This window comes from Streptomyces sp. NPDC018031 (genome assembly GCF_044327625.1).
Lineage (GTDB): Bacteria > Actinomycetota > Actinomycetes > Streptomycetales > Streptomycetaceae > Streptomyces.
The window spans coordinates 1-54,831 of sequence record NZ_JBIRFT010000029.1; the positions used below are offsets into that span (position 1 = coordinate 1).

Below are 54,831 nucleotides of genomic sequence, written 5' to 3' on the forward strand. Positions count from 1 at the left end.
TCCCGGATCAACGCACTGCGCAACGCCACCACCCGGGCACCATCGGCCAGCGACAACCCACCGGCCACACACGCCGCCGCGATCTCACCCTGCGAGTGACCCACCACCGCGGAGGGCTCCACACCGTGCGAGCGCCACAGCGCCGCCAGCGACACCATCACCGCCCACAGCGCGGGCTGCACCACATCCACCCGCTCCAGCGTCGGCGCACCCTCCACCCCCCGCAGCACGTCTTCCAGACGCCAGTCCACGAACTCCGACAGCGCCTGACCACACGCGGCGATCTGCTCGGCGAACACCGGCGAAGAGCCCAGCAGCTCCACCGCCATACCCGCCCACTGCGCCCCCTGACCGGGGAACACGAACACCGCCTTGCCGCCCACGACATCGCCCTGCAGCACGTTCGCGGCCGGGTCCCCCGCGGCCAGCGCGCCCAGACCACTGAGCAGCGCACCCCGATCGGCCGCCACCACCGCCGCACGACGCTCCAGATGCGCACGCGCCGTCGCCGTGGTGAACGCGATGTCGGGGAAGGCGACGTCCGGCTGCGCGATCATGTGCGCGCGGAGCCGGTCGGCCTGCGCGCGCAGCGCGGCCTCGCTGCGGGCCGAGAGGAGCACCGGCACCACCGGCAGCGTCCGCGGCTCGGCCGGGACCTGGTCGTCCGTCGTCTCCTGCTCGGCGGCGGGCGCCTCCTCCAGGATCACGTGCGCGTTGGTGCCGCTGACACCGAAGGACGACACGCCCGCGCGGCGCGCCCGGCCCTCGGAGACCGTCCAGTCCAGTGCCTCGGTCAGCAGCTCGACCTCGCCGGACTCCCAGTCCACGTGCGGGGACGGGGCGTCCACGTGCAGGGTGCGCGGCAGCGTCCGGTGCCGCATCGCCATCACCATCTTGATGACGCCCGCCACACCGGCGGCCGCCTGGGCGTGGCCGATGTTGGACTTGATGGATCCCAGCCGCAGCGGGCCGTCGGCCCGCTCCCGGCCGTAGGTCGCCAGCAGCGCTTCGGCCTCGATCGGGTCACCCAGGGTGGTGCCGGTGCCGTGACCCTCGACCGCGTCCACATCGGACGGCTTGAGGCCGGCGTTGGCCAGCGCGGCCCGGATCACCCGCTCCTGCGAGGGGCCGTTCGGCGCGGTCAGACCGTTGCTCGCACCGTCCTGGTTCACCGCCGTACCACGCAGCAGGCCCAGGATCCGGTGGCCGTTGCGGCGGGCGTCCGACAGCCGCTCCAGCAGCAGCAGGCCGGCGCCCTCGGCCCAGGTGACGCCGTCGGCGGCGGCCGCGTAGGACTTGCACCGGCCCTCCGGCGACAGGGCGCGCTGGCGGCTGAACTCGATGAACGGCATGGGCCTGGCCATCACCGTCACGCCGCCCGCCAGGGCCAGCGAACATTCGCGCGCGCGCAGGGACTTGGCGGCCGCGTCGAGCGCCACCAACGAGGACGAGCAGGCCGTGTCGACCGATACGGCGGGCCCCTCGAAGCCGAAGGAGTAGGAGATCCGGCCGGAGGCCACGCTCGCGGCGGAGGCGATGGACAGGTAGCCCTCGATCTCCGGGCGGTGGTCGCTCATGCCGGCGACGAACTGGTAGTCCTGGAACATGACGCCGCAGAAGACGCCGGTGTCGCTGCCGCGCAGCGAGGTCGGGTCGATGCCCGCGTCCTCGAACGCCTCCCAGGCACCCTCCAGCAGCAGCCGCTGCTGCGGGTCCATGGCCAGCGCCTCACGCGGGCTGATCCCGAAGAACTCGGCGTCGAACTCCTCCATGCGGTCCAGGAACCCGCCCTCGCGGGTGTAGGAGGTGCCCGGGTGGTCGGGGTCCGGGTCGTACAGGCGCTCCAGGTCCCAGCCGCGGTCGGTCGGGAACTCGGTGGTTCCGATGCGCCCTTCGGCCACCAGGTCCCACAACTCGTCCGGAGACGTCACGCCTCCGGGGAACCGGCAGCTCATGCCGACAATGGCCAGTGGCTCGTTCGCACGATCCAGGAGCTGCTGGTTCTGCCGCCGGAGCCGCTCGGTTTCCTTGAGCGACTTCCGGAGGGCCCCGACGATGTCGTTCTTATCGGCGGCCATGCCTACTCCTCCACGTCCGGGCGCCCCGCGGCAACCACGTTTTCGACTGCTCTCATTCCACGTTCCTCGGGCCGGCCGGGTCAGGGCCTGGCCGGTCGTGCGGCGGTCCGGGCCGCCGGTGCGCCGTCGCTCGGGCGGCTGGCGCACCGCGTCCGCCCCGGTCGGGGCGCCGTTCCGCAAGCCGTTCCGGATGAGCCGGGCCCGGTCGGGGTGCCGGGCCGGACGGCCCCTCCCGACGGGCTTTGCCGCTGACACTCCGCGACTTCAACCGGTGTACCGCTTCCGGCGTTGACGTCACGTTCAGCACTCGTTGACGGATATTCCATTGCAGGCTTGAGCGACAAAAGATTCTCCCCCGCGGCAAAAGGTGGTCAACGATGCTTCTGAGGCAAAGAGATGAGGGCACCTGACATCCGATTGGCCGGGTCCGTATTAAATGACCCGCACCCCGGAAGGCATAACTCCGGATGCTTGGATGCGCGTGCGCCACACCTTAATACGAGGCGCGGCGAGCATTGGTTCCTGCTTCTCTTGTCCACTTACGGACAGTGGAGCGCCTATCCTTTGTCCACTAACGGACACCGGTGTGCGCCCTTCTCATTGTCCACTCCGGGACGAGGGCGGACCTGCTCTCTTGTCCACTAACGGTCAGTGAGCAACGCCTCTTTGTCCTCTAACGGACAGCGGCGCGGCCTCGACTCGGCTCGATCCCGGCATACCTTCCCCCCGTTCACACGCCGGCCTGCACAACGGCACGCGACGACGCTCTGCAGGCCCCCTCCCCTGGCCCCGCCAGCTTCGCCCACGCAGAGCCCGGCTGGTATAAGTAAAAGTACGTACCGACCACGGGGGGTCACGTGTCAGGGATGCCTGTACACGATCACGAGCGCATGCTCGATCTTGCGGTAGCGGCACTTCACGAGCAAGATCCGGGGCAATTGTGGCCTCCGATCGCCACCGAGCTTCTCAGCGCCTGCGGCGGAGAGTTCCTCGTGCTGTCGGAGCAATGGACGGACCATGAACACACCGCACACCTTTGGCTCTCGGGCGGTCTGACCAAAAGCCATATCGCCGATCACACGCAGCGATTGATCCGTCACTCCCGCGCTTTGGCGGACCACTATGTCTCGTCTCGCGACCGGACACCGACGACGACCTGCCGGATCCTCGGCGAAGTTGAATGGCGAAATAGTTCGGACGCCTCCCGCATGCGCGAGTCATTGGCCGCGGATCAGGTCCTGGGCCTGCCCTTGCCCGATATCTCCGGACGCGTCAGGGGATTTCTGGTCTACCGCACCGGAAGCCCATTCACCGACGGCCAGCTGGCCTATGCGCGGCGAATACAGCCGCTGCTCGCCGGGGTCGACAAGCAGGTGGCCCTGCTGCGCAACTGGCACGCGTCGCTTCCGCAGGGGCCCGGCGCCCCGGCCGGCGGCGCCCCGGCCGCGCCGGGCGGCGAGACCCTGACGCCGCGGGAGTCCGCGGTGCTGGCCCTGCTCGCCGACGCGCTCACCGCCACCGCCATCGGCCGCCGGCTCGGCATCTCGGCGCGCACCGTGCAGAAGCACATCGAGAGCATCTACCGGAAGCTCGGCACCAAGGACCGGGTGGCCACCGTGCTGCGCGCCCAGGCGTACGGTCTCGTCCCCGCGGGGGTGTGACCGCCGGGCTCCGGCAGCGGCACGCGCCGCCGGAGGGGCTGCCGCCCAGGGCAGCCCCTTCGCCGTGTCCGGACCCGGCCACCCGCGACCGCCGGCCCCGGCCGGGCACGGGCCCCCCGGGACGCTTGATCGATCCTTGTTGCTGCAACGTTTCCGTTGTCCAACCCTCGTGAAGCCGGCCTGGGCGTCGAGTCGTCGGGCTCCGCAGCCCGCGTGACGTCGAACGCTGGAAGAACGAGAAGAGGAGAGGGCCGGTGGAGAGTCACCTGCCGGAAGCGTCCCGGCACCCCTCCGGCCCCTGACCGGCGGCCGGAGGGGTGCGCGGCCGTTGGCGCTCGCCCTGCGGTCCGAACATGATCAGGTACTCGACCGGACCGCTGGGGCTGGAGTTCGCCACCCCGTGCGGGGTGCGGGTGTCGAACTCGGCGACGTCCCCGGGGGTCAGGACGAGGTCCTGGTCGCCGAGCGCGAGCCACAGTCGTCCGTACAGGACGCACAGCCACTCGTAGCCGTCGTGGGAGGCCTGGCGGGGCCGCGCGGGCGGGTCCTCGCGAGCGGGCAGCACGTGCTTGTGGGCGTGCAGGCCGCCGACGTACCGGGTCAGCGGCAGCACCGCCTTGTCGTCGCCGAAGCTCAGCGGCGGCGTGGCGCGCGGCGTGGCCGCGGGGGCGGGTGCCGTGCCGGCCAGCTCGTCCAGGGAGACGCCGTACTCCTTCGATAGCCGCAGCAGCACCTCCAGGGTGGGCTTGCGTCGGCCGGTCTCGATCCGGGACAGCACGCTGGCCGAGATACCGGTCGCGCAGCCGACACCGGCGATCGTCGCACCGTGGTGCTCGCGCGCGGCTCGCAACCGGGGACCCATCGCAGCCAGTTTGCCGTCCACGTCGTCGGCTGTCACCGCAAGTTCCTTCCTGCCGTGCCCTCCACCGCCCTGTCCTGCAAGGTTGCCAGAATGGCAAGGCTGATCGCGTCGGCCGGGTGCCGCGCCGCATGATCGATGGGCAGCCGCGTCGCCGCGAACCGAGGAGAAGCCCATGCAGCCCGAGCCGACCGCAGGACTCCGCCATCGCACCGTCGAGGCCCCGGCCGGACGCCTCCACCTGGTCGAGCAGGGCACCGGCCCGATGGTCCTGCTCGTGCACGGCTTCCCCGAGTCCTGGTACTCCTGGCGCCGCCAGCTCCCGGCCCTCGCCGCGGCCGGCTACCGGGCGGTGGCGATCGACGTGCGTGGTTACGGCCGCTCCTGCAAGCCGGAGGCGACCGAGGCCTACCGGATGCTCGACCTGGTGGCGGACAACGTCGCCGTCGTGCGCGCCCTCGGCGAGGAGAGCGCGGTGGTCGTCGGCCATGACTGGGGCTCCGGCATCGCCGCCACCTCCGCCCTGCTCCACCCCGAGGTCTTCCGCGCCGTCGGCCTGCTGAGCGTCCCCTACGCGCCGCCCGGCGGCCCGCGCCCCACCGACGTCTTCGGCGGGATCGGCGGTCCCCGAGAGGAGTTCTACGTGTCCTACTTCCAGGAGCCGGGCCGCGCCGAGGCGGAGATCGAGCCCGACGTCCGGGGCTGGCTCGCGGGCTTCTACGCGGCCCTGTCCGCCGACACCATGCCCGCCCGTGACGAGCCCGACCCGCACTTCGTCACCCGCGGCGGCGGCCGGCTGCGTGACCGCTTCCCCACCGGGGTTCTCCCGGCCTGGCTGAGCGAGGACGACCTCGACGTCTACGCCGGGGAGTTCGAGCGCGCAGGGATCACCGGAGCACTCAACCGCTACCGGAACATGGACCGTGACTGGGAAGACCTCGCTCCGCACCGCGGAGCCCCGATCAAGCAGCCGGCACTGTTCGCCGGCGGCGCCCTGGACGCCTCCACCACCTGGATGTCCGACGCCATCGACGCCTACCCCACCACCCTTCCCGGCCTGTCGGCCTGCCACCTCCTGGACGGCTGCGGCCATTGGATCCAGCAGGAGCGCCCCGACGAGGTCAACCGCCTGCTGACCGACTGGCTCGCCACCATCCAGGGCTGAACCGGGCGATCCGGGGGTAGCGGTCCGCGCACTGGCCCGGTACCCGATGCGGCGGCGCCGGAGCCGTGACGTGGCGGGTGCGGATCGGCCGCCGGATACCCGGCCCGGTCTGCCCGTGGGAGGGCTACGGTCGCAGGCCCGCAGGGTGCTGCCCACGCCCCGGCGAGCGGCGCCGCCGGATTTCCCCGGGCAGCGCCCACGACCGTGGGCGGGCGGTTCCCCGGCCCACCGGATCGCCGGGCCGGGGGACGGGGGGAACCGGTGGCCCGGGGGCGCGGAGCCGGCCCGCCGCCTCCCGTGGCCCGGGTGGTGGGCTCAGCGGAGCAGCAGGTCGCGGATCGCCCCGGTGATCTCGTCGGGCGCCTCCTCGGCCATGAAGTGCCCCGCGCCGGTCAGCCGGTGGTCCAGGTCCGGCGCCCACGCGTGCCAGACCGCGGCGGCGTCGTAGCCCAGTCGCGCGCCCCAGTCCTGCTGGACGACCGTCACCGGCATGGCCAGCTGGGAACCGGCGTCCTGGTCCGCCTGGTCGTGTGTGACGTCGATGCCCGCCGAGGCCCGGTAGTCCGCGACGATCGACGGCACGGCCGCGACGCCGGCCCGCAGGTACGCGGACCGGACCGCTTCCGGCATGGCGGCCGGGTCACCGGCCCAGGCGTCGAGGAAGGAGCCGAAGAAGGCTTCGGCGCTGTTGGCGATCATCGTCTCCGGCAGCCCCGGCGGCTGCGCCATGAGGAACAGGTGGTAACCGACCGCCGCCGGGACACCGTGCAGGACGTTCCACATGTCCAGGGTCGGTACGACGTCGAGGATGCCCAGGTGGGTGACGGTCTCGGGGTGGTCCAGTCCCGCCCGGAAGGCGACCAGGGCGCCCCGGTCGTGGCCGACCAGGGCGAAGCGCTCATGGCCGAGCGCCGCCGCCAGGGCGACGACATCGGCGGCCATGGTGCGCTTGGAGTACACCTCGGGGCCGGTGGCCGCCGGCTTGTCACTGGCGCCGTAACCGCGCAGGTCGGGACAGATCACCGTGTGCTCGCCGGCGAGCCGCTCGGCGACGTGCCGCCACATCAGGTGGGTCTGGGGGAAGCCGTGCAGCAGCACGACCGGGCTGCCATGGCCGCCGACGGCGGCGGCCAGCTCCACTCCGTCGGCGCCGGGCAGGCGGACGTGGTCGAAACCGGGGATGGTGAGAGTCATGGGAGGCCCGTTCCTGGGGTCGGGGACCGGCGAAAGCCTTGGTCCGTGGACTGGCGGAATCAGCGTGGGCGACGGCGATCAGCAACCGATCAGCACGCTTCGACGCCGCGGACCCGCGGCACGGAAGATGGAGGGCATGCGAATCGACGTACTCGGTGCCGTGCGGGCCCTCCACGACGACGGCACCCCGCTCGACCTGGGCGGACCCCGCCACCGCGAGGTACTCGCCCGGCTCGTCGCCGCCGGGGGGCGGATGGTCCCCACCGACACCCTCGTGGACGACCTGTGGGCCGAGCCGCCGGTGCGTGCCGTGGGTGCGTTGCGTACGTTCGTCGCCGCGCTGCGCCGCGCGATCGAACCCGGCCGGCCGCCCCGCACCCCGCCGCGCGTCCTCCTCACGGAGGGACCCGGCTACGCGCTGCGTCTGCCGCGCGACACCGTGGACGTCCACCGGTTCGAGGACGCCCTGGCCCGCGCCCGGCGTACCCCCGATGTGCCGGCCGACCTCGACGCGGCCCTCGCGACCTGGCGCGGCCCGGCCTACGCCGACGTGGCCGGCTCCCCGTGGGCCCAGCGCGAACGGACCCGGCTGGAGGAGCTGAGGCTGGAGGCGGTCGAACTACGCGCCCGCCTCCTCCTCGACTCCGGTTCGGGAGCCGAGCTGGTCGCCGAACTGGGCGCCCACGTCACCGAACACCCCTGGCGTGAGCCGGCCTGGGGGTTGCTGGCCCGCGCACTGCACCAAGCCGGCCGTCAGGCGGACGCACTGGCCACCCTCCGCCGCGCCCGTACGATGCTCGTGGACCAGCTCGGGCTCGACCCCGGTGCCGACCTCCGGCGCCTGGAGACGGACATCCTCCGCGGAGCCGCGACCCTCCGGCCCGCGCGTACCGTGTGGACCGCAGGCGTACGACTCGGCCCGCGCACCACCGTCGAACTGGCCCGCACCCTGGCCCTGGCGGGTGGTGACGCCCTCATCCACTCGCGGCGCGACCGCCTCGCCGCCGTCCGGGCGGCGGAGCGCACCGGGGACACCGCCCTGACCGCCCGCGTCATCGGCGCCTACGACGTGCCCGCCCTCTGGAGCCGGGCCGACGACCCCGAGCAGTCCCGCGCGGTCGTCGCGGCGGCCGAGCGTACGCTCACCGCGCTCGGCACCGACGGCCCCGCCGAATTGCGCGCCCGTCTGCTGGCCACCGTCGCGGTCGAGAGCCGCAGCGCCGACCTGTCCGCAACCGAACGGAGACGCGCCGGACAGGCGGCGCGTGAGGCCGAGACACTGGCCCGGGAACTGGGCGATCCCGCCCTGCTGGTGTTCGCCCTCAACGGCGTGTTCCTCCAGCTCTTCACCCGGCCCGGTCTCGCGGCGGCACGGGACGTGATCGGCGCCGAGGTCCTCGACCTTGCCGCCCGGCACAGGCTGCCGGACTTCGCCGTGCTCGGCCGGCTCATCCGCCTGCAGTCCGCCTCGGCTCTCGGCGACCTCGACGCCGCGGCCGCACACGCCGAGGCCGCCGAGCAGGTCGCCGTCAGCACCGAGGCCTCTCTCGTCCCCGTCCTCACCGGCTGGTTCCGGGCCCGGGTCACGGCCGCACGCAGCACCGGACCGGGCGGACCGGCCGCCGCCACGGCCGCGGCGCACTACCGCGCAGCCGAACAGACCCTCGCCGAGACGGCGGGCATGCCGGGGTTGCACCGCGGCCTGTTCGCCCTCGCCCTCCTAGGCCTACGTCTCCTGCACGGCCGTCCCGCGCCCACCGATCCCGCTCTCGACTGGGGCCCGTACCGCCCCTGGACGCGCCCCTTGGTGCTGCTCGCCCGCGACCGTGACGAGGAGGCCCGTGCCGCCCTGACCATGACGCCCGAACCACCCCCTGATCACATGCAGGAGGCGCTCTGGTGCCTGACCGCCCACGCCGCCGCCCGCCTCGGCGAGCGCCCGGTCGCCGCCCGCGCGGCAACGGCCCTGCGCGCCGCCCGCCTCGAAGACGCAGGCGGGGCGAGCGGGATGCTGACCCTGGGGCCGGTGGCACGGTACCTGGCGGAGGCGGAGGCCTGCGCCGACAAGTGATGACCTTGCGCCGGCACGCCGCAGGCGGCGGAGCAGAGCCGGGCACGCTGGAGGCCGTGAGTGCGCTGATGCGGGAGGGCGCATGCCCGCACCGGCCGCGACGCCTGCGCCGTTCGCCCTTCGCCCTTCGCCCTTCGCTCGTCGCTCGTCGCTCGTCGCTCGTCGCATGAGACCAGCACGGGAGCCGGCACCGCATCTCCGCATCCTGCCCGACCGGTGCGTCTCGGACAGCCTTCTTGGCGGTCTCGACGAGGCCGGTGCGGAGACGCCGCCACCGCCTTCATGGTGGGCGCGCGCACTCCACCGCCGCCAGCTGTGGTGTCCCACCACATACGCCACTGACCTGCGCGTTCCTACGGTATGGCGACACACAAACGTCCCCTGAACGCGCAGGAAGTGGTACCGATGTCCTCCCCCGCGACCGCTCCGCCAACGCCGAACAGCCTCAGGCGCATCGTCGCCGCGAGCCTCATCGGCACCACCATCGAGTGGTACGACTTCTTCCTCTACGGGTCGGCCGCCGCGCTGGTGTTCAACAAGCTGTTCTTCCCCGACTCCGACCCGCTCACCGGCACCCTGCTGTCGTTCCTGACGTACGCGGTCGGCTTCGCCGCCCGGCCGATCGGGGCGCTGGTGTTCGGCCACTACGGAGACCGGCTCGGGCGCAAGAAACTCCTGGTGCTGAGTCTGCTGCTGATGGGCGGCGCGACGTTCGCGATCGGCCTGCTGCCCACCCACGCCACGATCGGCGCCGCCGCCCCGGTGCTGCTGACCGTGCTGCGTCTGGTGCAGGGCTTCGCGCTGGGCGGTGAGTGGGGCGGCGCGGTGCTGCTGGTGTCCGAGCACGGGGACGCACGGCGGCGGGGCTTCTGGGCCTCCTGGCCGCAGACCGGCGCACCGGCCGGCCAGTTGCTGGCGACCGGCGTGCTGTCCGCGCTGACGGCGCTGCTGTCCGACGCCGCGTTCGAGTCGTGGGGGTGGCGGATCCCGTTCCTGCTCTCCGGGGTGCTGGTGCTGGTGGGCATGTGGATCCGGCTGTCGGTGGACGAGTCCCCGGTCTTCAAGGAGGCGCTGGCCCGTGCCGAGGCGCGCAAGGCCGAGGCGCGCGAGGAGGAGCAGCCGCCGCTGGTGGCGGTGTTGCGGCACCACTGGCGCGATGTGCTGGTGGCCATGGGCGCGCGGATGGCGGAGAACATCAGCTACTACGTCATCACCGCGTTCATCCTGGTCTACGCGACCGACCACGTGGACATGGACAAGCAGACCGCGCTCAACGCCGTACTGATCGCCTCCGCCGTGCACTTCGCGGTGATCCCCCTGTGGGGCGCGCTGTCGGACCGCGTGGGACGGCGGCCGGTGTACCTGGTGGGCGCCCTCGGCGTGGGCGCCTGGGCGTTCCCGTTCTTCGCGCTGGTGGACACCGGCGACTTCGGTGCGCTGCTGCTCGCCGTGACGGTCGGACTGGTCTTCCACGGGGCCATGTACGCGCCGCAGGCCGCGTTCTTCTCGGAGATGTTCGCCACCCGGGTGCGGTACTCGGGGGCGTCCATCGGGGCGCAGTTCGCCTCGGTGGCGGCCGGGGCGCCGGCCCCGCTGATCGCCACGGCGCTGCTGGCCGACCACGACAGCGGATCGCCGATCGCGCTGTACGTCATCGCCGCCTCGCTGCTCACCCTGCTGGCAGTGGGGGTGGCGAAGGAGACCCGGCTGCGCGACCTCACCGAGGTCACCGGGGACGGCGGCGACCGGGAGCGGGCGGCGGTGGACGACGACCGGCCGGCGGAGCGCAGCTCCGCCTGACCGGTGCGAAGACCCGGCGGCCGGGCCCTGGTGGCCCGGCCGCCGTCATGCCCGGCCGCCGTCATCCGCCCGGGGGCCGGCGCCGGTGCGCGGGGCCCCGGCACCGGTGCGCGCGGGTCCCGGCCGGAGGAACCGGACGGGACCCGCGAGGGTTTGTCAGCGGATGACGGCGTCGGAGAGCCGGTGCAGGCGCAGCGCCAGCTGGATCTCCAGGGCGCGGGCCGCCGACTGCCAGTCCGGGCCGAGCAGCCGGCCCACCCGGTCCAGCCGCTGGGCCACCGTGTTGACGTGCACGTGGAGTTCGTCCTTGGTACGGGCCGGGCTCGCTCCGCACGCGAAGTAGGCGTCGAGGGTGCGGACCAGGTCGGTGCCGCGGCGGGCGTCGTAGTCGATGACCGGCCCGATGGTGCCGCGCACGAACCCCGCTATCCGCGCGCCGTCCCCGGTGTCGCCGAGCAGCAGGCCGAGGAACCCGAAGTCCTCCGCCGCGGCGCCCTGTCCGCTCCGGCCCAGCACCCGCAGCGCGCTGACGCAGCGGCGGGCCTCGGCGTAGGCGTGGGCGACCGCGCCCGGGCGGGCGGCCGGCGCGGTGACCGGCGAGGACGCCCCGACGGTCACCGGCACCCGGATCGCGGCCCCCAGATGGCGCGCCGTCCGGCGGGCCGTCTCGGCCGCGCTGTCCGCCGGGCCCAGCGGCAGCAGCAGCACGGTGCCGCCGTCCCTGGCGGCGGCCAGGCCGCGCCCGGTGGCGGCCAGGTGGGAGGCGGCCGACCACAGCCGCTGGCGGTCGGCCGCCGCGTCGGGCTCGCCGTCCGCGCCGCCGGGCCCGGGGTGGGCCGCCTCCGGCGGGGAGGTCCGGCCCCGGGGGGTGTCCGGGCCGCCGTGCTGCGCGCCCGGACCGGTGGCCGGGCCGGCCCGGTCGATGCGTGCGGCCAGCACCACGTGCGGGGCGTCGAGGTCGGCGCCCACCCGGGCGGCGCGTTCGCGCAGCAGCGCGGGGTCCCGGTCGGGGGCGTCGAGCAGGTCGTCGAGCAGCTCGCCGCGGACCCGCTGCTCGGCCTCGCTCGCCGAGCGGCGCGCCAGTTGGAGCAGCGAGGTGACCATCGCGGCCCGCTCCAGGGTGAGCTGGTCGACCGGGTCCAGGTGGGGGTGGCCGTGCAGGACGAGCGCTCCCAGCAGCTCCCCGCCGGCGGAGACGGCGGCCACCCAGTCCTCGCCGTGCGGCACGGCGCGCCCGTCGGCCCGGGAGCGGTTCACCGCCTCCGGTGGGCAGGCCGCGGCCTCCCGGAACTCCACCGTGCCGCTGAGCACTTCGGCGAGCGCGTCGGCGACGTCGTGCACCCCGCCGCCGCGCAGCACGAGTTCGGTGAGCCGGTCGTGGACCTCGGAGGCGCGTTCGATGACGCTGCTGCGGTCCCGGATGATCTCGTTGGCGGTCTCCAGCTCGGCGAGCGCCGACCGGGTCTCGCCGAGCAGGTTGGCGGTGTCGATGGCCACCGCCGCGTGCGCGGCGAAGGAGCCCAGCAGGGCGATCTGCTCCCGTTCGAAGACCCGGGCCCGCCGGTCGGCCGCGAAGAGCACGCCGATGACACCGCTGCCCAGCATCAGCGGGACGCCCAGGATCGCGACCAGCCCCTCGTCCCGGACGCCCGCGTCGATGGTGCCGGTGTGCTGGAACCTGGCGTCGTCGAAGTAGCTGTCGGTGACGTACGGGCGGGCGGTCTGGGCGACGAGTCCGCCGAGCCCCTCCCCCATGCCCAGGCGCAGTTGCTGGAAGCGGGCGGAGACCGAGCCGTCGGTGACCCGCATGTAGGTGTCGCCGGCGACGGGGTCGTTCAGCGTCAGGTAGGCGACCTCGGTGTTGAGCAGGGAGCGGGCGCGCTGCACGATGGCCTGGAGCACGGCGTCCAGGTCGCGGAGTCCGGCGAGGTCGTGCGCGGTCTCGAACAGGGCGGACAGTTCCGCCTCCCGTCGCCGGCGCCCTTCCAGTTCGCTCCGGACCCGCAGGGCCAGCAGCTTGGCGCGCTCCAGGGCCGCCAGCCGCTCGGGCGGCAGACCGTGGGCGCGGGCGCGCAGCACGGGGCGCTCGTACGCCTCGGCCGGGGCACCGTGTGCGAGCAGTTCCAGGTACGGGATCTGCGGCTGTTCGTCGGGCATGGGGTCAGCATGCCGCTCGGCGCCGGGACCGGCACCGGCCGGTGGCCGGCGGGACGACCCGGCCGGGACGGCGGGGGCCGGATCGTGCCGGGCGCGGTCCGGCGCGCGGTGCCCGGCGGGCTCCGGCCGGCGGGCCGCCGGGCCGTCCGGCGGGCCGCTCAGTGGGCGGTCCATCCGCCGTCCATGACCAGGGAGGTGCCGGTGACGAAGGAGGCGTGCGGTCCGCACAGGTACCGGACCGCCTCGGCCACCTCGTCCGGTTCCACGAGCCGTTTCACCGCGGTGTCGGCGAGCAGGATCTCGCCGGTCACACGGTCCTCGGTGATGCCGTGGGCGGCGGCCTGGTCGGCGATCTGCCGCTCCACCAGGGGGGTGCGGACGTAGCCGGGGCACACGCAGTTGGAGGTGACGCCGTGCGCCGCCCCCTCCAGCGCCACCACCTTGGAGAGCCCTTCGAGGCCGTGCTTGGCCGCGACGTAGGCGGACTTGTAGGCGGAGGCGCGCAGCCCGTGCACCGAGGAGATGTTGACGACGCGGCCCCAGCCCTGGCGGTACATGTGCGGCAGCGCGCCGCGGATCAGCCGGAAGGGGGCCTGGAGCATCACGGTGAGGACGGTCGCGAAGGCCTCCGGCGGGAAGTCCTCGACGGGGCGCACGAGTTGCAGTCCGGCGTTGTTGACGAGGATGTCGGTGCCGGCGGCCGCCGCTTCGGCGGCGTCCAGGTCGGTGAGGTCCAGGACGTGCGGCTCGACGGATCCGGCGAGCGCGGGGCCGGCGGTCCGGGCGAGCGCCTCGAGTCCCGCGGCGTCCCGGTCCAGGGCCCGCACCCGCGCTCCGGCGGCGGCGAGCCGCAGCGCGCAGGCGCGGCCGATGCCGCTCGCGGCGCCGGTGACCAGAGCGGTCCTGCCGTGGAGGCCGGTGTCCGCGCTTCCGCCGGGGGTACGTTCCGGGACTGGTGTGGTGGGCACGCTCATGGCGGCACCCTAGGCAGCTCCGGTGGGCGGGCCGATGTGGCCGGCCCCCATACTTCCCGGGTCGGCGCTGGGGTCGAACCACGTCGGGCCGTCCCCCGCCGCCTGCTTGATCCGGGAGATCGCGTAGTCCTCCAGGTCGGGCAGCGCGTCCACCGCGAACCAGCCGACCTCCAGCGACTCGTCGTCGTTCACCCGGGCCTCGCCGCCCACCGCGCGGCAGCGGAAGCAGACGTCCATGAACTGGCACACGTCACCGTTGGGGTAGACCACCGGTTCCAGCGCCTGGACCAGCAGCACGCGTTCCGGCACGCAGTGCACCGCGGTCTCCTCGTGCACCTCCCGCACCACGGCCGCCGCGGGCTGTTCGCCCGGCTCCGGGATACCGCCGATGATCGACCAGCGGCCGTTGTCGGCCCGGCGGACGAGGAGCACCCGTCCCTCGTCGTCGAAGACGATGGCGCTGACACCGGGGAGGTGGAGCAGCCGGTTGCCGATGTCGGCCCGGAGTTCGCGGATGAAGTCGGGGGTACCCATGGGCCCGAGCGTATCCGTCCGGGCGGCCGGTCCCGGCGCCGGTCGGGGCGGCGCCGCGGCCCGCGCCGGGACCGCGGCCGCGCGCCGGCCCGTGCCGTCGCGGCCCCGGCGGCCCGGGAGACGGGGCCGGGCGGCGCTACACCTGGGAGGCGCGGTGCGCGATGCGCCGCAGATGGCCGCGGATGACCTTCACCGCCGCCTCGGCGTCGTCCACGGTGACGGTGAACACCCGGCCGTCGCCGAGCCGCAGCACCAGGGCCTCCCCCCGGCGGACCACGACGGCGGTGCCCTTCTCGGGGCGCCAGCGGTAGCCCCAGCCGCCCCACTGGCGCGGGGTCACCCGGGGTACGAAGTCCGCGCCCTCCACCAGGTGCAGCGGGATCCGGCGGCGGGGCAGGCCGATGTGGCCGCAGCGCACTTCCAGGGCGTCCGCGTCGACGCGGACCGCCACGTGGACGAAGGCGAGCGTGCCGTAGAGCATGAGCAGGCCGACGGTGACGCAGCCGATCACCGACATCAGCAGGGGGGCCAGTCCGGAGCTCCAGGAGGAGTCGACGGCCAGTTCGACGCCCAGCGCCATGCAGGCGGCGCCCAGGGCCGCGAGCACCCACTGCACGCGGTTGGTGGCGCGGCCGGTCCATACCGGGGGCGGCGCTTCGGTCGCACCCGGAATCAGATCCTCACGGTGGTCCCTCATGCCGGGAAGATTACTCATCTTCCGTTGTGTCGGCAGAAGTGATCAAAGCCGGTCATACGCCGATTTGCCACCTCGGTGGTATGCGGGTAGCAGCGGGCCGCCCGCGCCTCCGCGGGGCCGCGGAGGCGCGGGACCACGGAGCCGAGGGCCGTGGGAGCCGTGGGGGCGTGGGGGCCGTGGGCAGCCTGCCGGACGGGCCCCGGAAGCCCCTGGCGGACGTGGTTCGTCAGCCGAGGGCGACGCCCGCCGGGGTGGTGACCAGCGCGCCGCCCTCGGGGTATGCGAGCGCCTCCGCCGGCAGGGCGGCTTCCCGGCCGCTCAACAGCACGGTGAGGGTGCCGGTCGGCGCGGCGCCGGGAGCGGGGTCGGCGCCGATCCGCCGCAGGGCCTGGGCGGCCACCGCGCCGGCCGAGCCGTACAGGGCGGGCGGCGGGGTGCCGGCGGGGCCGAGGGCCGCCCGGATGTGCTCGGAGACCAGCTCGTAGTGGGTGCAGCCGAGGACCACGGCACGCACGCCGCGCGGGGTGCGGGAGGCGGCGTCGGCCACCGCGTCGCGGACCGCCCGCAGGTCGGCCCGCTGCACCGCGTCGGCCAGCCCGGGACAGGCCACCTCGGCGACCCGGACACCGTCCGCGAAGTCGCGGATCAGCGCCCGCTGGTACGGGCTGCCGGTGGTCGCCGGGGTGGCCCAGATGGCGACCGGGCCGCCGCCCGCGGCGGCCGGCTTGATGGCCGGCACGGTACCGATCACCGGCAGCACGGGCTCCAGCTCGGCGCGGAGGGCCGGCAGCGCGTGTACGGAGGCGGTGTTGCAGGCCACGATCAGCGCGTCGGGGCGGTGGGCGGCCGCGGCCCGGGCGCAGTCCAGGGCGCGGGCGCTGAGGTCCTGCGGGGTGCGGGGCCCCCAGGGCATGCCGTCCGGGTCGGAGGAGAGGACCAGGTCGGCGTCGGGTCGCAGCCGGTGCACCGCGGCGGCCGCCGCGAGCAGGCCGAGGCCGGAATCCACCAGCGCGATCTTCACCGAGTTCCGCCTCGCCATGTCGTCCCTTCCCCGTGCGACCCCGCCGGACCTTCGTGGCCGCGGCATGGCGGGGCATGCGGCACCGGGCCACTTTAGTCGATCGGCACCTGCGGCCGGCCGGCCGCACGGGCCGCCCACTGCGGCCGGCCCGGCGGGCGCAGTGGGCGGGGCCCGGAGCGCGGGGCCCGGGGTGCCGGGCGCGCGGTGCGGGCGCGCGGTGCGGGCGCGCGGTGCCGGGCGCGGTGGGGGCCTGGTGCGGGGTGCGCTCGCGGCATGCGGGTGCGGTGCGGCGTGCGATGCGCTCCGCGCCGTCGGCACGCGCCGCTCGCGGCGGGGTGCGCGGCGCGTGACGGGGTCCGCCGCGCGCCCCGCAGCGGTGGACCGGTCCGGTCGGGCAGACTGCGGCGGATGAGCGCTTGGTCGTGGATCGCCGCGGCGGCTCTGGCCGCCTGGCTGTGGCTGCTGCTGGGACAGGGCTTCTTCTGGCGTACCGACATCAGGCTGCCCCGGCGCCGGGACCCGGCGCGGTGGCCGTCGGTCGCGGTGGTGGTACCGGCCCGGGACGAGGCCGGGGTGCTGCGCCGGAGCCTGCCGTCGCTGCTGACGCAGGACTACCCGGGCCGCGCCGAGGTCTTCCTGATCGACGACGGCAGTTCCGACGGCACCGCGGAACTGGCCCACCGGCTCGCCGCCGAGCAGGGCGGGCTGCCGCTGACCGTGGCGGCGCCGGGCGAACCGGACCACGGCTGGACCGGCAAGCTGTGGGCGGTGCGGCACGGGATGGCGCTGGCCCGGGAGCGGACCGACGCCGAGTACCTGCTGCTGACGGACGCCGACATCGCGCACGAGCCGGAGAGTCTGCGGGAGCTGGTGCGGGCCGCCACCTCCATCGACGCGGATCTGGTGTCGCAGATGGCCCGGCTCCGGGTGGCGACCTGCTGGGAGCGGCTGATCGTGCCGGCGTTCGTCTACTTCTTCGCGCAGCTCTACCCGTTCCGGTGGGTCAACCGGGCGGGCGGCCGGACCGCCGCCGCGGCGGGCGGCTGTGTGCTGCTGCGCGTGGCGGCGGCCGAGCGGGCCGGGGTCCCGGACGCCATCCGGCAGGCGGTGATCGACGACGTGGCGCTGGCCCGGGCGGTGCGGCGTACCGGGGGCCGGATCTGGCTGGGCCTGGCCGAGCGGGTGGACAGCGTCCGCCCGTACCGCCCGGCCGGGCTGTGGCGGATGGTGTCCCGCAGCGCCTACGCCCAGCTGCGGTACAGCCCGGTGCTGCTGGTGGGCACGGTGGCGGGGCTGGCGCTGGTGTACCTGGTGCCGCCGGCCGCCACCGTCGCCGGGGCGCTGACCGGGCAGCTGACGGCCGGGGTGGTGGGCGGCGCCGCGTGGCTGATCATGACCGGCAGCTACCTGCCGATGCTGCGCTACTACCGCCAGACGCCGTGGCTGGCTCCGCTGCTGCCGCTGATCGCCGCGCTGTACCTGCTGATGACGGTGGACTCGGCGGTGCAGCACCACCGCGGGCGGGGCGCGGCCTGGAAGGGGCGCACCTACGGGCGCCCGGCACCCGGGCGGTAGCCCACCCGGCACGGGGAGGCCCCGATCGGGACGCCCGGTGCCGGAACGTCCGGGCCGGGGCGCTCGGCCCCGGCCCGGACGTTCTGCGCTACTTGCGGCCCGGGGTCCAGTTCATGCCCCAGCCGTACGCGTGGTCCAGGGTGCGCTGCGGGCTGACGCCGCGGTCCGGCACCAGGTAGCGGGCCTCGCGCTGCACCACCAGGTCGCCGCCCTGGTTGGTGATGAGGGCCAGGGCGCAGACCCGGGACGGCACGGTGCACTCGTCCAGCGAGAAGTCGACCGGCGCCCCGGCCTGCGGGGTGAGGGTGACGGTGGCGCTGAGGTTGGCGAAGGAGCGCGCGCCCTCGTAGATGGTGACGAAGACCAGGATGCGCCGGAAGGCGTCCTTGTGGTCGAGGTTGACGGTGAGGTTCTCGCCCGAGGCGCGGGCCCCGGTCCGGTCGTCGGCGTCCAGGTGGATGAACGGCGGCTGGTGGAGCGCCCCGAAGGCGTTGCCCAGCGCCTGCACCACACCCTTGGTGCCGTCGGCCAGCTCGAAGAACGCGCCCAGGTCCAGGTCGAGGTCGCCGTGGAGCGCCATGACCTTGCCGAGCTTGGCCTGCCAGCCCTGGAACTGCTTGCGCACCTCCCAGTTGAGGTTGACCCGCAGGACCCCGGAGGTGCCGCCCTGCTTGGTGAGCGAGACGGTCGGCGCCTCCTTGGTCAGCGTGACCTTGGTGAGGCGCACCGGGGCGGCCGGGGCACCGGCCGGCGGTGCGGCCGGGGCGGGCACCGCGGCCGGCGCGGTCTGCGGCGGGGGCGGCAGCGGCGCGGCGGCGCCGGCCGGCGGCGGGGCGGTCACCGGTGCCGCCGCCGGGGCCGCCGCCGGGGCGGCGGGCGCCTGCTGCGGCTCTTCCACGCTGATCCCGAAGTCCGTGGCGAGTCCGGCCAGTCCGCTGCCGTAGCCCTGGCCGACGGCGCGGAACTTCCACCCGCCCTGGCGCCGGTACAGCTCGCCGAGGACGAAGGCGGTCTCGACCGTGGCGTCCTCGCTGTCGAAGCGGGCGATCTCCGCGCCGCTCGCGGCGTCCAGCACCCGGATGTGCAGCCCGGGGACCTGGCCGAAGGTACCGCCGTCGGCGGATGCGGCGAGCACCACCGTCTCGATCTCCGGCTCCACCGTGCCGAGGTCGACCAGCAGGGTGTCGGTCACCGCGTCGCCGGCGGGCCGCTTGCCGTCGTAGCGGACCGCCCCGGAGGAGTGGGTGGCCTGGTTGTAGAAGACGAAATCGTCGTCGGACCGCACCTTCCCCGCCGCCAGGAGCAGCGCCGAGGCGTCCACGTCGGGAACCTGCGGCCCGCCTCGCCACCCGAGTTCCACCCGGACCGCCGAAGCCGGAACCTGAACATTGGCGCCTTTGCGCATCGCCATACCTTCCCCCTGCCTTTCTCTTCCGTTTTCCTGCGTCCATCTTCGGCCGGACCGTCGGTTTCCGGCCGGTTGCCGGGCGGATCCGGCCTGTCCCAGACGGTCCGCGGGCCGCCTGCCGACCGCCGGTAACCCGCCGAGAAGGTGCTCTTTACACGATCTCAACGTACCCTGGCGACCGATTTTCCCGGGTTCGCTCGCATAACGGATCCATAGCCGCCGGGAACCCACGAAACAACCCGCTTACCGGACTCCCCAACCAGCACATCGTGGGCTTAACTTATGGACTATGACCTCCCCCCGCAGTACCTACGGCGGCGGCTACTACTCCTCGCCGTCCTTCCCGGACACTCCCATCTACGACAGCCTCGTCGCGGAGCGGGGGACACCGCAGATCGCACCCATCCGGGTGCCGTCGCCCTACGACGCCAGCGGTCACTTCCCGGCGGCGCTGCCCGCGGCGCTGCCGGCGCTGCCCGCCGCGCCCTCCCCGCAGCAGCACACCCCGCCGCACGGCTACCCGGCCCAGGGGGCGCCGCAGCCCGGCCTGCAGCACGCGCCCGCACCGTACATCCCGCAGCAGGCGTCCGCCCCGCGCGGGTACCCGGGCAGCCAGCAGCCGATGCACCAGCAGCAGCCGCGTCCGGCCGTCGGCGGCCCGACCGGGTACGAGGCGATGCGCCCGGCGATGCCCCGGCCGGCCGCGCCCCGGCCCGCCGCCCCGCGGCCGGCTCCCGCTCCCTACGAGGACCCCTACGGGCGTCCGCAGTACCCCGGCCAGGGCGGCCAGGGCTACTGACGCCGGCAGCCGCCGCGGGTTCGGTCATTCGTCAACCGGGCCCGGACCGCTCCGCGAGGAGCGGTCCGGGCCCGTTCCGTTGTCCCGGGCGGACCGCCGCCCGCGCCGTTCAGTGCGGTCCGCCGCTGTGTGGCCCGTACATGTCCAGCAGCCGGGTGCGCGCGCTCTGCAGCCGCTCCCCCATGGCCTGGGCGCAGGCGAGCACCAGCTCGTAGCCGAGCCCGGTGTCCTCCTGGCAGAGCCGGCGCACCACCGCCGCGTCGAACTCGTGGGCGCGCACCGGGCTGAGCGCCTCCGCGCCCAGGTGCCAGCCACCCGGCGGGAACAGCCACGACCAGCCCACCAGCTCCCCCGGCCCGAGGGTCTCGATCACCGCCGCCCGCCGGCCGGGGACATGCATGTCGAGGGTGACCGAACCGGTGCGCACGACCCAGAAGCGGTTCGCCCTGCCGCCTTCCTCGAAGAGCCGGGTCCCGGCGGCGAAGGACACGTCGTGGGCGGTGGAGAGCAGCCGCTCGCGATGGTCTCCGGTCAGCCCGTGGAGAAGTCCGCTCATGCACCAACTGTGCCGCTTCCCGTCCCGCCGCGCCCCTCGGCGCCCGCTGTGGCATGGTCGGAACGCGGGGGCCGGCCGACATGCGGGGCCGCATGGCGGGCAGGCGCTCTCCACGAGCGCCACTTTCCTCGGGTGACGCAGCAGGGACGCCGCAGGCGGAGGGCACACGCATGGAGACCGGAACCACCTCCCTCACCGACACCGCCACGGGGGCAGCCCCCCTCACCGACACCGCGGTGGAACAGCTGGACGCGCACTGGCGCGCGCTGAACTACCTGGCCGCGGGGCAGCTGTACCTCCGGGACAACGTGCTGCTCACCGAGCACCTGCGGCCGGAGCACATCAAGCCGCGGCTGCTCGGCCACTGGGGCACCTGTCCGGGCCTGAACCTGGTGTACACGCATCTCAACCGGGTGATCCGGGAGCGGGACCAGGACACGGTGTGCGTCTGGGGCCCGGGCCACGGCGGCCCCGCGGTACTCGCCGGCGCGTGGCTGGACGGCTCGTACGGGGAGCTGGACCCGGACGTCGGGCGGGACCTGGCGGGCATGACCCGGCTCTTCCGGCAGTTCTCCACCCCCGGCGGGGTGCCCAGCCACGCCGCGCCGCAGGTGCCCGGCTCGTTCCACGAGGGCGGTGAGCTGGGCTACTCCCTCGCGCACGCCTACGGCGCGGCACTGGACAACCCCGGTCTGCTGGTGGCCTGCGTCGTCGGGGACGGCGAGGCGGAGACCGGGCCGCTGGCCGCGTCCTGGCACGCCGACAAGTTCCTGGACCCGGTGCACGACGGCGCGGTCCTGCCGATCCTGCACCTCAACGGCTACAAGATCGCCAACCCCTCGGTGGCGGCCCGGCTGCCGGAGGGCGAACTGGACGCCCTGCTGCGCGGCTTCGGCCACGAGCCGCTGTACGTCACCGCCGGCCTGGACAGCGACCCGGCGCGGGTCCACCGGGACCTGGCCGCCGCCCTGGACATGGCGCTGGACCGGATCGCCGGGTTCCAGCGGGCGGCGCGCGAGGACGGCGACCGCGGCCGGCCGCACTGGCCGATGCTGGTGCTCCGGACGCCCAAGGGGTGGACCGGACCGGAGGAGGTGGACGGGCAGCCGGTGGCCGGCACCTGGCGGGCCCACCAGGTGCCGCTGGCCGGGGTCCGGGAGAACCCCGACCACCTGGCCCTCCTCGACCGCTGGCTGCGGTCCTACCTGCCGCAGGAGCTGTTCGACGAGCGGGGCCACCCGCGTGAGCCGGTGCTGGCGTGCGTGCCGGACGGGGACCGCCGGCTGGGTGCCAACCCGCACGCCAACGGCGGCCGCCTGCTGCGCGAGCTGCCGCTGCCGGACCTGGCCCGGTTCGCGGTACCGGTGGACCGGCCCGGCGGCGGGCGGCACGAACCCACCCGGGTGCTGGGCCGGCTGCTCCGCCAGGTGATGGCCGACACCGCCGAGCGGCGGGACTTCCGGCTGGTCGGCCCGGACGAGACCGCGTCCAACCGGCTGCAGGACGTGTACGCGGTGACCGGCAAGGCCTGGCAGGCGGCCCTGCTGGACACCGATGAGCACCTGGCACCGGACGGGCGGGTCATGGAGGTGCTCTCCGAGCACCTGTGCCAGGGCTGGCTGGAGGGCTACCTGCTCACCGGGCGGCACGGCCTGTTCTCCTGCTACGAGGCGTTCGCGCACATCGTGGCCAGCATGGCCGGGCAGCACGTGAAATGGGTCGGCACCGCCCGCGAGGTGCCCTGGCGGGCGCCGATCGCCGCCCTGAACTACCTGCTGACCTCGCACGTCTGGCGGCAGGACCACAACGGCTTCTCCCACCAGGACCCCGGCTTCGTGGACCACGTCCTCAACAAGAGCCCGGACGTGGTGCGGGTGTACCTGCCGCCGGACGCCAACACCCTGCTGTGCGTCGCCGACCATGTGCTGCGCACCCGGGACGTGGTCAACGTGGTGGTCGCGGGGAAGCAGCCGTGCTTCGACTGGCTGGGGCTGGAGGCGGCCCGGGACCACTGCGCGCGCGGTGCGGGGATCTGGGAGTGGGCGGGCACCGAGGAGCCGGGATCCGGCCCGGAGGCGGTGCTCGCCTGCGCGGGCGACGTGCCGACCCAGGAGACCCTGGCGGCGGCCTCGCTGCTCCGTGAGCACCTGCCGGAGCTGGCCGTGCGGGTGGTGAACGTGGTCGACATGACCCGGCTGATGCCGCGCGAGGAGCACCCGCACGGCATGCCGGAGAAGGAGTTCGACGCGCTGTTCACCCGGGACCGACCGGTGGTCTTCGCGTACCACGGCTACCCCTGGCTGATCCACCGGCTGACCTACCGCCGGGCGGTGCACCCCCGGATGCATGTGCGCGGCTACCGCGAGATGGGCACCACCACGACGCCGTTCGACATGGTGGTGAGCAACGACCTCGACCGCTACCGGCTGGTGATGGACGTGATCGACCGGGTGCCGGAGCTGGCGGTCCGGGCGGCCGGGGTCCGGCAGGCGATGGCCGACGTACGGCACCGGCACCACCGCTGGATCCGGCAGCACGGCACGGATCTGCCCGAGGTGTCCGGCTGGAGCTGGCCGGGCTGATCCGCGCGGCCGTGCCGGCACCGGTCCCGGCACGGCCCCGGCAGCCCGGACCACCGGTATACCGAAGCGATACGGACACCGCGGCGGTCAGTTCCGGCTTTGATCCGCCGCACAGCGCTCGCGACACGTCCACATCGCGACAGTTCCGGTCATTTCCCTTGTTGGCGGGCGACGGCTCGTACTCTCTGCTCTTTGAAATCGGACGGACACTTCAGCGGCAGGGGGCGACACGGGATGCCTGCCCGGGACACCCCGGCGGACCGGACCACGACACACCGGGCGCACACCCGCGCGATAGCGGCCGCGGACGCCCCCGGCGCCCACGCCTCCCCGCACCCCTCCCCGGCCCCGCCGAGCCGGCCCCGCCCGGTCACGAACGGAACGAAGTCTCGTGCGACGCAACCCCCTTCCCGATGTCTCCCCCGCCCGGCGCGGACGGTGGGCCGTGCCTCACCCGCACCGCGCCAAGGGCCCGGTGCCGCCGCGCGCCGCGCGCGCCCTCGCCGAGCACACCGCCGAGCGGCTGCTGAAGCGGCACTTCTGCGCCCGGCGACTGCCCGAACTGCGCGTCCAGGTGGAGAAGTACGCGGCGTGGGCGGGCCTGCCGGAGAGCCGGCGCGGCGACTTCGTGCTGGCCGTGGACGAGATCGCCACCAACGCGGTGGAGCACGCCGGCGGGACCGGGGCACTGCTGCTGCGGCACGTGGGCGACGAGCTGGAGTGCCGGATCAGCGACTCCGGTCCCGGCTTCTCCGCCGAGGTCATCCCCCGGGTGCTGCCCGGACTCGACGGCGCCACCAGCGGACGCGGACTGTGGCTGACCCAGCTGGTCACCGACCGGCTCGCGGTCACCCCCGGAAGGCCCGGAGCGGTGGTCACGCTCGCCATGCGCCTGCCGTGACCGCCCGGGCGGGCCTCCGGACGCGGCACCGTGCCGCGGCCACCCGCGCGCCGGTGCCCGGCCGTCCCGCCGGGGCGGCGCCGCGCACCGGAGCCCGCGGCGGCGCGCCCGGCCACCACCCGCCCGGCGGCCCGGGACACCGTCGGGCGCCCCGCGCGCTGCCCGGTGGGCCCTGACCCGGTGGGCGCGCGCCGTCGCCGGGCCCCGCGCGGCCCGGCACCACCGTCCCGGCCCCGGCCCCGGGCAAGACATCCGGCCGGACCGTCAGCGGCGAGGGGGCACCACCGTGCGAGCAGCCCGGGGCATGTGGCGGTGGCGGCGCAACCCGCTGCGCCGCCCGACCGACCTCGCGGAGGCGTGGGCCGCCGCCGTCGCCGCGCTGCTGATCGTCTGCGCCGCGCCGGTGGTGGGCTGGGCCACCGGCACCGCCGTCCACCAGGCGCTGCGGGAGACCGTCCGGGCGCAGCGCGCCGAGCGCCACCCGGTGACCGCGACCGTGGTGCGGGTGCCGGTCCAGCCGCCGCCGGACCCCGACGCGGAGACCGCCCCGGTGCCCGACGCCCGGCTGCGGGTGACCGCCCGGTGGACCGGACCGGACGGCCGGACGCACCGCGGCACGGTGGCCGCCCCGCTCCCGGCCGGGGCGGCCGGGGACCGCTTCGGCATCTGGACCGACGGCCGCGGGCGCCCGGTGGACCGGCCGCTGGACCCGGCGGCGGCCGCCGCCCACGCGGCGCTCGCCGGGCTGGCCGCGGGCCTGGCGGCGGCCGGCGCGGTGGAGGGGGCCAGACGGCTGGCCGTACGGGGACTGATGCGTCGGCGGTACACCCGGTGGGACGCCGCGTGGGAACGTGCCGGGCAGGACTGGGGCAGAGCGGACGCGAGCGGCTGACCCGCCAACTCCCGCTCCGCCACGCACGCTACGGTGGGGCCTTCACGCACGCGCACAGCCGCCCGGTCGGCACGTTTCAGAGGTGGGGGCACAACAGCACCATGGCACAGGGCTCGGTGGTCCAGGTGACGCACAGCGGAACGTCGCGCTGGCGGCGCCGTACAGGAGAGTACGGCTCCCTCGCCGCGGCTCTGGAGGCCGCCGGGGACGGGGACGTTCTCTCCGTCGCCCCGGGTACGTACCGGGAGAATCTGGTGATCGACCGGGCCGTGACGCTGCGCGGGCCGGAAGGGTCCCGCGGCGCGGTGCGGATCGCGCCGGCCGACGGGGTGGCGCTGACCGTCCGGGCCTCGGCGACCGTCCGGGACCTGCACATCGAGGGCCAGGACGGGGCCTCCCCGGCGCTGCTGGTCGAGGACGGCTCGCCGGAGATCTCCGACGTGCGGGTGGCGACCCGGTCGGCGGTGGGCATCGAGGTGCGCGGCGGGGCCCGCCCGACGGTGCGCCGGTGCAGCGTGGACAACCCCGGCGGGATCGGATTCAGCGTGCTGGACGGCGCCGGCGGGGTCTTCGAGGAGTGCGAGGTGGTGGCGGCGGGCCAGTCCGGCGTCGCGGTGCGCGGCGGCGCGCACCCGCGGCTGGAGCGCTGCCGGATCCACCACACCGCCGGCACCGGCCTGGTGATCACCGGCGAGGCCAGCACGGTGGAGGCCGTCGGCTGCGAGGTGTACGAGATCAGGGGCGCGGGGGTGCAGGTCTCGGCACGCGCCGCCGGGTACCTCACCGACTGCCGGGTGCACCGCACCACCGCCGACGGGGTGAACCTGGACACCGACGCGGTGCTCACCCTGGCCGACTGCGACATCCACGACATCCCGGAGAACGCGGTCGACCTGCGGTCGCGTTCGGTGCTCACGCTCACCCGGTCCACGGTGCGCCGGTTCGGCCGCAACGGGCTGTCGGTGTGGGACCCGGGCACCCGGGTGGACGCCAACCAGTGCGAGATCCACGACAGCACGGGCGACTACCCGGCGGTGTGGGTGAGCGACGGGGCCGCGGCGGTACTGGACTCCTGCCGGGTGCACGACGTGCCGGACGCCCTGTTCGTGCTGGACCGCGGCTCCCGGGCGGACGTGGTGGACAGCGACATATCGCAGGTCCGCAACACCGCGGTGTCGGTGAGCGACGGGGCCACCGCGCAGCTGGACGACTGCCGGATACGGGAGGCGTCGACCGGCGCCTGGTTCCGCGACCACGGCAGCGGCGGCACCCTGGCGGGCTGCACCATCGACGAGACCGCGACCGGCGTCATCGTCACCAAGGGCGCCGATCCGACCGTGGAGCGGACCACCGTCAGCTCCCCCACCGAGGCCGGTTTCTACGTGTCCGCCGAAGGGCGGGGCACCTTCCAGGGCTGCCGGGTGACCGGCAGCAGCGGCTACGGCTTCCACATCATCGACGGCTGCCGGACGACGCTGACCCGCTGCCGCACCGAGCGGTGCGCCCGGGGCGGCTACGAGTTCGCCGAGCCGGGCCCGGTGAGCGAGGACTGCACCAGCGACGAGAGCGCCACGCCCGCCGTCCCGGAGCCGGTGGCCCGGCCCGCGGTGGAGACGGTGAGCTCCACCACCGGGCTGCTGACCGGCGTCCCCGCCCCGCGCCCGGCGGCACCGGCCGGGCCCCCGGCCGCGGCACCTGCACCGGCCCGGGACGCCAAGGAGGTGCTCGGCGAACTGGACGCGCTGGTGGGGCTGGACAGCGTCAAGCGGGAGGTGCGGGCGCTCACCGACATGATCGAGGTGGGGCGCCGGCGGCAGGCGGCCGGGCTCAAGGCCGCCTCGGTCCGCCGCCACCTGGTGTTCACCGGCTCCCCGGGCACGGGCAAGACCACCGTCGCCCGGCTCTACGGGGAGATCCTGCACGCGCTGGGCGTGCTGGAGCACGGCCATCTGGTGGAGGTCTCCCGGGTCGACCTGGTCGGGGAGCACATCGGCTCGACGGCGATCCGCACCCAGGAGGCGTTCGACCGGGCACGCGGCGGGGTGCTCTTCATCGACGAGGCGTACGCGCTGTCGCCGGAGGACGCCGGCCGGGACTTCGGCCGCGAGGCGATCGACACGCTGGTGAAGCTGATGGAGGACCACCGGGAGGCGGTGGTCGTCATCGTCGCCGGGTACACCGCCGAGATGGAGCGGTTCCTGACCGTCAACCCCGGGGTGGCCTCCCGCTTCTCGCGCACCATCACCTTCGGCGACTACGCCCCCGAGGAGCTGCTGCGGATCGTGGAGCAGCAGGCGGAGGAGCAGGACTACCGGATCGGGGAGGGCGCGGCGGAGGCCCTGCTGAAGTACTTCACCGCGTTCCCCAAGGGCCCGGCCTTCGGCAACGGGCGCACCGCCCGGCAGACCTTCGAGGCGATGGTGGAGCGGCACGCGGGCCGGGTCGCCCAGCTGGCCGACCCGAGCACCGAGGAGCTGACCCTGCTCTATCCGGAGGACCTGCCGGAGCTGCCCTGAGCCGGCACCGGGCACTCCTGGCCCGGCAGTCGGGCCAGCAGGGTGGCCCGTTCCTCCTCGAAGGCGGGGTCGGCCTGGTAGTCACCGTGCCCCAGGATCGGGGCGGGCAACGGGTGTTCGGCGGTGCGGCCGTAGGCGAGCGGGTCCCGCAGGGCCCCGCGGTCGACCTCGGGCCCGGTGCCGTCCGGCAGCCGGACCGGGCCGCCGATCGGGTCGGTGTACCGCCACAGGTTGCGCCAGCAGCGCACCTCGCCGTGCAGGGCGCGCAGCTGCCGGGGCCCGAAGTAGGCGGGGAACCAGCGGCCGTAGAGCCGCTCCAGCGGCGAGCCGTAGGTGAGCAGGGCGACCTGCCGGCGGGTCCGGCGGTCCAGCTGCCAGACCGCGGCGGCCGCCAGCACGCTGCCCTGGGAGTGGCCGGAGATCACCAGCCGGCCGCCGGTCCGCTCGGTCCAGGTCTGCATCCGCCAGGTGAGGTCGGGAACGGCTCGCTCGGCGTAGCAGGGGGGCGCGAAGGGGTGCGCCGCGCGCGGCCAGAAGGTGCCCACGTCCCACAGGATGCCGATGGTGCGGCGGGCGGAGGGGCTGCGGTAGGCCCGGCGGGCCCAGGTGACCAGGGCGAGGAAGGCCAGTCCGGTCAGCCAGGAGCCCAGTGCCTGGGCCGTCTGGGCGGCGGCGTCGATCACCGGATGGGTGCCGTCGGCGGCGCGTCCGGGCACCTCCCCGGTGGCCCAGGCACCGGCCACCGCGCCCCCGGCGAGCAGCAGCGCGAGCAGCGCCAGCGGCCCGACGATGCCGGGTGCGTCGTCGGTGACGCCGGCCCGGGCGATGGTGCCGGCGATGCGGCGGGTGCGCACGCCGTCCGGCCGCTCCCCCGGGTATCCGTCCGGGACGGTGCGCACGAGCTTCGCCCGGACCCGCAGGACCCGGCAGACGAAGACCGCGGCGAGCACCACCAGCAGCACGATGAGCAGCGGGACGGCCGCGGCCTGCCAGGACAGCACGTCGGGCGGGCCGGGCATCGGGCCCTCGCCCATGCCGGGCGTGGCGGCCCCGTCCAGCCAGTCGGCCATCCGCTGGGCGACGCCGCCGCACAGCACGGTGCCCAGCCCGCAGGCGAGCATGGCGACGGCGGCCCCGCCGAGTCCGGACAGCGGGGTGCGCGGGGTGGGTGCCGCGCGGTGCAGCACCAGGGCGCACCCGGCGATGCCGGTCACCAGGGCGACCTGGACGAGCGTGATGACGCCGAACGTCTGGTCGCCCGGCAGTTGCCCGGCGCTGACCCAGCCGGGGCGGGACCAGGCGGCGTGCAGCGCGGACAGCGCGAGCACGCCCAGGGCGGCTCCGGGCAGGGCCGTCACGGTGATCCGGTCCAGGTTCTCGTCGAGCCGGGACTCGCTGCGGCCCCGGCGGCACACCACGTGGACCACGGCCACGCCGCCGGCCGTGATCAGTCCGCACAGCAGCCACCCGGTGGCGTCCAGCCAGCCGCTCCCGCCGGGGGCGCGGTCCTGACGGGTGGCGGCCGCGGTGAGCGCGGCGGCGACGGTGAGGAATCCCGCCGCGGTGTGGGCGGCGCGCAGCCTCGCCACCAGCCTGCGGCCGTACCAGAAGCCGGGCAGCCGCAGCGCGGGCAGGTCGCCCGCCTCCGGGTCGGTCTCGCCGGTCGTGCGGCCCACCGGCGGCTGGGACTCGTAGGCGCTCCAGGTGCGGTTGGACAGGTACCACAGCAGACCGGTGAGGGCGGCGGGCAGCAGCGCGGCGACCGCGAGCCGGCGGCCGGGCTGGCTCCACCAGCCGCCCTGCTCGGCGGACATGAAGCCGAGCCAGGCGCGGCGGTCGGCGCAGGATCCGGTGCCGGCGCACTGCCAGGCGACGAGGTCGAGGGCGACCTCGCAGGCCCCGGCGACCAGCAGCACCGTCAGGCTCAGCGCGACCAGCCGCACCAGCACCCCGTAGGTGCGCACGGTCCGGTTGCGGCGGTGGGCGGCGGGCCGCATCCAGTGCGCCAGATTGGCGATCATGAAGGGCAGCAGGAGCAGCCACAGCGCCCGGGCGCCGTTGCCGGAGGTGAGGTTGGACCAGCAGTACGCCTCGCGGACCGGTTCGCGCCGGTAGTCCGCCGGACGTTCCTCGGCGTCGGCGTCGGGCGTCCGGCGGTGCACCCCCGCGGTGTCGTCCCCGGTGACCCGGACCGTGCGCGGGTCGTCGAGCATCTGCTGCGGGCTGGCCCCGCCGACGCCGTGGACCAGCAGTTCCAGGTCCAGTTCCGGTGCCCCGCCGGCACCGGGCGGGCCGTCCTGCCCGGCGCGGGCGGCCGGCCGGTCCGGACCGCCGCCGTCCCGCTCGCCGGCCCGCCGCCGCCCGCCGTCCTGGTCCCGCCCTGGGTCCGGCTGCTGCCGGTGTGTGGTCGCTGCCACCGTGTCCCCCGATTCCGGTGTGGTCGTACGCCCGGTAAGCATTCCCGGCGGCGCGCCGGGCGTCCCCCGCGACAGGCGGGCGAGGCGAAATCGTGATGCGCCGCTCCGCCCGGGCCGGGTGTCCCGGGCGCGTGGGAGGATGATGCGCACGCGGCGGGCGGGCGGATCGGAGCCCGCGTCGTCGCACCGGATGCACGGTGGCGGCGGCCGCCGCCGGGCGAACGAGGGAGCACCGTGAGCGACAACCAGAACCTCCTCGCGGAACAGCGGCGCGCCCTGATCCTCGAGGAGGTCAGGCGGCGCGGTGGGGTGCGGGTCAACGAACTGACCCGGAAGCTGAACGTCTCGGACATGACGGTCCGTCGCGACCTGGACGCGCTGGCCCGGCTGGGCATGGTGGAGAAGGTGCACGGCGGCGCGGTCCCGGTGGCGGAGGCGAGCACCTACGAACCGGGGTTCGAGGCGAAGTCGGCGCTGGAGCTGACCGCCAAGGAGGACATCGCGCGGGCGGCCGCGCCGATGGCGGTGCCGGGGAGCGCGATCGCGCTGGCCGGCGGTACCACGGCGTTCGCGCTGGCCCAGCAGTTGGTGGAGGTGCCGGACCTGACCGTGGTGACGAACTCGGTCCGGGTCGCGGACGTGTTCTACACGGCGCAGCGCTCGGCGGCGGGCGCGGGCGGCGCGCCGCGCGCCGGAGCGGCCACCGTGGTGCTGACCGGCGGGGTGCGCACCCCGTCGGACACGCTGGTGGGACCGGTGGCGGACGCCGCGATCCGCTACCTCCACTTCGACGTGCTGTTCCTCGGGGTGCACGGGATATCGGTGGAGGCCGGGCTGTCGACGCCGAACCTGGCGGAGGCGGAGACCAACCGGCAGTTCGTGCGGTCCGCCCGCCGGGTGGTGGTGATCGCCGACCACACCAAGTGGGGCACGGTGGGGCTGAGTTCGTTCGCCTCGCTGGACCAGGTGGACGCGTTGGTCACGGACGCCGGGCTGCCGGAGCGGGCGCGGGCCGAGATCGGCGAGCACCTGCCGGAGCTGATCGTGGCGGGCGGGGCCGCCTGACCGGCGGTGTCCCCCCGCGGCGGCGGCCGGCGCGGCCACGCGCCCGCGGGTGCCGGGCCGGCCGGCGCGGGGGCGGCCCGGCCCGCCGCTCAGCCGCGGTGGGTGGCCGGCCAGTGTCCGGTGGCCAGGAAGCCCTCCAGAGCCGCCGTGTAGGGGCCGATGTCCAGCCGCTGCTCCTCCAGCCAGCTGTCGGAGTAGTACTTGTCGAGATAGCGGTCCCCGGGGTCGCACAGCAGCGTCACCACGCTGCCGGTGCGCGAGTCGGCGACCATCTCCGCCACGATGCGCAGCGCGCTCCACAGTCCGGTGCCGGTGGAGCCGCCCGCCTTGCGGCCGATGGACCGCTCCAGGGCGCGTACCGCGGCGATGCTCGCCGCGTCCGGCACCTTCATCATCCGGTCGATCGCGGCCGGCAGGAAGCTGGGCTCCATCCGCGGGCGGCCGATGCCCTCGATCCGCGAGCCGCTGTCGCTGGTGGCCGCCGGATCGTCGTCCACCCAGCCGTCGAAGAAGCAGGAGTTCTCCGGGTCGGCGACGCAGACCCGGGTGTCGTAGCCCATGTAGTGGACGTAGCGGGCGATGGTCGCGGAGGTGCCCCCGGTGCCCGCGGTGGCCACCAGCCAGGCCGGCTCGGGATACCTCTCCAGTCGCAGCTGCTGGTAGATCGACTCCGCGATGTTGTTGTTGCCGCGCCAGTCGGTGGCGCGCTCGGCGTAGGTGAACTGGTCCATGTAGTGGCCGCCGGACGCGGCCGCCAGCGCCGCCGACGCCTCGTACATGGTGCGGGGGTCGTCCACGAAGTGGCAGCGGCCGCCGTGGAACTCGATCAGCCGGCACTTCTCCCGGCTGGTGGTGCGGGGCATCACCGCGATGAACGGGACCCCGATGAGCTTGGCGAAGTACGCCTCGGAGACCGCGGTCGAGCCGCTGGAGGCCTCGATCACCGGCTTGCCGGGGCGGATCCAGCCGTTGCACAGGCCGTACAGGAACAGCGAGCGCGCCAGCCGGTGCTTGAGGCTGCCGGTGGGGTGGGTGGACTCGTCCTTGAGGTAGAGGTCGATGCCCCACCGTTCGGGGAGCGGGAAGCGGAGCAGATGGGTGTCGGCGGAGCGGTTGGCGTCCGCCTGCACCTTGCGGACGGCTTCTTTGAGCCAGTCCCGGTACGCGGCGTCGCTCCGGTCCACGTCGATGGTCCCGGCCGCCGCCGGTGGGGTGCTGTCCACGCCGTTCATGTCCGTTCCTCGTGCTCGTGCCGCGGTCGACTGAGACAGTCGGACCATTTCGATCATATGTGGGCACTGGTGCCGGGCCCGTCTCACAGGCAGACTGCGCAACAGGGACACTGTGAGAGCAAGGCGTATGCCGCTTGAGTTCACTGGGGAGGCGGTCCACATGGCCGAAACCGAATTCAATGCCCGAGGGGTGCGGATCGAGCGGTTCCTGCGCTCGGTCACGCGAGCCGGACAGGTACTGATCAAGGACGGGCGACTGGAGCTGCTGACCAGCAACGGCAGGGAGATCGACAGCGCTCCGGTGCAGTCGGTCCGGGCCGGCAGGCCGTGGTTCGCGGACGACGACCAGGCCAGCGCAACCGTCAACGGCACCCGCTACCGGCTCACCCTGGCCCAGCAGGACGCCGCCGCCCAGTCCGCCGCCGCCGAGAGCGGGGCGAGCCGCTTCCTCGACGCCATCCGCAGCGCGCGGGGGAGGACCGGGAAGGACTGACGCGCCCGAGTTGCGCATGCGCGCCGGGGGGCCGACGCTGGACGAGTATCAGTATCACTGAGGGTTAACCGGCGGTGACGCTGAGAACCGGCCCTCCGGTCGTGGGCGGCACACCCCCGCCGGCCACGTTCATCGCCCGCACCTGAATCAGGCTAGCCCTAACTCTTCTTCAGGGAGTCGCAGCCGTGATCAGTCGTCCAAGCAGGCATTGCACGGTGGAGCTGCAGGCTCTGCCCGCGCGGATCGGCCAGGTCCGCAGAATCGTATCGGCGCAGCTGCGCTACTGGCATCTCGATCCGCTCATCGAGCCGGCGGCGCTCGGCGTCACCGAGCTGCTGACCAACGTCCACCGGCACGCGGAACCGGACAAGCACTGCACGGTGGAGATCATCCTCATGCTGGACCGGCTCACGGTGTCGGTCCGGGACCGCGATCCGCGGCTGCCGCGGGTACCGGAGGCCGACCCGGTCTCCACCCACGGCCGGGGGCTGAACATGGTGGCCGCGGTCAGCGAGAGCTGGGGAATGCACGCCCGGGACGACGGCAGCGGGAAGGTCGTCTGGTTCACCCTCCCGGTGCCCCAGTCGACCGGCGGCGCCAAGTCCCCGTTCGCGGCGCACGGCGCGGGGCGGGCCGCGACGCCGGAGCGGCGCACCGGCCCGCCGGACCGGAAGGACCTCGCCCGCCCCCCGGCCGGACTCCGGGATCACGCGCCGGTACCGGCCGGGGTCCCGGACCGGCCGGGCACCTGCGCACCCTCCCCGGCCTGAGGCCCGGGGGCCGCGAACGCCCGGCCCCGCCCGCCGAGCGCCGGCCGACACCTCCACCCGGCCCCACCGGCCCGCTGCCCGCCGGACCGTTCGCCCGGTCGGACCGCTGCCCGTCGGGCCGTTCGCCCGGTCGGACCGCTGCCCGTCGGACCCTTTGCCCGGCACGGCCCGCTGCCCGGCCGGGCCCGGACGAGCGACCCGGCGCCGGCCCGCCTCCCCCTCGGCCCTGCCGCGCCGCGGGCGGGCCCGCGGCGGCCGGTGGACCCGGCACGGCACGGGCCGGGTCCACGCCGGGGTCCGGATGAGGTCCGCGCCGGGGCCGCCGTCCGAGACGTCCGGGTGGGCCGCGGCCGTACCGGACGGCCCGCCGCGGCGGGCCGCGTCCACCTGCGCCCCGGCGCCCGTCGCCGGTACCGCGCGACCGCGCCCGGTCGCCCACCCCGCCCCTGCCGCCGAGGGGCCCTCCCGGGTCGCCCGCGCGGCAGTGCGCCCGGCGGGCGGTGGCGACACGGGCCGCGGCGGCCGTCGGACGTCGGGGAGGCGCCCCGCCCGCGGAATCCCACGCCGCTGTACCTACTAGTATGTACACTGGCTTCATGAGCACCTCGGAACGCCTCATCGAAAGCACCCAGGACCTGCTCTGGGAACGGGGATACGTCGGCACCAGCCCCAAGGCCATCCAGGAGCGCGCGGGCGCCGGCCAGGGCAGCATGTACCACCACTTCAGCGGCAAGCCTGGGCTGGCCCTGGCGGCCATCCGGCGCACCGCCGAGCAGATGCGGAGGACCGCCGAGGCCTCCTTCTCCGGCCCCGGCGGCGGCTACGACCGGATCCGCGGCTATCTGCTGCGCGAGCGCGACGTCCTGCGCGGCTGCCCGATCGGCCGGCTGACCATGGACCCGGACGTGATCGCCGACCCGGAGCTGCGGCAGCCGGTGGAGGAGACCCTGAGCTGGCTGCGCGCACGACTGGCCGGGATCGTCGACGAGGGCCGCCGCGACGGCGAGTTCGCGGCGGAGCTGGACCCCGAACGGATCGCGGCGACGATCGTCGCGACCGTGCAGGGCGGCTATGTGCTGGCCCGGGCGGCCGGTTCCACCGGACCGTTCGACACCGCCGTCCAGGGTCTGCTCGCCCTGCTCGCCGCGGGCCGCGGCCGGCAGCCGGACGGCGGGCCGGGTGCGGCGGACCGCGCGCCCGTCGGCCCGGCCGCCCCCGCCGCGCCCGAGGCGGGCGGCGCACGGTGAAGGGCCCCGAGGAGCGCCCCGGCAGCGTGCCGGGCGCCGCCGACCACTTCACCGGCACCGTGTGGCTGGACGAGCTGGCGGCGCCACCGGCCCCGTCCCGGCTGCGCGTGTTCAGCGTGCACTTCGCCCCCGGGGCCCGGACCGCCTGGCACCGCCACCCGAACGGCCAGGTGCTGCACGTCACCGAGGGCGTCGGGCTGGTGCGGCGCGAAGGCCGTCCGGTGGAGGAGATCCGGGCCGGGGACACGGTCTGGATCGAGCCGGGCGAACGGCACTGGCACGGCGCCGCGCCACGGCACTTCATGACGCACCTGGCGGTGGTCGAGGCGGCCGCGGACGGCACCACCGTCGAGTGGGCCGAGCACGTCGACGACACCGGCTACCCCACGGCCTGACCCGGCACCGGCCGGCCCGCGCGCCGGGGCACCCGGCCGCCGCCGGCTCCGGGCCCACCACTGCCGCGGCACCGTTCCCGGGCCACCGGCCCGCTGACAGAAGGCACTCTCCGATGCACGCGATGCAATACCGGATCACCCTGCCCGCCGACTACGACATGCGGATCATCCGGAACCGGGTGGCCACCCGCGGCCAACTGCTGGACGACTTCCCCGGGCTGGGGCTCAAGGCCTACGGCATCCGGGAGCGAGGGGTCGACGGCTCACCGGTCAACCAGTACGCGCCGTTCTACCTGTGGGCGACGCCGGAGGCGATGAACGGCTTCCTGTGGAGCGCCGGGTTCCGGGGCGTCGTCGAGGACTTCGGCCGCCCCACCGTCGAGCACTGGCTGGGGCTCGCCTTCGAACCGGGCCCGGCCGTGGGCGAGCCGCCCCGGACCGCGGTGCGCCGGTCCGAGCCGCTGCCGCCTGGTGCCGATCCGGCCACCGCCGTCGAGCGGGCGGTGGCCGGGGTCCGGGAGCTGGCCCGCTCCCCGCGGGTGCACTCCGCGGCCCTGGCGGTGGACCCCCGGAACTGGGAGCTGCTCCATTTCACCCTGCTGCGGGACCCCGCACCCGGCGACCCCGTCGGCCCCGGGGGCGTGCCGGAGGTCGGGGACCGCTTCCAGGTGCTGCACCTGTCCGCGCCCGCGCTGTCCGACCTGAGCGTGGGGAGGCACTGGTGACGGCGGCCGTCCGGACCGTCCTCGGTGACGTCCCGGCGGCCGGGCTGGGGGTCTGCGACGCGCACGACCACCTCTTCCTGCGCAGTCCGCTGCTGCCCGGCCAGGAACTGGACGACCCGGTGGCGGCGGAGGCGGAGCTGCGCGCCTTCCACCGGCTGGGCGGCCGGGCGGTGGTGCAGTGGACGCCGCACGGGATGGGACGGGGCGCCCGGTGGCTGGCCGGACTGGCCCGGGCCACCGGCGTCCGGATCGTCGCCGCCACCGGGCTGCACCAGGCCGTGCACTATCCGCACGGACTGCCGGAGGCCGCGCGGGAGCACCCGGCCGAGCTGTTCGTCCGGGAACTCACCCGGGGCATCGGGGACACCGGCGTCCGGGCCGGGATGATCAAGGTGGCCGGCGGCTTCCACGGACTCGACGAGCACGCCCGCCGCACCATGACCGCGGCCGCCGAGGCCCATCACCGCACCGGCGCGCCGATCGGGGTGCACCTGGAAGCGGGCACCGGGGCGCAGGACGTGGTCGAGCTGCTCTGCGACCGGCTCGCGGTTCCCCCGCGGCGGGTGATCCTCGGCCATCTGAACCGGGCCCCGGACGTCCAGGCGCACCGGTCGCTCGCCCAGGCGGGCGTCCACCTCGCCTTCGACGGCCCGTCACGGGCCCACCACGCCACCGACTGGCGCCTGCCGGAGGTGCTCGCCGCGCTGGCCGAGGCCGGGTACGGGGACCGGCTGCTGCTGGGCGGCGACACCACGACCGCGGCGGCCCGCGGGGTGTCCGGCGGGCCGGGCATGCCCCATCTGCTGCGGAGGCTGCGGGAACGGCTCGTGGTGACCCTGGGCGAGGCACTGGTCGAGCGGATGCTGACGGAGAATCCGGCCCGGGCGTTCGCCGTCGAGTGGACGACGGACTGAACACCTCCCCCGCGGGGACCGGCTACGGGGGACAGCGACGCCGACAGCCGGAGCCGGGGGCCGGAGCGGGGGCCAGGGGCCGGGGCCGGCGGCCGGCGGCCGGGGACGGTTCCAGCGCCGCGGCCGCACCCGGGGGCGTCCCCCACCAGGGGCCGGACGCCGGGTCGGCGGCCGGGACGGCGCCCGGGAGCGGCGGAAGCGAGCGAGCCAAGGCGGCAGGAGCCGGGACGGCGGCCGGGAGCCGGGGCGCGGGCCGGGGCGGGAGGCCGGGGCTCGACGACAGGGGCGAGCCAGGCGGACGGCAAGGGCGCGAGCGGGGCGGGCCGGGCGGCCCGCCCCGCGGTCAGCTCGCCGCGCCGGCGCCGGCCGGCGAGGCCAGCGGATCGTCCAGCACCGGCTGCCAGGCCAACTCGGCGGCACCCACCAGGCTGTTGTGGTCCAGGGCGCAGGGCACGATCGGCACCCCTCCGCTGCGCCCCCACAGGCTGCGTTCGGCCACCCGGGCCCGCAACCGGTCCGGGTCCGCCTGGAGCAGGTCCCGGTGGAACCCGCCGAGGATGATCCGGTCCGGGTTGAGGATGTTCACCAGTCCGGCGAGCCCGAGACCGAGACGGTCGATCAGCAGGTGCGCGGCGCCGCGTACCGCGGGGTCCCGGTAGCTGTCCCGGAGCAGCTGGCGGGCCTGCTGGAGCAGCGAGACCTCGGGGCCCGGCCGGTGCCCGGCCGCGGTGAGGAAGGCGAGCGGGTCCGCCTCGATGTCCAGGCAGCCGCGGCTGCCGCAGTGGCAGGGGGTGCCGTCCGGGTTGACCGTCAGATGGCCGACTTCCAGCGCCAGACCGGAGCTGCCGGTGTGCAGCCGCCCGTCCAGCACCAGCGCGCCGCCCACCCCGCGGTGCCCGGTGGCGACGCAGAGCAGATGGCGCGCCCCGCGCCCGGCGCCGTGCCGGTGCTCGGCGAGGGCGACGAGGTTGACGTCGTTGCCGGTGAACCCGGTGTGCCCGATGCCGGCCGCGGCCAGGCTGCGGGAGAACAGCTCACGGACCGGGGCGCCGGCCGGCCAGGCGAGATGCAGCGGGTTGAGCGCGGTGCCCTCCGGCTCGGCGACCGCGGACGGCACCGCCAGACCGGCGCCCACGCAGCGGCGGCCGGTCTCCCGCAGCAGTCCGACCCCGGCCTCGACGACCGCGTCCAGGACCCCCGCCGGGTCGGCGGGCACCGTCATGCAGCCCGGCGCGGTGGCCACGATCCGGCCCCCCAGCCCGACCAGCGCGGCCCGGAAGCCGTCCGAGTGCACCTGGGCGGCGAGGACCACGGGCCCGCGCGGCGCGATGGCCAGCCGGTGGGAGGGACGCCCCTGGCCCCCGGCGGCCCCACCGGGCCGGGCGTCGACCTGGATCAGGCCCAGTGCCTCCAGTTCGGCGGCGACCGCGCCGGCGGTCGCCCGGGTCACCCCGAGTTCGGCGGTCAGGACCGCCCGGGTGGGCGCCCGGCCGGTGTGTACGAGCTCCAGCGCCGGGCCGAGGGCGCTGCGGCCCCGCTCCAGTCTTGTCCGTGTCTGGGTCACGCTCCCATTCTCACGTCGCGCCCGCCAGGAGGGAAAAACGCCGCGGCTCCGGCCGTCGGCCGGGGCTGGACCGGCGCGGTCGTCTCCGTCTCCCCCGCACGCGGCGGGAGGTCCGCCGGCGCTCCCGGGCCGCCCGGATTCCGGCCGGGCGGGAGACCGGGCGCCGGGCCACGGCGCCGTCCCGGTTCGGGATCGAAGTGGTCGTGGCCGCGGGTACATTGGTGGCACCGGTGTGCGAACGGCGGTACCTGTGCCGGAGCGGCCGGCCGGCGATCCGAGGGGCTGAGGGACATGAGGGCGGGGACCCGGGACCAGGCGGCGCGGGACGCGGTCACCGTGGAGATCGTGTTCGCCGTGGTCACCGGTGCGCTGCTGGCCGGTGTGCTGTTGGTCATCGTCGCCGCGCCCGCCCTGTTCGGGGATCCGGCCGCGGCCGAGGCCGGGACCTGGGTGAAGGCCGGTGCCACCGTCGCGGCGGCCGGGTTCGTCTGGCGCGTGGTGCGCGTCCTGCGGCGGTTCGCGGGGGCCGGGCGGGCATGACCTGGAGCTGCGCCGGACTGCGCTGGCACGCCTCCGGAGCGGTGCTGGTGTGGCACCACCCCGCGCACGGCGAGCGCACCTCGCCGCTCTCCCCCGGCCGGCCGCTGTCCTTCCGTACCGGGTCCCACCGGGGCTGCGCCGGGGTGCGCCGGGGCGCCCGGCACACCCCCTGCCCGGACGGTGCCGAGGTACCGGTGTCCGCGGTCTCGGCGCAGTGCCCGGAGTGCGCGCGGCTGGACCGGGGCTACTCGGTGGCCGCCGACACCCGCACCGACGACCCGCGTCCGTACGACGTGTACCTGGCCTGGTTCGCGCCCGGGCTGATCAAGGTGGGCATCACCGCCGCCGAGCGGGACGGGGCCCGGCTGCGGGAACAGGGCGCGCTCTCCTACGCGCCGCTCGGCCGCGGCCCGCTGATGGCCGCGCGGCGCGCGGAGGCGGTGCTGGGGGTGGCGCTCGGCGTACCGGACCGCTTCCCGTACGCGGCCAAACGCGCCGCGCGCCTGGCGCCGCCCGCCCCCGCGGAGCGCGCCGGTGAACTGCGCGCGCTGCACGAGCGGGCCTGCGCGCTGCCCGGACTGCCCGAGACGCTGACCCTGCTGCCCGGTGTTCCGGTGCACCACGACGAGGTCTTCGGCCTCGACCGGCTGCGGCGCGCGACGCCGGTGGCGGGGCTGCTGCGACTCGCGGCCGGACGCACGGTGGCCGGGGTGGTGGTGGCGGTGGCGGGACCGGATCTGTATCTCGCCGCGGCCGACGGGCGCACCCTGCTGCTGGACGTCCGGCAGCTGACCGGCTGGCCGCTGGCGGTCGCCGCCCCGGGGGCCGGGGTGACCGCCGAGGTCGTCCCGGCGGCACCGGCCGTGCCGGAGACCGACGCGCTGTTCTAGTTGTACTGCCCAGGGACGTTGGTCAACCTGGTGACGGGCGGTTTGCCGCCGGGCCGCGTCTTCCGCCGGTGGCCGCGCGCCGCCCGGGCCGGGTCAGCCGAGCCAGCCGGGGCGGACCAGTCCCGTCTCGTAGGCCAGTACGACGAGTTGGGCGCGGTCGCGGGCGCCCAGCTTGACCATGGTGCGGCTCACATGGGTCTTGGCGGTGAGCGGGCTGACCACCAGCCGCCGGGCGATCTCCTCGTTGGTCAGCCCGATGCCGACCAGGGCCATCACCTCGCGCTCCCGCTCGGTCAGCTCGGTCAGCCGGGAGTCGGCCCGCGGCTCCTTGGAGCGGGCCGCGAACTCGGCGATCAGCCGCCGGGTGACGCCCGGGGACAGCAGCGCGTCGCCGCCCACCACGGCCCTCACCGCGCGCAGCAGTTCGTCCGGCTCGGTGTCCTTGACCAGGAAGCCGGAGGCGCCCGAGCGGATCGCCTCGAAGACGTACTCGTCGAGCTCGAAGGTGGTGAGCATGACCACCTTGACCCCGGTCAGCGCCGGGTCCCCGGTGATCCGGCGGGTGGCGGCCAGCCCGTCGAGCACCGGCATCCGGATGTCCATCAGCACCACGTCCGGGCGCTCCGCCGCGACCCGGGTGACGGCGGTCTCCCCGTCGGCCGCCTCCCCCACCACCCGGATGTCGGGCTGGGCGTCCAGCAGCGCGCGGAATCCGGCGCGCACCAGGAGCTGGTCGTCGGCGAGCAGCACCCGGATGGTGCCGTCTGCGTCGTCGGTCACGGTCGGTCCCTCTTCCCCTGTCGTCGGTCGGCGGGGTCCGCGGCCGCCGGGTCCGGCGGGTCCGGCCGGTCGCCGCGGTCCGCGATCGCCGGGTCCGGCCGGTCGCCGCGGTCCGCAGCGGGGGCGGCGGCGAGCGGGAACCGGGCCCGGACCCGGAAGCCGCCGTCCGGCCGGGGGCCGGCCTCCACCGTGCCGCCCAGCGCGGCGGCCCGCTCGCGCATCCCGATCAGGCCGTTGCCGCCGCCGGTCAGTCCACCGGCGGCGGCCGGGCCGTCGTCGTCGATCGTCATCTCGAACTCCCGGGTGGTGTGGCGCAGCCGGACCCGGGCGGTGCGGGCCCCGGAGTGGCGGACGACGTTGGTGAGCGCTTCCTGGACGATACGGAAGGCGGCCAGGTCGGCGCCGGGGGGCAGGGGCCGCACGGGGCCCTCCGCGACGACCGCCACGGCCAGCCCGGCGCCCCGGGCCTGCTCGGTGAGTTCGCCCAGCCGGTCCAGGCCCGGCGCCGGGGCGCGCGGCGCGGCGCCGGGCGCGCGCAGCGTGTCGAGCACCTGCCGCACCTCGCCCAGCGCTTCCTTGCTGGCGGTCTTGATGGTGGCCAGCGCCGTCCGGGCCTGCTCCGGGTCCTGGTCCAGGAGTGCGAGCCCGACCCCCGCCTGGATGTTGATCACGGAGATGCTGTGCGCCAGCACGTCGTGGAGTTCCCGGGCGATGCGCAGCCGCTCCTCGTCCGCCCGGCGGCGCTCCGCGGCGGCCCGCTCGGCGCGTTCCCGGGCCCACTGCTCCCTGCGGGAGCGGGCGAGTTCGGCGGCGGCCAGGACGGCCACCGCCCAGGCCGCGACGACCAGTTCCTGCCCCCAGGACGCGGGCCCGTCACCGGCCGGCGGCAGCCACCGGTAGAGCAGGTGCCCGATCAGCAGGTGGCCCGCCCACACCGTGGCGACGGCAGCCCAGGCGGCGTGGCGGTGGCCGGCCACCACGGCGGCGAAACACGCGACCACGAAGGCGATGACGACCGGACCGTACGGGTAGCCCGCGCCCAGGTACAGCAGCACGCCGGCGGCGGTACCGAAGACGGTGCACACCGGGTGGCGGTGGCGCAGCAGGAGCAGCGCCGGGACGAGCACCAGCAGTACTCCGGCGAACGGATCGAGATCCTGCCGGCCGGGCTGGTTCTGGGCCGCGAACCGGCTGCCGACGACGGTGAGCACGGTCAGGGCGAGGGTGCTCGGCCAGGGCAGCCCGGCCGGGGGCCACCGCCCCTCCTGGTCGCCCCGTCCGGGCGGCGCCCACCGGCCGGGGCCGGGGAACCGCCCCCGCCGTCCCGGCCCTCCGCCGCGCCACCACGCCCGTACCCGCTCCATGGCGGCAACGCTAGACCGGGCGGGCCGGTGGCGGCGTCCGCCGGGCGCGTACTCCCCGGCTACTCCTCCGGGAGTACGGCGCCGGACGCCGGGGCGCGGCGGCCCGGGGCGGGGACCACGGGGTACGCGGCGGCCCGGGGCGGGAACAACGCACGGGGTACGCGGCGGCCCGGGGCCGGGACGAGCGCTCAGGGCCGGGAGGGCCCGGGGCCCGGCGCGGTCAGCCCGATGCCGCGCGCCAGGTCAGCCACGGCGCGGGTGAAGAACTCCTCCCGGGCCTCCACCACCCGCTGGAACTGGCCGAAGACCTCGAAGTTCACCAGCCCGAAGAGCTGGGCCCAGGCCGCGACCAGCTTGCCGAGCACCGGGGGCGGCAGCCGGACGTCGAGCCGTTCGCCGAGGCTGCGGGCGTCCGCCAGCACGGCAGCGGGCGGTTCCTCCGAGGTCTCGCGCAGTGTCCCGGCGGCGTGCGCGTCCCGGGCCACGGCGATGAGGGCGAGACCGACGCGGGCGGCGGGGCCGGTGGTGTCCTGGGGCGCGGCGTAGCCGGGCACCGGGGAGCCGTAGATGAGCGCGTACTCGTGCGGGTGGCCCAGTGCCCAGGCCCGTACGGCCCGGCAGACGGCGGTCCAGCGGCTGACCGGATCGCTGCCCTCGGTCGCGGCGAGGGCGGCCTCGGCGTCCGCGCCGAGCGCGTCGTAGGCGTCGATGATCAGCGCGGTCAGCAGGTCGTCGCGGCTGGGGAAGTAGCGGTACAGCGCCGAGGAGACCATGCCCAGTTCGCGGGCGACCGCGCGCAGCGACAGCTCTCCGGCGCCCCGGTCGGCGAGTTGCCGGCGGGCTTCCTCCTTGATGGCCGCGGTGACCTCGGTACGGGCGCGCTCCCTGGCCCCTCGAATGGCACTCATGGGGGTCAGTCTGCCATTTCCGTGAGCGCCGGTCGACGACGAGAGCACTGCTCTTGCTTCATCGGCCGAATCCATGCACACTGATCTCAAGCGAGAGCACCGCTCTCGAATTAGCGGTTCCGATCCCCGCCGGAGGCAGCCATGGCCCAGCACACCGCCCACCACATGAAGTCCAGCCGGCTGGAGAACGCCCTGGTCCACCGGCCCATCGCCTGGCTGGTCCGGCGCGGCATCACCCTCAACGGAAAGAGCGAGCTGGCCGTCCGCGGGCGGGCCAGCGGGGAGTGGCGGACCGTACCCGTCAACCCGCTCACCCTGGACGGCCGGCGCTACCTCGTCGCCCCGCGGGGCGCCACCCAGTGGGTGCGCAATCTGCGCGTGGCCGGCGGCGGCGAACTCCGGGTCGGCCGGCGCACCGAGGAGTTCACCGCCGTGGAGATCACCGACGAGGAGAAGCCCGCGGTGCTGCGCGCCTACCTCGAGCGCTGGGGGCGCGAGGTCGGCCGCTTCTTCGACGGGGTCGACGCCGCGGCGCCGCCGAGCGAGCTGCGGCGCATCGCGCCCCGGCACCCGGTCTTCCTCCTCACCTCGGCCCGGTGACGTCCGGGCGGGTGGGCCGGGACGGGCCCCGCGCCGCCGTGCCGGGCCGGCACGGCGTCAGCCCGGCCGGACCGTCCGGACGCCGGCCCGCGACCGGTGGCGCCGCACTCAGGCGCGGTCCATCGCGGTCACCGCACGCCGGGCGGTTGGGTGGGTGCGGACGATCTCGGCGAGGGTGGTGGTGCCCCGGGTGATCTTCGTGAAGGCGCGCCAGGCGGGCCGGAACCCGGTGAGCGCGGCGTGGAACACCCCGGGGCGGCGGGCGAAGGCCCCGTAGAGCCGGCGTCCGACCCCCATCTCCACCCCCAGTCCGGCCTTGATGGCGAACGCGTAGTTGAGCGCCTGCCGGCGGGCGTCGACCGCGTCGTGCGCCTCGGCGATCCGCACCGCCCACTCCCCCGCGAGCCGCCCGGAGCGCAGCGCGAAGGAGATGCCCTCCCGCGTCCACGGCTCCAGCAGACCGGCGGCGTCCCCGCACACCAGGACCCGGCCGCGGGACAGCGGGGAGTCGTCCGAGCGGCAGCGCGTCAGATGGCCCGACGAGACGCTCGGCTCGAACCCGGCCAGGCCGAGCCGGGCGATGAAGTCCTCCAGGTAGCGCTTGGTGCCCGCGCCCTCGCCGCGCGCCGAGATGACGCCGACCGTCAGGGTGTCCCCCTTGGGGAACACCCAGCCGTAACTGCCCGGGATGGGCCCCCAGTCGATGAGCACCCGGCCCGCCCAGTCCTCGGCCACCGTCGGCGGGACCGGGATCTCCGCCTCCAGGCCGAGGTCCACCTGGTCCAGCTTCACCCCGACGTGCGCCCCTATCCGGCTGGCGCTGCCGTCCGCGCCGACCACCGCGCGGGCCAGCACCGTCTCCCCGTCGGACAGCACCACCGCGACGGTCCGCCGGTCGGGCACGGAGGGGCCGTGCTGCTCCACCCGGGCCACCGCGGCGCCGGTGCGGATCCGGGCGCCGGCCTCCCGCGCCGCCTCGACCAGCGCGGCGTCGAACTCGGGCCGGTTGATCAGGCCGAACAGCGGCTGCTTGGAGCGGCGGGTGCGGGTCAGCCTGCCGTTGAGGGAGAAGGTCACGGCGTGCACCCGCTCCCGCAGCGGGAGTTCGAAGCCGGGCGGCAGCGCCTCCCGGGACGGGCCGATGATGCCGCCGCCGCAGGTCTTGTACCGGGGCAGCTCCGCCTTCTCCAGCAGCAGCACCCGGCGGCCCGAGCAGGCGGCCGCGTAGGCCGCCGAGGCGCCCGCCGGGCCCGCTCCGACCACCACGACGTCCCACACCGGCTGGTCCCCGCGGTCCGCCGGAGAGGTCTCGTTCCCGGTTGCGCTGTCGCTGCTCACGTGTGCTTCCGCTCCCACTCGACCGACCCGAACTGCCTGATCCGGCTACCGCCGCATCCTACGGCCCGCCGCTCCGCCGACCTGCTGTGGGATGATCGACGGCACACCAAGTCGTACATACGTGCCCAACGTCGTGCACCCCAGGAGCGTTCCCATGGATCTGGCCGAGTCCGTCGCCGCCCTCCTCCCCCGTGCCCGTACCGAGCTGGCCGAGTTCGTGGCCTTCCGGTCGGTCGCGGACGAGGCGCAGTTCCCCAAGAGCGAGTGCGAGGGCGCGGCCCGCTGGGCCGCCGACGCGCTGCGCGCCGAGGGCTTCACCGACGTGGCGCTGCTGGACACGCCGGACGGCACCCAGTCGGTGTACGGCCGGCTGCCCGGCCCGGCGGGCGCCCCGACGGTGCTGCTCTACGCCCACTACGACGTACAGCCGCCGCTGGACGAGTCCGCCTGGCTCTCGCCGCCCTTCGAGCTGACCGAGCGGGACGGCCGCTGGTACGGGCGCGGCGCCGCCGACTGCAAGGGCGGGCTGATCATGCACCTGATAGCGCTGCGCGCGCTGAAGGCGACCGGTGGCGTCCCGGTCGAGGTGAAGGTGATCGTGGAGGGGTCCGAGGAGCAGGGCACCGGCGGCCTGGAGCGCTACGCCGAAGCCCACCCGGACCTGCTCACCGCCGACACCATCGTCATCGGCGACTGCGGCAACTTCCGGGTGGGGCTGCCCACGGTCACCGCCACGCTGCGCGGCATGACCATGGTCCGGGTCGAGGTCGACACCCTCGCCGGCAACCTGCACTCCGGCCAGTTCGGCGGGGCGGCCCCGGACGCGCTCGCCGCGCTCATCCGCATCCTGGACTCGCTGCGCGCCGAGGACGGCTCGACCACGGTGGAGGGCCTGGCGTCGGACACCGCCTGGGACGGGCTGCAGTACCCGGAGGAGGACTTCCGCAAGGACGCCAAGGTCCTGGACGGGGTCGGGCTGATCGGCTCCGGCACGGTGGCCGACCGGATCTGGGCGCGCCCCGCGGTGACCGTGATCGGCATCGACTGCCCGCCCGTCACCGGGGCCACGCCCTCGGTCCAGGCGGGCGCCCGGGCCCTGGTCAGCCTGCGGGTGCCGCCGGGCACGGACGCCGCCGAGGCCACCAAGCTGCTCACCGCCCACCTGGAGAACGCCGCTCCGTGGGGCGCCCGGGTGAAGGTCGAGCAGGTCGGGCAGGGCCAGCCGTTCCGGGCGGACACCACCAGCCCGGCGTACACCGCGATGAGCGAGGCGATGCGGGAGGCCTACGACGGCACCGAGATGGCCGTCGCCGGGCAGGGCGGGTCGATCCCGCTGTGCAACACCCTGGCCGCGCTCTACCCGGAAGCGGAGATCCTGCTGATCGGGCTGAGCGAGCCGGAGGCGCAGATCCACGCGGTCAACGAGAGCGTCTCGCCGCAGGAGCTGGAGCGGCTGTCGCTGACCGAGGCGCTGTTCCTGCGCAAGTACGCCGCGTCGCAGGCGGGCTGAGCCGGTCCGCCGGTCGTCCGCTGGGCGGCCCCGGACCCGCCGGGCCGGGGCCGGGCAGGCTCCCGCGGGGCCGGGCGCGCCCCCGGCCCGGCGGGCGGCGCCGCCGACCTCACCGGCCGCGGACGCCCGGTGAGGGCCGGTCCGGCCGGCCCTCACCGGTCGTTGGGGGTCACTGGTCGTTGCGGGTCACCGGTCGCCGCGCCGCAGCCAGTTCCGCACCTTGCTGACCTGCAGCTGCCGCCCCGGGTCGGCGGACGGCCCGCTCCCCGCGGCCGGGGCGGACTCCGCTCCGGGGGCCGGAGTCGGCGCCGACGGCCCGCTGTGGGGTTCCAGCCCCTTCAGCCGGGCCCGCCACGGCCCCTCCGCCGAGTGGAAATGGACGATGACCGGCCCCTCGGGCAGCGGCACCGTCTCCCGCCGCCCGCCGATCTCGTTGACGACGTGCTGCCTCTTGGGCAGCACCGTGGGGTCCTGGTGCCCGGCCAGTTCGTAGAGATGGACGATGAGGTTCTCGCGGCCCCGGTACCTGATGGTGAGGTCGGCCGTGCCCCCGGTGTGCAGCAGGACGTCGGGACCGACCGACTCCAGCCATTCCTCCGTCAGCCGGCGGGCCGCCGCCAGCGGCAGCACCCGCACCTGCCAGGACCCCTCCGCCCCGAGCCGCAGACGCAGCGGGCCGGTCCCGGGGACCTGCACCAGGAGCCGCCCCCGGAAGTCCTTGGCGGTGCTGCTGACGAGCAGGTCCCGGTCCTTGTTGCGCCGGTCGAGGGTCCACAGGCTGGTGTACCCGTCGCCGCGGACGGCGAGGTCGAAGACGGCCGGCCCCGGCGGGAGACCGGTCACGGTGACCACGTCGTTGTTCCGGCCGTCGGCCAGGTACGGGGCGAAGTCCGCGCCGAAGGACCAGTCAGCGGGGACGGCCGAGGGCGGCGCCCCGAGCGGGGCCGCGACGGGCGCGGGCACCGGCGGCGGGACCATCGCCACGGGGGCCGGGGCGGAAGCCGTGGCGGCAGCCGGGGCCGAGGGCGGCGCGAAGTCCGGGGCCGGAGGCGGCGCGAAGGCCGGGGCGGGCACCGCGGCCACGGGCGCCGACGCCGGGGCCGGTTCCGGCGCGGCCTGCTCCTCCGCCACGTCCACGCCGTGGTCGACCGCCAGTCCGGCGAGACCGTCCAGGTACCCCTGGCCCACCGCGCGGAACTTCCAGCCCCCCGCCCGCCGGTACAGCTCCGCCAGCACCATGGCCGTCTCACCGCCGCCGTCGATCACGTCGTAGCGGGCCACGGACGTGCCGTCCGGTGCGAACGCCTCCACCGACAGCCCGTCCACGTCCCGCATCGCACCGGTCTCCGTCGACCCGACCACGAGGACCCGGACGATCTCCTCCTCGACCGAGGTGAGACCGGCCTCCAGCCACTCCGCGCCGTCCGCCGTGCCCCCGGCCAGCCGTACCGCACCCGACGGATGCGCCGGAGCGCCGTGGAACACGACGTCCCCGTCGCCCCGGACCCGCCCCTCGGCCGTCAGCAGCAAGGCCGTGACGTCCAGCCCCTTCCGTACGGCGATCCGCAACGTCACGGATGGAACAAAGGCGTTGGCGCCCTTGATCAATCCCCCCATGGTTCACCTGACCCTGTGCTCGTGCGCCGGAAGAACTCCGGCCTTCCCCGCAACTGCGGGCATGTGGACGGATCATGCCATCCCCGTCCGCACACGGACCGTGCCGGTGGCCGCGACCCCGGTCCGCGCACCGGTCGCCGCGCCGGGGGTGCGGCCGTGACGCCGGACGGGGCACGCCGTCGCCCGGCGCCCGCGGTGGCTCACCCCACCGGGCTGCCGGCCTCCAGGTTGATCGGGTGCCCGCGCTCCCGGGCACGCAGCGCCCAGCTGAGCCGGCGCTGCCGCTCCGGGGGCAGCAGCCCGGCCGCCTCCCGCTCGGTGACGAACCGCCAGCCGCGCAGCTCGTCGCCGGGCAGCAGCAGTTCCCGCGCGGCCCGGGCGTCCAGCCGGCCGCCGTCGAACAGCAGCCGCAGACCGCCGTGGCCGGGCGGGCGGGGCGGTTCCCAGTCGACGACCAGCAGCCGCAGGGCGGTGTCCAGGCGCAGCCCCAGCTCCTCGGCGACCTCGCGGACGCCCGTCTGGGTGGGGGGTTCACCGGTCTCCACGACCCCGCCGGGGAACTCCCAGCCCGGCTTGTAGGTGGGGTCGACCAGCAGCACCCGGTCGTGGTCGTCGAAGAACAGCACCCCGGCCGCCACGGTCTGGTCGGCCGGTTCCGGGGTCTGCACGATGTCGCAGGCGCCCGCGCCGGAGCGGACCGCGTCGGCGACCCGCTCCGCGGTCTGCAGCGGGGTCAGTCCGGCGGTGTCGACGACATGCGCCTCCCGCCCGATCCAGCCCAGCGCCTCCCGGTACGGCACCAGGTGGTCACGGAACCGGCGGCGCGCCGACTCGCCCGCCTCGGGGTCTCCGGAGACCTCCTCGCGCTCGGCCACCCGCCGGCGAAGGATCGTTTCGTCGGTCCGCAGCAGCACATGCCGGACCGGAATCCGGCGTGCCGCGAAGCCGCCGAAGATCTCATCCCGGTACTCCTGCTTCAGCAGCGTCATGGGCGCCACCAGCGGCCCGCCCCCCTCGGCGAGCAGCGCCGCGCCCACGTCCACCACCAGCCGCCGCCAGGACGGCAGGTCCTGATAGTCCGCCACCTCGGCGAGGCGCTTGCGGGGCAGCGTCACGCGGAGCAGGTCGCCGACCGTCTCCGGGTCGTAGAGGCTGCTGCCGGGGAGCAGGTCCACCAGGACGCGGGCCGTTGTGGTCTTGCCCGCACCGAACGCACCGTTCAGCCAGACGATCACGGTTCCCCCTCTTCCGTAGCCCCCAGACAATTGCCCGCATCACCCCGCCGGGGAAACGCTCGCCGCACCGGCGTCCGCCCCCGGGCATCGCGCACGCGCGCCATCGCGGGGCCGGGGCCCGGGGGAACGGCAGGTTCCGCCGTCCGGGGAGGCTTCCGCCCACCGGCACGGCACCGGCGGCGGGGTGCCGGACGAGCCGGCGGGCGGCTGACGGCGGCGGCCCGCGGGTGCCGCGGCGGCCACCGAGGGGTGCGGCCTTCCGAGGATCCGGCGACGCCGGTCAGCGGGCGGCGGCGAACCCGTCGAGCCGTGCCTGCGCGGCGGCCGCGGCGGCGGCTCCCACCAGTCCCGCGTCGGTCCCCGTGCGGGCCGGCAGCACGGTCAGCCGACGGACGAAGGACAAGGTGGCGTAGTCCCCGAGCATCCGGCGCAACGGCGCGAACAGCACCTCGCCGGCGCCCGCGACCCCGCCGCCGACCACGGCCACCTCGATCTCCACCATGGCCGCGGTGGCCGCGATCCCGGCGGCCAGCGCGCGGGCGGCGCGTTCGAAGGAGGCGCGGGCCACCGGGTCCCCGGCGCGCGCGGCGGCGGCGACGGCCGCGGCCGAGACGTCGCCGTCGGGGCCCGGGCGCCAGCCGCCGTCCCGGGCCCGCCGGGCGATGTTCGGGCCGCTGGCGATGCGTTCCACACAGCCGCGGCCGCCGCACGGGCAGGGGTCGCCGTCCAGTTCCACGCTGATGTGGCCGATGTGCCCGGCGTTGCCGGTGGGGCCGGGGTGCAGCCGGCCGTCGAGCACCAGCCCGCCCCCGACCCCGGTCGAGACGACCATGCACAGGGCGCCGCTGCGGCCGCGCGCCGCGCCCTGCCAGTGCTCGGCGGCGGTCATCGCCACCCCGTCACCGACCAGGGTGACCGGCAGCCCGCCGGTGGTCTCGCGGACCCCGGCGACGAGCGGGAACCCGCGCCAGCCGGGGATGTTCACCGGGCTGACGGTACCGACCGAGGCGTCCACCGGTCCGGCGCTGCCGATGCCGACCGCCGCGACCCGCGACCACTGCGGCGTGGCGGTCAGTTCCCGGAGGACCGCCGAGACCTCGCGCATCACCGTGGCGCCGTCCTCCTGTGCGGGGGTCGCCCGGCGGGCCCGCGCCACGAGCTTGCCGGAACCGTCCACCAGAGCGCCCGCGATCTTGGTGCCGCCGATGTCGAGCGCGGCGATGAGGTCAGCTGGCATGCGAGTCGGCTCTCCTGTAAGCGGTGCGGCGGGATGGTGCGCCCGGACAGTCTTGCGGCCGCTGACAACGTTGTCCAGAGGCTATGCTCATCACCCTGTTCCTTACCCCGGAATCCCCCTCCCGACCAGCCAGTGAAGGACCAGCACACGTGGCCGAACCCGTCAGCAGCACCACCTCGCGCCGCTACGGCACCCGGCCCACGATGAAGGACGTCGCCGCCCGCGCCGGGGTGGGTCTGAAGACCGTTTCCCGGGTGGTCAACGGCGAGCCCGGGGTCACCCCGGACACCGAGCGGCGGGTGCAGGAGGCGATCACCGCGCTGGGCTTCCGGCGCAACGACAGTGCCCGGATCCTCCGCAAGGGCCGCACCGCCAGCATCGGCCTGGTGCTGGAGGACCTGGCGGACCCCTTCTACGGACCGCTCAGCCGCGCGGTGGAAGAGGTCGCCCGCGCGCACGGCGCCCTGCTGATCAACGGGTCCAGCGCCGAGGACCCCGGCCGGGAGCAGGAACTGGTCCTGGCGCTGTGCGCGCGCCGGGTCGACGGCCTGGTGGTCATCCCTGCGGGCGAGGACCATCGCTACCTCGAACCGGAGATCGCCGCCGGCGTCGCGACCGTCTTCGTCGACCGCCCGGCGGCCCGCATCCACGCGGACGCGGTGCTCTCCGACAGCCAGGGCGGCGCCCGCACCGCGGTGGCCCACCTGATCGCGCACGGCCACCGCCGGATCGGCTTCATCGGCGACCAGCCGCGCATCCACACCGCCGCCGAACGGCTGCGCGGCTACCGGGCGGCGATGGCCGAGGCGGGACTCCCGGTGGACCCGGCATGGGTGTCACTGGGCCCCACCGACCCGGCGCGGGTACGCACCGCGGCCGATGCCATGCTCGACGCGCCCCGGCCGGTCACCGCGCTGTTCGCGGGCAACAACCGGGTGACGGTGACCGTGGTGCGGGTGCTCGCCGCCCGCCCCCGTCCGGTGGCCCTGGTCGGATTCGACGACTTCGAGCTCGCCGACCTGCTCTCCCCCGCGGTGACCGTGGTCGCCCAGGACTCCGCCCAACTCGGCCGTACCGCGGCGGACCTGCTCTTCCGCCGGCTGGACGGCGGAGCGGGCGAACCGCGCCGGGTGGTGCTGCCGACCCGGCTGATCGTCCGCGGTTCCGGCGAACTCCCGCCCGCCGGGACGGACTGACACCGCGGGAACCGGCGCCGCCGCGCGCCCTCCGTCGCCCGCCGCCTGCCGCCCCCGCCGCCCCACCGCGACGGCCGGCGGGCTAGGCGAAGTCGGGATCCAGGTCGCCCAGACCGTCCAGGTCGTCGGGGTCGGCGAGGTCGTCGGCGGCACCGGCGGCACGGCCGGCGCGCGACCGGTCCGGGTCGGGCACCCCGAGCAGCCGCCGGGTCAGCGCGTCCCGGTCCGAGAGCAGTTCGTCCAACGCTTCGGTCAGGTCCCCCGGACGGATCTCCGCCGCCTCCCGCTCCGCCGCGAACAGCACGGTCCGGCGGACGAGTTCCTTGGTGAACGACGCGGTGGTGCCCTCGGTACGGGCCACCACCTCCTCCATCGTGTCCCCGTCGAGCCCGAGGGGACCTCCGTACAGCTCCAGCAGCCGGCGCCGTCCGGGACCGTCGGGGAGCGGGATCTCCACCGCCATGTCGACCCGCCCGGGGCGCTGGGCGAGCGCGGGCTCCAGCAGGTCGGCCCGGTTGGTGGTCAGCAGGAAGGCCACGTCCGCGTCGTCGCCGAGGCCGTCCATCTCGTTGAGGACCTGGAAGAGCAGGGGCTGTTCGCCGTCGCTGTAGTCGCGCGCCTCGGCGACCAGGTCGCAGTCCTCCAGCACCACCAGGGCGGGCTGGAGCTGGCGGGCGAGTGAGCAGGCCGCGCCCACGTGCTGGATGGTGGTGCCGGCCAGCACCACCACGGTGAACTCGGGGAGCTGGGACAGCAGGTAGCGGACCGTGTGGGTCTTGCCGGTGCCGGGCGGGCCGTACAGCAGCAGACCCCGCCTGAGGTGCTGGCCGGTGGCGCGTAGCCGCTCGCGGCGCCGGGCGACGCCCACCACCTGGCGTTCCACCCGGGGCAGCAGCCCCTCGGGCAGCACGATGTCGGCGGCGTCCAGGGCCGGCCGCGGGTGGAAGCGGAACGGGCCGATGCCCTCGCTGAAATCGGACCCCTCGAAGGAGATGACCTTGCCGCGGAAGACGTTGTGGTCGCGGATGAGCCGGTCGATGCCGGACAGCAGCCGCTTGGCGGCGTCCCGGCTGGGGGCGAGCACCTCGATGGAGACGTGGTTGCCGTCGTACTCGCCGCTGGGTCCGCGGAGCAGCACCGCGTAGCGGTCGTCGCCGTCACTGCCGAGGTACAGGCCGAAGGAGACGCAGGCCAGTTCCTCGTCGGTGGAGACCGGTACGTAGGCGTAGTCCACGGCACCGATCTGGTAGCGGCCGTGCCGCTGGGCGGTGACCAGCAGTTCGGACAGGGACTCGTACCGGCGGTTCTCGCCGGTGACGCCGACGAGTTCATGGCTGCGGCCCTCGGTGGTGAACCAGCGTTCCAGGGCCAGGTGCACGTTGGCGTGGTCGTACGGCGGCCGGATCGCCTTGACCACGGGGGTCTCCTGCGGTGGCCGGCCCAGGTGGTCGGCGAGCCTGCGCAGCAGGGAGTGCGCGGCGTCGGGCTGCTCCTCCCGGTAGACGATCTGGTGCAGGAAGGCGTCGAAGAGCCGGCCGAAGGCGGCGACGTCCTTGGGGTCCTGGGTGTCCACTGCTGCTCTCCCCGTGCGAGGTGGTCGTCGCACCGCACGGTAGCCCAGCCGGTGGCGGGGCGGCCGACCTTTTCCCGCGGGGCGCCGCCGCGGCGCGGCTGACCCGCGGCGCCGCCGCCGGGCGGGCCCGCGTCCGGGGCCCGGCCCGCCCGGCCGCGGGTCGCCTTGGCGCGCCCACGGGTCCGCCGCGGGGGCGCTCCGGGGTACGGCCGCACCCCGCCGGGCTCACTCCGCCGCGAGTGCGCGGCCGCTCAGCTGCTCCAGGCCGGCCCGGGAGAGTCCGGTCAGCCGCTCGGTCTCCGCCGGGTCGACGGCGCCGCAGTCCAGTCCGCGCAGCAGGTACCCGCTGAGCGCCTTGGCGGTGGCCGGTTCGTCCATCACGTCGCCGCCGGTGCGGCCGACGTAGGCGGCGAGCCGGGCGGCGGCCTGCTCCAGGCCCTCGCGGTAGAAGGCGTAGACGGCGGCGTAGCGGGTGGGCAGATGGCCGGGGTGCATGTCCCAGCCCTGGTAGTAGGCGCGGGCCAGGGAGCGGCGGACCAGGCCGTGGTGGAGCCGCCAGGCGTCGTGGACCTTCTCGGTGGACCCCACCGGAAGCACGTTGGTGGACCCGTCGGACAGGCGTACGCCGGTGCCCGCGGCCGCGACCTGCATCACCGCCTTGGCGTGGTCGGCCGCCGGGTGGTCCATGGACTGGTAGGCGGCGCTGACGCCGCAGGAGGCGCTGTAGTCGAAGGTGCCGTAGTGCAGCGAGGTGGCGCGGCCCTCGGCGGCGTCGATCATGCGGGCGACGGTGGCGCGGCCGTCGGGCCCGAGGATGGCCTGGGTGGTCTCTACCTGGATCTCGAACCCGATCCGGCCGGTGGCCAGGCCGCGGGCCTTCTCGAACTCCTCGCAGAGCCGGACCATGGCGGTGACCTGCTCGGGGTAGGTCACCTTGGGCAGGGTGAGGACGAGCCCGCCGGGCAGGCCGCCGGCTTCCATCAGCCCGGTGAGGAAGATGTCCAGGGTGCGGATGCCCCGGTCCCGGACGGCGGCTTCCATGCACTTCATGCGGATGCCCATGTAGGGGGCCGTGCTTCCTGGCGTGCCCGTCCGGAACGCCTCGGCCACCAGGCGGGCGGCGCGGGCCGCCGCCGCGTCCTCCTCGGCGTCCGGCCGGGGACCGTAGCCGTCCTCGAAGTCGATGCGCAGGTCCTCGACGGGCTCGCGCTCCAGCTTGGCGCGGACCCGGTCGTGCACCGGGCCGGCCAGTTCGTCGGGGAGGCCGAGCACGGCGGCGAGGGCACCGGCGTCGGGGGCGTGCCGGTCCAGGGCGGCCAGGGCCTGGTCGCCCCACTCCCGGACGGTGCCGGCGGTGAAGGCGTCGGCGGGGACGTAGACGGTGTGCACGGGCTGCCGGGTGCCGGGGTCGCCGGGGTAGCGGCGGGCCAGTTCGGCGTCGACCGCGGCGAGGGAGGTCCCGATGTCCTCGGTCACGGCGCTCGCGAGGCTTGTCGTCACCGTCTCCTGCTGCCCCATACCCACACCCTTCTCTTTTCCGCTGGACGGAATCAACAATCCGTAGAGCGAAGTTATCTGGGCCAAGGACGCAGGTCAACACCCTCCTGCCCCGGGGCGTGCGGGGTGGTGTGGGTCGGGTGGCCGGGGGTGGGGGTGGGTCGGGTGGCTGGGGGTGGGGGTGGGGGTGGGTCGGGTGGCTGGGGGTGGTGGGGGTACGGGGACGGCCCCCCGGGGGTGTGGAGGGTCCGGGGGGCCGTGGGGTGGTGCTGGGTGGTGCTGGT

The 54,831-nt window shown here is 75.4% G+C and carries 44 protein-coding genes; 22 read left to right on the forward strand and 22 right to left on the reverse strand.

Features of this window, described 5'->3' with window-relative positions; translation table 11 throughout:
* Positions 1-2,078: type I polyketide synthase (locus ACH4B3_RS32845; RefSeq protein ID WP_398469201.1), on the reverse strand; the 2,078-nt coding region annotated here is incomplete at its 3' end.
* A gap of 890 nt (positions 2,079-2,968) precedes the next feature.
* On the opposite strand from ACH4B3_RS32845, the gene ACH4B3_RS32850 reads away from it, so the two are divergent.
* The gene (locus ACH4B3_RS32850; RefSeq protein ID WP_398469203.1) at positions 2,969-3,739 is read left to right on the forward strand and encodes a LuxR C-terminal-related transcriptional regulator; all 771 of its coding nucleotides are present in this window, start codon (positions 2,969-2,971) and stop codon (positions 3,737-3,739) included.
* A 262-nt stretch (positions 3,740-4,001) separates the two neighbouring features.
* Here ACH4B3_RS32850 and ACH4B3_RS32855 read toward each other — a convergent pair whose 3' ends face one another.
* A complete protein-coding gene (locus tag ACH4B3_RS32855) occupies positions 4,002-4,637 on the reverse strand; it encodes a helix-turn-helix domain-containing protein (protein ID WP_398469205.1) in 636 nt (211 codons plus the stop codon).
* A gap of 136 nt (positions 4,638-4,773) precedes the next feature.
* Here ACH4B3_RS32855 and ACH4B3_RS32860 point away from each other — a divergent pair, with 136 nt between their 5' ends.
* Positions 4,774-5,763, forward strand: a complete 990-nt coding sequence (locus ACH4B3_RS32860; protein ID WP_398469207.1) for an alpha/beta fold hydrolase — start codon at positions 4,774-4,776, stop codon at positions 5,761-5,763.
* A 315-nt stretch (positions 5,764-6,078) separates the two neighbouring features.
* On the opposite strand, the gene ACH4B3_RS32865 is transcribed toward ACH4B3_RS32860, so the two are convergent.
* The gene (locus tag ACH4B3_RS32865; RefSeq protein ID WP_398469208.1) at positions 6,079-6,957 is read right to left on the reverse strand and encodes an alpha/beta fold hydrolase; all 879 of its coding nucleotides are present in this window, start codon (positions 6,955-6,957) and stop codon (positions 6,079-6,081) included.
* A 136-nt stretch (positions 6,958-7,093) separates the two neighbouring features.
* On the opposite strand from ACH4B3_RS32865, the gene ACH4B3_RS32870 reads away from it, so the two are divergent.
* Both ACH4B3_RS32870 and ACH4B3_RS32875 read left to right on the forward strand, forming a co-directional pair.
* Positions 7,094-9,028, forward strand: a complete 1,935-nt coding sequence (locus ACH4B3_RS32870) for a BTAD domain-containing putative transcriptional regulator (protein WP_398469210.1) — start codon at positions 7,094-7,096, stop codon at positions 9,026-9,028.
* A gap of 405 nt (positions 9,029-9,433) precedes the next feature.
* Entirely contained in the window at positions 9,434-10,828 is a 1,395-nt protein-coding gene (locus ACH4B3_RS32875) for an MFS transporter (protein ID WP_398469212.1), read from the forward strand.
* 156 nt (positions 10,829-10,984) lie between these two features.
* Here ACH4B3_RS32875 and ACH4B3_RS32880 read toward each other — a convergent pair whose 3' ends face one another.
* From ACH4B3_RS32880 to ACH4B3_RS32900, 5 genes are all read right to left on the reverse strand, one after another.
* On the reverse strand, positions 10,985-12,985 hold the full coding sequence (locus ACH4B3_RS32880; RefSeq protein ID WP_398469214.1) for a helix-turn-helix domain-containing protein: 2,001 nt from the start codon (positions 12,983-12,985) through the stop codon (positions 10,985-10,987).
* Between the two features lie 158 nt (positions 12,986-13,143).
* Positions 13,144-13,959 (reverse strand): 3-hydroxybutyrate dehydrogenase, encoded by an 816-nt coding sequence (locus tag ACH4B3_RS32885; RefSeq protein WP_398469216.1) that lies wholly within the window; start codon positions 13,957-13,959, stop codon positions 13,144-13,146.
* A 9-nt stretch (positions 13,960-13,968) separates the two neighbouring features.
* The gene (locus ACH4B3_RS32890) at positions 13,969-14,493 is read right to left on the reverse strand and encodes an NUDIX hydrolase (RefSeq protein WP_398469218.1); all 525 of its coding nucleotides are present in this window, start codon (positions 14,491-14,493) and stop codon (positions 13,969-13,971) included.
* Between the two features lie 136 nt (positions 14,494-14,629).
* On the reverse strand, positions 14,630-15,190 hold the full coding sequence (locus tag ACH4B3_RS32895) for a hypothetical protein (protein ID WP_398469220.1): 561 nt from the start codon (positions 15,188-15,190) through the stop codon (positions 14,630-14,632).
* Between the two features lie 226 nt (positions 15,191-15,416).
* The gene (locus tag ACH4B3_RS32900) at positions 15,417-16,229 is read right to left on the reverse strand and encodes a glutamate racemase (RefSeq protein ID WP_398469222.1); all 813 of its coding nucleotides are present in this window, start codon (positions 16,227-16,229) and stop codon (positions 15,417-15,419) included.
* 390 nt (positions 16,230-16,619) lie between these two features.
* Between ACH4B3_RS32900 and ACH4B3_RS32905 the strand changes: the two genes are divergently transcribed.
* A complete protein-coding gene (locus ACH4B3_RS32905; RefSeq protein ID WP_398469224.1) occupies positions 16,620-17,786 on the forward strand; it encodes a glycosyltransferase in 1,167 nt (388 codons plus the stop codon).
* 88 nt (positions 17,787-17,874) lie between these two features.
* Here ACH4B3_RS32905 and ACH4B3_RS32910 read toward each other — a convergent pair whose 3' ends face one another.
* Entirely contained in the window at positions 17,875-19,197 is a 1,323-nt protein-coding gene (locus ACH4B3_RS32910) for a TerD family protein (protein ID WP_398469226.1), read from the reverse strand.
* Positions 19,198-19,483: 286 nt separating this feature from the next.
* Here ACH4B3_RS32910 and ACH4B3_RS32915 point away from each other — a divergent pair, with 286 nt between their 5' ends.
* Complete coding sequence (locus ACH4B3_RS32915) at positions 19,484-19,993, forward strand: DUF6643 family protein (protein WP_398469228.1); 510 nt, start codon at positions 19,484-19,486, stop codon at positions 19,991-19,993.
* 109 nt (positions 19,994-20,102) lie between these two features.
* Here ACH4B3_RS32915 and ACH4B3_RS32920 read toward each other — a convergent pair whose 3' ends face one another.
* Positions 20,103-20,549 carry a Crp/Fnr family transcriptional regulator gene (locus tag ACH4B3_RS32920; protein WP_398469230.1) on the reverse strand — a complete coding sequence of 149 codons (447 nt, stop codon included), beginning with the start codon at positions 20,547-20,549 and terminating at the stop codon, positions 20,103-20,105.
* Between the two features lie 170 nt (positions 20,550-20,719).
* Here ACH4B3_RS32920 and ACH4B3_RS32925 point away from each other — a divergent pair, with 170 nt between their 5' ends.
* The 4 genes from ACH4B3_RS32925 to ACH4B3_RS32940 all read left to right on the forward strand — a co-directional run bounded on the left by ACH4B3_RS32925 (position 20,720) and on the right by ACH4B3_RS32940 (position 27,440).
* Positions 20,720-23,131 (forward strand): phosphoketolase, encoded by a 2,412-nt coding sequence (locus ACH4B3_RS32925; protein ID WP_398469232.1) that lies wholly within the window; start codon positions 20,720-20,722, stop codon positions 23,129-23,131.
* 475 nt (positions 23,132-23,606) lie between these two features.
* Positions 23,607-24,032 carry an ATP-binding protein gene (locus ACH4B3_RS32930; protein WP_398469280.1) on the forward strand — a complete coding sequence of 142 codons (426 nt, stop codon included), beginning with the start codon at positions 23,607-23,609 and terminating at the stop codon, positions 24,030-24,032.
* 286 nt (positions 24,033-24,318) lie between these two features.
* Positions 24,319-24,924: a hypothetical protein gene (locus ACH4B3_RS32935; protein ID WP_398469233.1), complete on the forward strand. Its 606-nt coding sequence runs from the start codon at positions 24,319-24,321 to the stop codon at positions 24,922-24,924.
* Between the two features lie 101 nt (positions 24,925-25,025).
* A complete protein-coding gene (locus ACH4B3_RS32940) occupies positions 25,026-27,440 on the forward strand; it encodes a right-handed parallel beta-helix repeat-containing protein (protein ID WP_398469235.1) in 2,415 nt (804 codons plus the stop codon).
* On the opposite strand, the gene ACH4B3_RS32945 is transcribed toward ACH4B3_RS32940, so the two are convergent.
* Positions 27,410-29,899: a hypothetical protein gene (locus ACH4B3_RS32945; protein ID WP_398469237.1), complete on the reverse strand. Its 2,490-nt coding sequence runs from the start codon at positions 29,897-29,899 to the stop codon at positions 27,410-27,412. The two genes, ACH4B3_RS32940 and ACH4B3_RS32945, sit on opposite strands and share 31 nt — an antisense overlap.
* A 192-nt stretch (positions 29,900-30,091) precedes the next feature.
* On the opposite strand from ACH4B3_RS32945, the gene ACH4B3_RS32950 reads away from it, so the two are divergent.
* On the forward strand, positions 30,092-30,922 hold the full coding sequence (locus tag ACH4B3_RS32950) for a DeoR/GlpR family DNA-binding transcription regulator (protein WP_398469239.1): 831 nt from the start codon (positions 30,092-30,094) through the stop codon (positions 30,920-30,922).
* An 89-nt stretch (positions 30,923-31,011) separates the two neighbouring features.
* Here ACH4B3_RS32950 and ACH4B3_RS32955 read toward each other — a convergent pair whose 3' ends face one another.
* Positions 31,012-32,154, reverse strand: a complete 1,143-nt coding sequence (locus ACH4B3_RS32955) for a PLP-dependent cysteine synthase family protein (protein WP_398469241.1) — start codon at positions 32,152-32,154, stop codon at positions 31,012-31,014.
* A gap of 160 nt (positions 32,155-32,314) precedes the next feature.
* Here ACH4B3_RS32955 and ACH4B3_RS32960 point away from each other — a divergent pair, with 160 nt between their 5' ends.
* The 6 genes from ACH4B3_RS32960 (at position 32,315) to ACH4B3_RS32985 (ending at position 36,698) form a co-directional block, all read left to right on the forward strand.
* Positions 32,315-32,647: a hypothetical protein gene (locus tag ACH4B3_RS32960; RefSeq protein ID WP_398469243.1), complete on the forward strand. Its 333-nt coding sequence runs from the start codon at positions 32,315-32,317 to the stop codon at positions 32,645-32,647.
* A gap of 185 nt (positions 32,648-32,832) precedes the next feature.
* A complete protein-coding gene (locus ACH4B3_RS32965; protein ID WP_398469245.1) occupies positions 32,833-33,417 on the forward strand; it encodes an ATP-binding protein in 585 nt (194 codons plus the stop codon).
* 596 nt (positions 33,418-34,013) lie between these two features.
* The gene (locus tag ACH4B3_RS32970; RefSeq protein ID WP_398469247.1) at positions 34,014-34,664 is read left to right on the forward strand and encodes a TetR/AcrR family transcriptional regulator; all 651 of its coding nucleotides are present in this window, start codon (positions 34,014-34,016) and stop codon (positions 34,662-34,664) included.
* Positions 34,661-35,059, forward strand: coding sequence for a cupin domain-containing protein (locus tag ACH4B3_RS32975; RefSeq protein ID WP_398469249.1), 399 nt, complete (start codon positions 34,661-34,663; stop codon positions 35,057-35,059). The genes ACH4B3_RS32970 and ACH4B3_RS32975 overlap by 4 nt, the downstream gene beginning before the upstream one ends.
* A gap of 113 nt (positions 35,060-35,172) precedes the next feature.
* The gene (locus ACH4B3_RS32980) at positions 35,173-35,784 is read left to right on the forward strand and encodes a DUF4865 family protein (RefSeq protein WP_398469251.1); all 612 of its coding nucleotides are present in this window, start codon (positions 35,173-35,175) and stop codon (positions 35,782-35,784) included.
* Positions 35,781-36,698, forward strand: a complete 918-nt coding sequence (locus ACH4B3_RS32985) for a phosphotriesterase (protein WP_398469253.1) — start codon at positions 35,781-35,783, stop codon at positions 36,696-36,698. The genes ACH4B3_RS32980 and ACH4B3_RS32985 overlap by 4 nt, the downstream gene beginning before the upstream one ends.
* Positions 36,699-37,041: 343 nt before the next feature.
* Here the strand turns inward: ACH4B3_RS32985 and ACH4B3_RS32990 are convergent, their stop codons facing one another.
* Entirely contained in the window at positions 37,042-38,262 is a 1,221-nt protein-coding gene (locus ACH4B3_RS32990) for an ROK family protein (RefSeq protein WP_398469255.1), read from the reverse strand.
* 291 nt (positions 38,263-38,553) lie between these two features.
* Between ACH4B3_RS32990 and ACH4B3_RS32995 the strand changes: the two genes are divergently transcribed.
* Both ACH4B3_RS32995 and ACH4B3_RS33000 read left to right on the forward strand, forming a co-directional pair.
* A complete protein-coding gene (locus ACH4B3_RS32995; protein ID WP_398469257.1) occupies positions 38,554-38,802 on the forward strand; it encodes a DUF6332 family protein in 249 nt (82 codons plus the stop codon).
* Entirely contained in the window at positions 38,799-39,692 is an 894-nt protein-coding gene (locus ACH4B3_RS33000) for a DUF2797 domain-containing protein (RefSeq protein WP_398469259.1), read from the forward strand. Before ACH4B3_RS32995 ends, ACH4B3_RS33000 begins: the two co-directional genes overlap by 4 nt.
* Positions 39,693-39,785: 93 nt before the next feature.
* On the opposite strand, the gene ACH4B3_RS33005 is transcribed toward ACH4B3_RS33000, so the two are convergent.
* From ACH4B3_RS33005 to ACH4B3_RS33015, 3 genes are all read right to left on the reverse strand, one after another.
* Positions 39,786-40,448 carry a response regulator gene (locus tag ACH4B3_RS33005; RefSeq protein WP_398469282.1) on the reverse strand — a complete coding sequence of 221 codons (663 nt, stop codon included), beginning with the start codon at positions 40,446-40,448 and terminating at the stop codon, positions 39,786-39,788.
* A gap of 20 nt (positions 40,449-40,468) precedes the next feature.
* The gene (locus ACH4B3_RS33010; RefSeq protein WP_398469260.1) at positions 40,469-41,836 is read right to left on the reverse strand and encodes a sensor histidine kinase; all 1,368 of its coding nucleotides are present in this window, start codon (positions 41,834-41,836) and stop codon (positions 40,469-40,471) included.
* Between the two features lie 188 nt (positions 41,837-42,024).
* Positions 42,025-42,744 (reverse strand): TetR/AcrR family transcriptional regulator, encoded by a 720-nt coding sequence (locus tag ACH4B3_RS33015; RefSeq protein WP_398469262.1) that lies wholly within the window; start codon positions 42,742-42,744, stop codon positions 42,025-42,027.
* A gap of 141 nt (positions 42,745-42,885) precedes the next feature.
* Here ACH4B3_RS33015 and ACH4B3_RS33020 point away from each other — a divergent pair, with 141 nt between their 5' ends.
* A complete protein-coding gene (locus ACH4B3_RS33020; RefSeq protein WP_398469264.1) occupies positions 42,886-43,344 on the forward strand; it encodes a nitroreductase/quinone reductase family protein in 459 nt (152 codons plus the stop codon).
* A gap of 108 nt (positions 43,345-43,452) precedes the next feature.
* On the opposite strand, the gene ACH4B3_RS33025 is transcribed toward ACH4B3_RS33020, so the two are convergent.
* Complete coding sequence (locus tag ACH4B3_RS33025; RefSeq protein ID WP_398469266.1) at positions 43,453-44,682, reverse strand: geranylgeranyl reductase family protein; 1,230 nt, start codon at positions 44,680-44,682, stop codon at positions 43,453-43,455.
* Between the two features lie 154 nt (positions 44,683-44,836).
* Between ACH4B3_RS33025 and ACH4B3_RS33030 the strand changes: the two genes are divergently transcribed.
* A complete protein-coding gene (locus ACH4B3_RS33030; protein WP_398469268.1) occupies positions 44,837-46,192 on the forward strand; it encodes a dipeptidase in 1,356 nt (451 codons plus the stop codon).
* A 186-nt stretch (positions 46,193-46,378) separates the two neighbouring features.
* Here ACH4B3_RS33030 and ACH4B3_RS33035 read toward each other — a convergent pair whose 3' ends face one another.
* From ACH4B3_RS33035 to ACH4B3_RS33045, 3 genes are all read right to left on the reverse strand, one after another.
* Entirely contained in the window at positions 46,379-47,809 is a 1,431-nt protein-coding gene (locus ACH4B3_RS33035) for a TerD family protein (protein ID WP_398469270.1), read from the reverse strand.
* A gap of 200 nt (positions 47,810-48,009) precedes the next feature.
* Entirely contained in the window at positions 48,010-49,044 is a 1,035-nt protein-coding gene (locus ACH4B3_RS33040; RefSeq protein WP_398469272.1) for an NUDIX domain-containing protein, read from the reverse strand.
* 280 nt (positions 49,045-49,324) lie between these two features.
* Positions 49,325-50,281: an ROK family protein gene (locus tag ACH4B3_RS33045; RefSeq protein WP_398469274.1), complete on the reverse strand. Its 957-nt coding sequence runs from the start codon at positions 50,279-50,281 to the stop codon at positions 49,325-49,327.
* 203 nt (positions 50,282-50,484) lie between these two features.
* On the opposite strand from ACH4B3_RS33045, the gene ACH4B3_RS33050 reads away from it, so the two are divergent.
* Positions 50,485-51,477: a LacI family DNA-binding transcriptional regulator gene (locus ACH4B3_RS33050; RefSeq protein ID WP_398469284.1), complete on the forward strand. Its 993-nt coding sequence runs from the start codon at positions 50,485-50,487 to the stop codon at positions 51,475-51,477.
* An 82-nt stretch (positions 51,478-51,559) separates the two neighbouring features.
* Here the strand turns inward: ACH4B3_RS33050 and ACH4B3_RS33055 are convergent, their stop codons facing one another.
* Positions 51,560-53,050 carry an AAA family ATPase gene (locus ACH4B3_RS33055; RefSeq protein WP_398469276.1) on the reverse strand — a complete coding sequence of 497 codons (1,491 nt, stop codon included), beginning with the start codon at positions 53,048-53,050 and terminating at the stop codon, positions 51,560-51,562.
* A 225-nt stretch (positions 53,051-53,275) separates the two neighbouring features.
* Positions 53,276-54,568 carry a DUF6986 family protein gene (locus tag ACH4B3_RS33060; RefSeq protein ID WP_398469278.1) on the reverse strand — a complete coding sequence of 431 codons (1,293 nt, stop codon included), beginning with the start codon at positions 54,566-54,568 and terminating at the stop codon, positions 53,276-53,278.
* Positions 54,569-54,831: the final 263 nt, after the last annotated feature.

Bases quoted from the DNA above. Each gene is read 5' to 3' on its own strand.
- ACH4B3_RS33020 (WP_398469264.1), top strand. From the start codon at position 42,886: ATGGCCCAGCACACCGCCCACCACATGAAGTCCAGCCGGCTGGAGAAC.
- ACH4B3_RS32890 (WP_398469218.1), bottom strand. From the start codon at position 14,493: ATGGGTACCCCCGACTTCATCCGCGAACTCCGGGCCGACATCGGCAAC.
- ACH4B3_RS33045 (WP_398469274.1), bottom strand. From the start codon at position 50,281: ATGCCAGCTGACCTCATCGCCGCGCTCGACATCGGCGGCACCAAGATC.
- ACH4B3_RS32895 (WP_398469220.1), bottom strand. From the start codon at position 15,190: ATGAGGGACCACCGTGAGGATCTGATTCCGGGTGCGACCGAAGCGCCG.
- ACH4B3_RS33030 (WP_398469268.1), top strand. From the start codon at position 44,837: ATGGATCTGGCCGAGTCCGTCGCCGCCCTCCTCCCCCGTGCCCGTACC.
- ACH4B3_RS33015 (WP_398469262.1), bottom strand. From the start codon at position 42,744: ATGAGTGCCATTCGAGGGGCCAGGGAGCGCGCCCGTACCGAGGTCACC.
- ACH4B3_RS32905 (WP_398469224.1), top strand. From the start codon at position 16,620: ATGAGCGCTTGGTCGTGGATCGCCGCGGCGGCTCTGGCCGCCTGGCTG.
- ACH4B3_RS32865 (WP_398469208.1), bottom strand. From the start codon at position 6,957: ATGACTCTCACCATCCCCGGTTTCGACCACGTCCGCCTGCCCGGCGCC.
- ACH4B3_RS33035 (WP_398469270.1), bottom strand. From the start codon at position 47,809: ATGGGGGGATTGATCAAGGGCGCCAACGCCTTTGTTCCATCCGTGACG.
- ACH4B3_RS32850 (WP_398469203.1), top strand. From the start codon at position 2,969: ATGCTCGATCTTGCGGTAGCGGCACTTCACGAGCAAGATCCGGGGCAA.
- ACH4B3_RS32980 (WP_398469251.1), top strand. From the start codon at position 35,173: ATGCACGCGATGCAATACCGGATCACCCTGCCCGCCGACTACGACATG.
- ACH4B3_RS32970 (WP_398469247.1), top strand. From the start codon at position 34,014: ATGAGCACCTCGGAACGCCTCATCGAAAGCACCCAGGACCTGCTCTGG.
- ACH4B3_RS32880 (WP_398469214.1), bottom strand. From the start codon at position 12,985: ATGCCCGACGAACAGCCGCAGATCCCGTACCTGGAACTGCTCGCACAC.
- ACH4B3_RS32960 (WP_398469243.1), top strand. From the start codon at position 32,315: ATGGCCGAAACCGAATTCAATGCCCGAGGGGTGCGGATCGAGCGGTTC.
- ACH4B3_RS32945 (WP_398469237.1), bottom strand. From the start codon at position 29,899: ATGCTTACCGGGCGTACGACCACACCGGAATCGGGGGACACGGTGGCA.
- ACH4B3_RS33060 (WP_398469278.1), bottom strand. From the start codon at position 54,568: ATGGGGCAGCAGGAGACGGTGACGACAAGCCTCGCGAGCGCCGTGACC.
- ACH4B3_RS32915 (WP_398469228.1), top strand. From the start codon at position 19,484: ATGACCTCCCCCCGCAGTACCTACGGCGGCGGCTACTACTCCTCGCCG.
- ACH4B3_RS32875 (WP_398469212.1), top strand. From the start codon at position 9,434: ATGTCCTCCCCCGCGACCGCTCCGCCAACGCCGAACAGCCTCAGGCGC.
- ACH4B3_RS32900 (WP_398469222.1), bottom strand. From the start codon at position 16,229: ATGGCGAGGCGGAACTCGGTGAAGATCGCGCTGGTGGATTCCGGCCTC.
- ACH4B3_RS32885 (WP_398469216.1), bottom strand. From the start codon at position 13,959: ATGAGCGTGCCCACCACACCAGTCCCGGAACGTACCCCCGGCGGAAGC.
- ACH4B3_RS32860 (WP_398469207.1), top strand. From the start codon at position 4,774: ATGCAGCCCGAGCCGACCGCAGGACTCCGCCATCGCACCGTCGAGGCC.
- ACH4B3_RS32910 (WP_398469226.1), bottom strand. From the start codon at position 19,197: ATGGCGATGCGCAAAGGCGCCAATGTTCAGGTTCCGGCTTCGGCGGTC.
- ACH4B3_RS33000 (WP_398469259.1), top strand. From the start codon at position 38,799: ATGACCTGGAGCTGCGCCGGACTGCGCTGGCACGCCTCCGGAGCGGTG.
- ACH4B3_RS33010 (WP_398469260.1), bottom strand. From the start codon at position 41,836: ATGGAGCGGGTACGGGCGTGGTGGCGCGGCGGAGGGCCGGGACGGCGG.
- ACH4B3_RS32925 (WP_398469232.1), top strand. From the start codon at position 20,720: ATGGAGACCGGAACCACCTCCCTCACCGACACCGCCACGGGGGCAGCC.
- ACH4B3_RS33050 (WP_398469284.1), top strand. From the start codon at position 50,485: ATGAAGGACGTCGCCGCCCGCGCCGGGGTGGGTCTGAAGACCGTTTCC.
- ACH4B3_RS32995 (WP_398469257.1), top strand. From the start codon at position 38,554: ATGAGGGCGGGGACCCGGGACCAGGCGGCGCGGGACGCGGTCACCGTG.
- ACH4B3_RS32920 (WP_398469230.1), bottom strand. From the start codon at position 20,549: ATGAGCGGACTTCTCCACGGGCTGACCGGAGACCATCGCGAGCGGCTG.
- ACH4B3_RS32955 (WP_398469241.1), bottom strand. From the start codon at position 32,154: ATGAACGGCGTGGACAGCACCCCACCGGCGGCGGCCGGGACCATCGAC.
- ACH4B3_RS32870 (WP_398469210.1), top strand. From the start codon at position 7,094: ATGCGAATCGACGTACTCGGTGCCGTGCGGGCCCTCCACGACGACGGC.
- ACH4B3_RS32940 (WP_398469235.1), top strand. From the start codon at position 25,026: ATGGCACAGGGCTCGGTGGTCCAGGTGACGCACAGCGGAACGTCGCGC.